This window comes from Pectobacterium actinidiae (assembly GCF_000803315.1).
Taxonomy (GTDB): domain Bacteria; phylum Pseudomonadota; class Gammaproteobacteria; order Enterobacterales; family Enterobacteriaceae; genus Pectobacterium; species Pectobacterium actinidiae.
In genome coordinates, this window is sequence record NZ_JRMH01000001.1 from 3,860,903 (window position 1) to 3,918,573 (window position 57,671).

General features: G+C 52.6%; 50 protein-coding genes and 1 riboswitch (2 of these 51 running past the window's edge). Of the genes, 24 read left to right on the forward strand and 26 right to left on the reverse strand.

From position 1 onward, the window contains the following. The 4 genes from cra to KKH3_RS16640 form a co-directional block, all read right to left on the reverse strand. Positions 1-541: the 5' portion of a catabolite repressor/activator gene (gene cra / locus KKH3_RS16625; RefSeq protein ID WP_039361590.1), read on the reverse strand. It extends 464 nt beyond the left edge of the window; only the first 541 of its 1,005 coding nucleotides appear in the window; the start codon lies at positions 539-541; its stop codon lies beyond the left edge, outside the window. Between the two features lie 267 nt (positions 542-808). Then, the gene (ilvN, locus tag KKH3_RS16630; RefSeq protein ID WP_010681718.1) at positions 809-1,300 is read right to left on the reverse strand and encodes an acetolactate synthase small subunit; all 492 of its coding nucleotides are present in this window, start codon (positions 1,298-1,300) and stop codon (positions 809-811) included. Between the two features lie 2 nt (positions 1,301-1,302). Beyond that, a complete protein-coding gene (ilvI, locus tag KKH3_RS16635) occupies positions 1,303-3,021 on the reverse strand; it encodes an acetolactate synthase 3 large subunit (protein WP_039361592.1) in 1,719 nt (572 codons plus the stop codon). Positions 3,022-3,370: 349 nt separating this feature from the next. After that, on the reverse strand, positions 3,371-5,176 hold the full coding sequence (locus KKH3_RS16640; protein ID WP_039362554.1) for an AMP-dependent synthetase/ligase: 1,806 nt from the start codon (positions 5,174-5,176) through the stop codon (positions 3,371-3,373). A gap of 410 nt (positions 5,177-5,586) precedes the next feature. Between KKH3_RS16640 and leuA the strand changes: the two genes are divergently transcribed. The 4 genes from leuA to leuD are packed head-to-tail and all read left to right on the forward strand — an operon-like array spanning position 5,587 to position 10,294. Continuing rightward, complete coding sequence (leuA, locus tag KKH3_RS16645; protein WP_039361594.1) at positions 5,587-7,185, forward strand: 2-isopropylmalate synthase; 1,599 nt, start codon at positions 5,587-5,589, stop codon at positions 7,183-7,185. Continuing rightward, positions 7,185-8,276: a 3-isopropylmalate dehydrogenase gene (leuB, locus tag KKH3_RS16650; protein WP_039361596.1), complete on the forward strand. Its 1,092-nt coding sequence runs from the start codon at positions 7,185-7,187 to the stop codon at positions 8,274-8,276. The genes leuA and leuB overlap by 1 nt, the downstream gene beginning before the upstream one ends. A gap of 1 nt (position 8,277) precedes the next feature. Beyond that, complete coding sequence (gene leuC / locus KKH3_RS16655; protein ID WP_039361598.1) at positions 8,278-9,678, forward strand: 3-isopropylmalate dehydratase large subunit; 1,401 nt, start codon at positions 8,278-8,280, stop codon at positions 9,676-9,678. A gap of 13 nt (positions 9,679-9,691) precedes the next feature. Further along, the gene (leuD, locus tag KKH3_RS16660; RefSeq protein WP_039361600.1) at positions 9,692-10,294 is read left to right on the forward strand and encodes a 3-isopropylmalate dehydratase small subunit; all 603 of its coding nucleotides are present in this window, start codon (positions 9,692-9,694) and stop codon (positions 10,292-10,294) included. 241 nt (positions 10,295-10,535) lie between these two features. On the opposite strand, the gene KKH3_RS16665 is transcribed toward leuD, so the two are convergent. From KKH3_RS16665 to KKH3_RS16680, 4 genes are all read right to left on the reverse strand, one after another. Next, entirely contained in the window at positions 10,536-10,847 is a 312-nt protein-coding gene (locus KKH3_RS16665) for an AzlD domain-containing protein (protein WP_039361601.1), read from the reverse strand. After that, positions 10,844-11,578: an AzlC family ABC transporter permease gene (locus KKH3_RS16670; RefSeq protein ID WP_052201357.1), complete on the reverse strand. Its 735-nt coding sequence runs from the start codon at positions 11,576-11,578 to the stop codon at positions 10,844-10,846. The genes KKH3_RS16665 and KKH3_RS16670 overlap by 4 nt, the downstream gene beginning before the upstream one ends. A 104-nt stretch (positions 11,579-11,682) precedes the next feature. Beyond that, positions 11,683-12,519: an AraC family transcriptional regulator gene (locus tag KKH3_RS16675; protein ID WP_039361603.1), complete on the reverse strand. Its 837-nt coding sequence runs from the start codon at positions 12,517-12,519 to the stop codon at positions 11,683-11,685. 202 nt (positions 12,520-12,721) lie between these two features. Then, positions 12,722-14,341, reverse strand: coding sequence for a methyl-accepting chemotaxis protein (locus KKH3_RS16680; RefSeq protein ID WP_039361605.1), 1,620 nt, complete (start codon positions 14,339-14,341; stop codon positions 12,722-12,724). A 647-nt stretch (positions 14,342-14,988) separates the two neighbouring features. Here KKH3_RS16680 and KKH3_RS16685 point away from each other — a divergent pair. Continuing rightward, positions 14,989-15,252, forward strand: coding sequence for a hypothetical protein (locus tag KKH3_RS16685; protein ID WP_234991521.1), 264 nt, complete (start codon positions 14,989-14,991; stop codon positions 15,250-15,252). A 28-nt stretch (positions 15,253-15,280) separates the two neighbouring features. After that, the gene (locus KKH3_RS16690; protein ID WP_039361606.1) at positions 15,281-15,841 is read left to right on the forward strand and encodes a helix-turn-helix transcriptional regulator; all 561 of its coding nucleotides are present in this window, start codon (positions 15,281-15,283) and stop codon (positions 15,839-15,841) included. 146 nt (positions 15,842-15,987) lie between these two features. Here KKH3_RS16690 and sgrT read toward each other — a convergent pair whose 3' ends face one another. Beyond that, entirely contained in the window at positions 15,988-16,152 is a 165-nt protein-coding gene (gene sgrT / locus KKH3_RS16695; protein ID WP_039361608.1) for a glucose uptake inhibitor SgrT, read from the reverse strand. Between the two features lie 89 nt (positions 16,153-16,241). Here sgrT and sgrR point away from each other — a divergent pair, with 89 nt between their 5' ends. The 4 genes from sgrR (at position 16,242) to thiQ (ending at position 21,378) form a co-directional block, all read left to right on the forward strand. Continuing rightward, complete coding sequence (gene sgrR / locus KKH3_RS16700; protein WP_039361610.1) at positions 16,242-17,900, forward strand: HTH-type transcriptional regulator SgrR; 1,659 nt, start codon at positions 16,242-16,244, stop codon at positions 17,898-17,900. Between the two features lie 37 nt (positions 17,901-17,937). Then, positions 17,938-18,034, forward strand: a riboswitch (TPP riboswitch). An 80-nt stretch (positions 18,035-18,114) separates the two neighbouring features. After that, on the forward strand, positions 18,115-19,098 hold the full coding sequence (thiB, locus tag KKH3_RS16705; protein WP_139338642.1) for a thiamine ABC transporter substrate binding subunit: 984 nt from the start codon (positions 18,115-18,117) through the stop codon (positions 19,096-19,098). Continuing rightward, positions 19,074-20,681 carry a thiamine/thiamine pyrophosphate ABC transporter permease ThiP gene (gene thiP, locus KKH3_RS16710; protein WP_039361614.1) on the forward strand — a complete coding sequence of 536 codons (1,608 nt, stop codon included), beginning with the start codon at positions 19,074-19,076 and terminating at the stop codon, positions 20,679-20,681. The genes thiB and thiP overlap by 25 nt, the downstream gene beginning before the upstream one ends. Beyond that, on the forward strand, positions 20,668-21,378 hold the full coding sequence (thiQ, locus tag KKH3_RS16715; RefSeq protein ID WP_039361616.1) for a thiamine ABC transporter ATP-binding protein ThiQ: 711 nt from the start codon (positions 20,668-20,670) through the stop codon (positions 21,376-21,378). Before thiP ends, thiQ begins: the two co-directional genes overlap by 14 nt. 4 nt (positions 21,379-21,382) lie before the next feature. Here thiQ and KKH3_RS16720 read toward each other — a convergent pair whose 3' ends face one another. Beyond that, positions 21,383-23,005, reverse strand: coding sequence for a family 43 glycosylhydrolase (locus KKH3_RS16720; RefSeq protein WP_039361618.1), 1,623 nt, complete (start codon positions 23,003-23,005; stop codon positions 21,383-21,385). 492 nt (positions 23,006-23,497) lie between these two features. Here KKH3_RS16720 and ilvB point away from each other — a divergent pair, with 492 nt between their 5' ends. Together ilvB and ilvN (KKH3_RS16730) are read left to right on the forward strand one after the other, a co-directional pair. Beyond that, positions 23,498-25,162, forward strand: a complete 1,665-nt coding sequence (gene ilvB / locus KKH3_RS16725; protein ID WP_039361621.1) for an acetolactate synthase large subunit — start codon at positions 23,498-23,500, stop codon at positions 25,160-25,162. Positions 25,163-25,167: 5 nt separating this feature from the next. Then, the gene (gene ilvN, locus KKH3_RS16730) at positions 25,168-25,479 is read left to right on the forward strand and encodes an acetolactate synthase small subunit (RefSeq protein WP_039362563.1); all 312 of its coding nucleotides are present in this window, start codon (positions 25,168-25,170) and stop codon (positions 25,477-25,479) included. A 35-nt stretch (positions 25,480-25,514) separates the two neighbouring features. Here the strand turns inward: ilvN (KKH3_RS16730) and KKH3_RS16735 are convergent, their stop codons facing one another. Beyond that, positions 25,515-26,285 carry a DedA family protein gene (locus KKH3_RS16735; protein WP_039361624.1) on the reverse strand — a complete coding sequence of 257 codons (771 nt, stop codon included), beginning with the start codon at positions 26,283-26,285 and terminating at the stop codon, positions 25,515-25,517. 147 nt (positions 26,286-26,432) lie between these two features. On the opposite strand from KKH3_RS16735, the gene KKH3_RS16740 reads away from it, so the two are divergent. The 4 genes from KKH3_RS16740 (at position 26,433) to rluA (ending at position 34,612) form a co-directional block, all read left to right on the forward strand. Next, on the forward strand, positions 26,433-28,013 hold the full coding sequence (locus KKH3_RS16740) for a sensor domain-containing diguanylate cyclase (RefSeq protein ID WP_039362565.1): 1,581 nt from the start codon (positions 26,433-26,435) through the stop codon (positions 28,011-28,013). 117 nt (positions 28,014-28,130) lie between these two features. Beyond that, the gene (locus KKH3_RS16745; protein WP_039361626.1) at positions 28,131-30,497 is read left to right on the forward strand and encodes a DNA polymerase II; all 2,367 of its coding nucleotides are present in this window, start codon (positions 28,131-28,133) and stop codon (positions 30,495-30,497) included. A gap of 207 nt (positions 30,498-30,704) precedes the next feature. Continuing rightward, on the forward strand, positions 30,705-33,608 hold the full coding sequence (gene rapA / locus KKH3_RS16750) for an RNA polymerase-associated protein RapA (protein WP_039361627.1): 2,904 nt from the start codon (positions 30,705-30,707) through the stop codon (positions 33,606-33,608). A gap of 350 nt (positions 33,609-33,958) precedes the next feature. After that, complete coding sequence (gene rluA / locus KKH3_RS16755) at positions 33,959-34,612, forward strand: bifunctional tRNA pseudouridine(32) synthase/23S rRNA pseudouridine(746) synthase RluA (protein ID WP_039361630.1); 654 nt, start codon at positions 33,959-33,961, stop codon at positions 34,610-34,612. 81 nt (positions 34,613-34,693) lie between these two features. On the opposite strand, the gene djlA is transcribed toward rluA, so the two are convergent. Beyond that, entirely contained in the window at positions 34,694-35,584 is an 891-nt protein-coding gene (gene djlA / locus KKH3_RS16760) for a co-chaperone DjlA (RefSeq protein ID WP_039361632.1), read from the reverse strand. 185 nt (positions 35,585-35,769) lie between these two features. On the opposite strand from djlA, the gene lptD reads away from it, so the two are divergent. From lptD to apaH, 6 genes are all read left to right on the forward strand, one after another. Then, positions 35,770-38,133: an LPS assembly protein LptD gene (gene lptD, locus KKH3_RS16765; protein WP_039362569.1), complete on the forward strand. Its 2,364-nt coding sequence runs from the start codon at positions 35,770-35,772 to the stop codon at positions 38,131-38,133. A gap of 88 nt (positions 38,134-38,221) precedes the next feature. Then, positions 38,222-39,517, forward strand: a complete 1,296-nt coding sequence (gene surA, locus KKH3_RS16770) for a peptidylprolyl isomerase SurA (RefSeq protein ID WP_039361634.1) — start codon at positions 38,222-38,224, stop codon at positions 39,515-39,517. Further along, on the forward strand, positions 39,517-40,518 hold the full coding sequence (gene pdxA / locus KKH3_RS16775; protein WP_039361636.1) for a 4-hydroxythreonine-4-phosphate dehydrogenase PdxA: 1,002 nt from the start codon (positions 39,517-39,519) through the stop codon (positions 40,516-40,518). The genes surA and pdxA overlap by 1 nt, the downstream gene beginning before the upstream one ends. Next, positions 40,511-41,329, forward strand: coding sequence for a 16S rRNA (adenine(1518)-N(6)/adenine(1519)-N(6))-dimethyltransferase RsmA (gene rsmA, locus KKH3_RS16780; protein WP_039361638.1), 819 nt, complete (start codon positions 40,511-40,513; stop codon positions 41,327-41,329). Before pdxA ends, rsmA begins: the two co-directional genes overlap by 8 nt. Positions 41,330-41,341: 12 nt before the next feature. After that, on the forward strand, positions 41,342-41,719 hold the full coding sequence (gene apaG / locus KKH3_RS16785) for a Co2+/Mg2+ efflux protein ApaG (protein ID WP_039361640.1): 378 nt from the start codon (positions 41,342-41,344) through the stop codon (positions 41,717-41,719). A gap of 2 nt (positions 41,720-41,721) precedes the next feature. Further along, positions 41,722-42,579 (forward strand): bis(5'-nucleosyl)-tetraphosphatase (symmetrical) ApaH, encoded by an 858-nt coding sequence (gene apaH / locus KKH3_RS16790; RefSeq protein ID WP_039361643.1) that lies wholly within the window; start codon positions 41,722-41,724, stop codon positions 42,577-42,579. A 40-nt stretch (positions 42,580-42,619) separates the two neighbouring features. Here apaH and KKH3_RS16795 read toward each other — a convergent pair whose 3' ends face one another. Together KKH3_RS16795 and KKH3_RS16800 are read right to left on the reverse strand one after the other, a co-directional pair. Next, entirely contained in the window at positions 42,620-42,814 is a 195-nt protein-coding gene (locus tag KKH3_RS16795) for a hypothetical protein (RefSeq protein WP_039361645.1), read from the reverse strand. A 151-nt stretch (positions 42,815-42,965) separates the two neighbouring features. Next, a complete protein-coding gene (locus tag KKH3_RS16800; RefSeq protein WP_039361647.1) occupies positions 42,966-43,481 on the reverse strand; it encodes a DMT family transporter in 516 nt (171 codons plus the stop codon). Positions 43,482-43,592: 111 nt separating this feature from the next. On the opposite strand from KKH3_RS16800, the gene KKH3_RS16805 reads away from it, so the two are divergent. Then, the gene (locus KKH3_RS16805) at positions 43,593-44,498 is read left to right on the forward strand and encodes a LysR substrate-binding domain-containing protein (protein ID WP_039361649.1); all 906 of its coding nucleotides are present in this window, start codon (positions 43,593-43,595) and stop codon (positions 44,496-44,498) included. 93 nt (positions 44,499-44,591) lie between these two features. Here the strand turns inward: KKH3_RS16805 and folA are convergent, their stop codons facing one another. The 3 genes from folA to KKH3_RS16820 form a co-directional block, all read right to left on the reverse strand. After that, on the reverse strand, positions 44,592-45,074 hold the full coding sequence (gene folA, locus KKH3_RS16810; RefSeq protein ID WP_039361651.1) for a type 3 dihydrofolate reductase: 483 nt from the start codon (positions 45,072-45,074) through the stop codon (positions 44,592-44,594). A gap of 98 nt (positions 45,075-45,172) precedes the next feature. Next, positions 45,173-45,643, reverse strand: coding sequence for a threonine/serine exporter (locus KKH3_RS16815; RefSeq protein ID WP_010681755.1), 471 nt, complete (start codon positions 45,641-45,643; stop codon positions 45,173-45,175). Beyond that, the gene (locus tag KKH3_RS16820; RefSeq protein WP_139338643.1) at positions 45,634-46,407 is read right to left on the reverse strand and encodes a threonine/serine exporter family protein; all 774 of its coding nucleotides are present in this window, start codon (positions 46,405-46,407) and stop codon (positions 45,634-45,636) included. The genes KKH3_RS16815 and KKH3_RS16820 overlap by 10 nt, the downstream gene beginning before the upstream one ends. A gap of 221 nt (positions 46,408-46,628) precedes the next feature. On the opposite strand from KKH3_RS16820, the gene KKH3_RS16825 reads away from it, so the two are divergent. After that, positions 46,629-47,243 carry a LysE family translocator gene (locus KKH3_RS16825; RefSeq protein ID WP_039361656.1) on the forward strand — a complete coding sequence of 205 codons (615 nt, stop codon included), beginning with the start codon at positions 46,629-46,631 and terminating at the stop codon, positions 47,241-47,243. Positions 47,244-47,343: 100 nt separating this feature from the next. Here KKH3_RS16825 and KKH3_RS16830 read toward each other — a convergent pair whose 3' ends face one another. From KKH3_RS16830 to ileS, 9 genes are all read right to left on the reverse strand, one after another. After that, positions 47,344-47,712, reverse strand: a complete 369-nt coding sequence (locus KKH3_RS16830) for a VOC family protein (protein ID WP_039361658.1) — start codon at positions 47,710-47,712, stop codon at positions 47,344-47,346. 97 nt (positions 47,713-47,809) lie between these two features. Beyond that, entirely contained in the window at positions 47,810-48,499 is a 690-nt protein-coding gene (locus tag KKH3_RS16835) for a helix-turn-helix transcriptional regulator (RefSeq protein ID WP_039361661.1), read from the reverse strand. 159 nt (positions 48,500-48,658) lie between these two features. Then, positions 48,659-51,883, reverse strand: a complete 3,225-nt coding sequence (gene carB, locus KKH3_RS16840; RefSeq protein WP_039361663.1) for a carbamoyl-phosphate synthase large subunit — start codon at positions 51,881-51,883, stop codon at positions 48,659-48,661. A 14-nt stretch (positions 51,884-51,897) separates the two neighbouring features. Then, complete coding sequence (gene carA, locus KKH3_RS16845; RefSeq protein ID WP_039361666.1) at positions 51,898-53,046, reverse strand: glutamine-hydrolyzing carbamoyl-phosphate synthase small subunit; 1,149 nt, start codon at positions 53,044-53,046, stop codon at positions 51,898-51,900. A 445-nt stretch (positions 53,047-53,491) separates the two neighbouring features. Then, the gene (gene dapB, locus KKH3_RS16850) at positions 53,492-54,313 is read right to left on the reverse strand and encodes a 4-hydroxy-tetrahydrodipicolinate reductase (RefSeq protein WP_039361669.1); all 822 of its coding nucleotides are present in this window, start codon (positions 54,311-54,313) and stop codon (positions 53,492-53,494) included. 342 nt (positions 54,314-54,655) lie between these two features. Next, on the reverse strand, positions 54,656-55,606 hold the full coding sequence (ispH, locus tag KKH3_RS16855; RefSeq protein WP_039361670.1) for a 4-hydroxy-3-methylbut-2-enyl diphosphate reductase: 951 nt from the start codon (positions 55,604-55,606) through the stop codon (positions 54,656-54,658). Then, a complete protein-coding gene (gene fkpB / locus KKH3_RS16860; RefSeq protein ID WP_039361673.1) occupies positions 55,587-56,060 on the reverse strand; it encodes an FKBP-type peptidyl-prolyl cis-trans isomerase in 474 nt (157 codons plus the stop codon). Before fkpB ends, ispH begins: the two co-directional genes overlap by 20 nt. After that, entirely contained in the window at positions 56,060-56,575 is a 516-nt protein-coding gene (gene lspA, locus KKH3_RS16865) for a signal peptidase II (protein ID WP_139338641.1), read from the reverse strand. Before lspA ends, fkpB begins: the two co-directional genes overlap by 1 nt. Next, positions 56,572-57,671, reverse strand: the 3' portion of a protein-coding gene (ileS, locus tag KKH3_RS16870) for an isoleucine--tRNA ligase (protein ID WP_039361678.1). It continues 1,714 nt past the right edge of the window; 1,100 of the gene's 2,814 nt are visible here — the last part of the coding sequence; its start codon lies off the right edge, out of view; the stop codon is at positions 56,572-56,574. The genes lspA and ileS overlap by 4 nt, the downstream gene beginning before the upstream one ends.

Here is a 57,671-nt window from a genome sequence, read left to right on the forward strand (position 1 = left end):
ATTTCGCCGGCACTTTCCTTAATTCCTGCGCCAGCATTTCAGCATCTTCAAGATCGGCTCCAACCACGCTGGTGAAATGCTCACGATCTAACGCCCTGTCTAACGCAATAATCGGCAGACTGCCATTGATCCAACGTTGATAAAACGGGTGCTCCGGCGGTAATGCGGTAGAAACGATAATCGCATCAACCTGGCGCTGTAACAGATGCTCAATACACCGCATCTCGTTGTCCGGTTGATCTTCGGAACACGCAATTAATAGCTGGTAGCCGCGCTGTCTGGCCTGACGCTCCAGATAATTAGCGATGCGCGTATAGCTGGTATTTTCCAAATCGGGAATAACCAAACCAATTGAACGCGTGCGCCCGGCACGTAATCCAGCCGCGACGGCGTTGGGATGATAATTGTGCTCCCTGACGACAGCCATAACTTTCTCAACGGTCTTATCGCTGACGCGATATTGTTTCGCTTTCCCGTTAATGACATAGCTGGCTGTCGTGCGTGAAACACCCGCAAGACGCGCGATTTCATCCAGTTTCACGGTAACCCCTTAGTAGGCCGGAAAATAAGTAGGCCGGCTCAATAAATAATGTGATGACCATAAAATCATCATGGATATGGCGTAGATCTAACAGCAGAAGCTTTTGTACGGCAACTGCTTTTATCACGTTACCCACATATTTCAAGCTGCCATGTCAATAATGGACGTCTTTTAAGCTGAATATATTGCGTCTATATAAGATAAGGGAAATAAAAAGGCCCGATACTATTATCGGGCCTCTCAAAAGAAAAAGCAGCGAAAAGTCGATTAACGCATGATTTTATCGCCGCGCGATACGCCGACAATACCAGAGCGCGCCACTTCAACAATTTCGGACACTTCACGCACGGCACTGAGGAATGCATCCAGCTTATCACTGGTGCCAGCAAGCTGTACGGTATAAAGCGAGGCGGTGACATCCACGATCTGACCGCGGAAAATATCGGCGCAGCGTTTCACCTCTTCACGACCATAGCCTGTAGCCTGTAGCTTCACCAGCATGATCTCACGCTCAACATGCGCTCCCTGACCCAGTTCACTGACGCGCAGGACATCCACCAGCTTGTGCAGTTGTTTTTCGATCTGCTCCAGCACTTTCTCGTCGCCTACCGTCTGGATAGTCATACGAGATAGCGTTGGATCTTCGGTTGGCGCGACCGTCAGGCTTTCGATGTTGTAGCCGCGCTGTGAAAACAGGCCGACGACACGTGACAAGGCGCCTGATTCATTCTCAAGTAATACTGATAAAATCCGCCGCATGATCAGGTCCTCTCCGTTTTGCTCAACCACATTTCGTCCATCGCCCCGCCGCGAATCTGCATGGGATAAACATGCTCGCTGCTGTCGATGTTAATATCAACAAACACCAGACGATCTTTCTGCGCCAGCGCTTGCAACAGCTTACTTTCCAGTTCGTCCGGCGTATCGATAGAAATCCCGACGTGACCGTACGCTTCAGCCAGCTTGACGAAATCCGGTAGCGATTCCATATAAGAACTGGAATGGCGGCCAGAGTAGATCATGTCTTGCCACTGCTTCACCATGCCAAGGAAACGGTTGTTCAGGTTAATCACTACAACGGGCAAATCATATTGCAGCGCCGTAGAAAGCTCCTGAATATTCATCTGAATACTGCCGTCGCCCGTGACGCAAATGACCGTTTCTTCCGGCAACGCGAGCTTGATACCCAATGCCGCAGGCAAGCCAAAGCCCATCGTACCCAACCCACCGGAGTTCACCCAGCGGCGCGGTAAATCAAACGGATAATACAGCGCGGCAAACATCTGGTGCTGGCCGACGTCCGATGCCACATAGGCTTTGCCTTCCGTCAGTCGGTGCAGCGTTTCAATCACCGCCTGCGGTTTAATCTTGTCGCTTTCGGTGCTGTATTTCAGGCAGTGACGCCCACGCCACTGCTCGATACCCTGCCACCAGTCGCGCAACGCATCAAACTGCTGCGGTGCGCCGTCTTGTTCCAGTAGCTCCAGCATCAGGCTTAGCACCTGTTTAGCATCGCCAACGATAGGGATATCGGCATTTACCGTTTTGGAAATCGACGCGGGATCGATATCAATATGCAATACCGTCGCATTCGGACAGTACTTCGCCAGATTGTTCGTCGTACGGTCGTCAAAGCGCACCCCTACGGCGAAAATCACATCAGCGTGATGCATTGCCATGTTGGCTTCATACGTCCCGTGCATCCCCAACATGCCAAGGCATTGGCGGTGCGTTCCGGGAAAACCGCCCAACCCCATCAGAGACGTTGTGACTGGCAGGTTAAGTTTTTCCGCCAGCGTCAGCAGTTCTTCGTGGCACTCCGCGTTAATCACCCCACCGCCGCTGTAGATAATCGGTTTTTTTGCCGCCAACAGGGTTTGCAGCGCGCGACGAATCTGCCCTTTGTGCCCTTGAACCGTTGGGTTATAAGAACGCATACTGACACTTTCGGGATAAACGTACGGCAGCTTATTCGCCGGGTTCATGACGTCTTTCGGCAGATCGACCACCACAGGCCCGGGACGGCCGGTTGATGCCAGATAAAACGCTTTTTTCAGGATTGTCGGGACATCTTCCGCTTTCTTGACCAGAAAACTGTGCTTAACGATAGGCCGGGAAATCCCCACCGTGTCGCACTCCTGAAAGGAATCATAGCCAATCAGCGAAGTGGCAACCTGACCGGACAACACCACCATAGGAATGGAGTCCATATACGCAGTAGCGATACCAGTAATGGCGTTGGTCGCACCGGGACCAGACGTGACCAGCACGACGCCGACTTCACCCGTCGCACGCGCATAGCCATCAGCCATATGTACCGCACCTTGCTCATGCCGCACCAAAATATGCTCAATACCGCCAACCGTATGCAGGGCGTCGTAAATATCCAGCACCGCACCGCCCGGATAACCGAACACATGTTTTACGCCCTGATCGATCAACGATCGGACCACCATTTCGGCGCCTGACAACATCTCCATGGGTCTGCCTCTTTTGTTCAGAAAGCGGAATCCGCTTCTGTATTGACCGGGGAAAATCCCCGCGCTTGCGTTGTGTTAATACTGTTAATTTTACGAAATATTATAGGGATTGCTAATAACCCATTAACATAACGCCAGATTATGACGCAGACAAACGGCAAAAAACCACCGCCCGTAATCAGGCATTGGAGAAATCGAAGGCGAGGGAAAAAGGATCTGAGATAAAATACTAACAGGGAACCATCAGACCTGAGAGATCGTCCATAAAGGCCATAAATTACAGAGTGAAATATTGAGGCCGAAAACCACATTTCTTATCAGGAAACGCGCTTCTCGGCCTACGACAGCATCAAGACTCTGCGTACATCGCATCAATTTCCAACTGATAACGCTGGTTGATGATCTTTCTACGCAGTTTGAGCGTTGGCGTCAGTTCCCCTTCCGCCATCGAAAACGGCACAGGCAGTAGCGTGAATTTCTTCACCTGCTCAACGCGGGAAAGCTCCTTCTGCATCTCCCGCAGGCGCTGTTCGAACAGCTCAATAATATGGCTGTGACGCAGCAACTCCAGACGATCGTGATACTTCAGGTTGATAGAGTGAGCGTATTCTTCCAGCGCCTCGAAGCAGGGAACAATCAGCGCAGACACGTACTTACGCGTGTCAGCAATAATCGCAACCTGCTCGATGAAGCGATCCTGCCCCAGCGTGCCTTCCAGATGCTGCGGTGCGATATATTTACCACCCGAGGTTTTCATCAGATCTTTCAACCGCTCGGTAATAAACAGGTTACCGTTAGCATCCAGTTCACCCGCATCGCCAGTTTTCAGCCAGCCGTCTTCAGTAAAGGTCTCTGCGGTTTCCTGCGGACGATGGAAATACCCCCGCATGATGGTTGCGCCACGTACCTGAATCTCTTTTTCCTCGCCAATGCGGACCTCAATGCCCGGCAGCGGCGTACCAATAGAGCCTAAGCGGAAGCGGCCTTCTTCCCAGCAGGAAACCGTCGCACAGGTTTCAGTCATACCGTAGCCATAGATGATGCGAATCCCGATCGACCGGAAAAACAGAATGATGTTGTCATCCAGTCGCGCGCCCGCTGCTGGCATAAAGCGAATCTCGCCCCCTAGCAGTTGGCGCAGTTTCCCTAACACCAGTCGGTCTGCATAGCGGTGCATCACGCGGCGGAACAGACCGCCCTTCTTCGCTGCCTGGCTTGCCAGAAAAGCATGTTGCCCCTGCGCAATGGCCCAGTTAAATAGGCGCTGACGATACCACGGGGCCTGCGCCACTTTTTCATGGATCGCGCTGTAAACTTTCTCATAAAAACGCGGCACGGCGCACATCACGGTAGGCTTCACCGCCAGCATCGCTGCACGCACCAGATTCGTATCGCTGAGATACACGTTCTGCGCGCCACGGTGCATAATGACAAAACTCCATGCGCGCTCAAAAACGTGAGAAAGCGGCAAGAAACAGAGCGATACGTCATTTTCTGACATATCCAGACGATCGTCGTGCAGCTTAAGCTGCATCGCCATGTTGGTGTAATCCAGCATGACGCCTTTCGGTTCACCCGTCGTACCAGAGGTATAAATCAGCGTAAACAGATCGTTGAGATCGCGGCTGTCGATACGCGTTTGCCATTCATCACGCCAGAAATCGTCTACCGCCTGCGCTTCAAACTCATGCAGGGATTGCGCGATGTCACTACCACGCAGGTTAACGCCCTCATCCATCACGATGATGTTTCGCAGTTGCGGACACATGTCGCGCAGCGCCAACAGCGCATCCAACTGTTCCTGACCGCCAACGAATATCGTACGGATGTCCGCATCATTGATAATGAATGCCGCTTGCGCCGCCGTATTCGTGGCATAGATTGGCACAGTGATCGCCCGCAGATGCAGCAGCGCCAGATCGGCCAGCGACCAGTTCATTGAATTATGAGAGAAAATCGCAACCCGTTCCTGCACATCCAGCCCCAGCGCTAAGAGCGCGCTGGCAATGCGCTGAATACGCTGCCCGGCCTGTGTCCAGGTGAGCTGCTGTTCGCCCGCAGGCTTCCACTCGCGCAACGTAATACGACCTGCGCAGTGATTGATTTGATCTTGGACCCGGTGCACCACATGGTATGGCTGTAAATGATTATTCATCTGTAAAAGAATTTCTAAGGGGGAAGAATTTGACAGCATTTCAGCGTACAGCTGTACATTATTTGGCGTGCAGTCTACCGCCATTGTTCAAAACCGCAACGATCTTTCGTTCATTCGGCGCAGGCTATCGCTGGTTTACTTGACGCATGTCACACCAATCAAAAGTTGACATAACCCTGATAATCGCGTACCAATAAAGGAACACCGAATTTTAGATGACGAGACACCATGTTCAACTTTACTGTCCTACTAGGCCTACTACTAAACGCATCCTTCTTGCGCGGTAGGTTTGTGGGCAGAGTTCAGAACTAAGTTTCTCGCCACACGATACAAAAACCCGCGCCGATGCGCGGGTTTTTTTTTACTCGCCGAGCGCTAAGTACAAGTAGACACGACAAGGAACTAAACCGATGAGCGAGCAAGTCATTATTTTTGATACCACATTACGCGATGGTGAGCAGGCTTTACAGGCGAGTCTGAGTGTAAAAGAAAAGCTGCAAATTGCCTTTGCCCTGGAGCGTATGGGCGTTGATGTCATGGAGGTCGGCTTCCCAGTGTCCTCTCCCGGCGACTTTGAATCCGTTCAGACGATTGCCCGCAACATCAAAAATAGCCGTGTGTGTGGCCTGACCCGCTGTGTTGAAAAAGACATCGATGTCGCCGCTGAAGCCCTGCGTGTCGCAGAAGCTTTCCGTATCCACACCTTCATCGCTACGTCGCCGATGCATATCGCCACCAAGCTGCGCAGCACGCTGGACGAAGTGATCGAACGCGCCATTTACATGATCAAACGCGCGCGTAACTACACAGACGACGTTGAATTTTCCTGCGAAGATGCGGGCCGTACGCCAATCCCAGACCTGTGTCGCGTGGTTGAAGCCGCCATCAACGCCGGTGCTCGCACCATCAATATCCCAGACACCGTTGGCTACACCATGCCGCATGAATTCGGCAATATCATCGCGTCTTTGTACCAACACGTTCCCAACATCGATAAAGCCATCATTTCTGTTCACACTCACGACGATCTGGGCTTGGCCGTCGGCAACGCCATGGCCGCGGTGTATGCAGGCGCTCGTCAGGTAGAAGGCACATTGAACGGTATCGGCGAGCGTGCGGGTAACTGTTCACTGGAAGAAGTCATCATGGCGATCAAAACCCGCCATAACATCCTGAATGTACACACCAACATCAATCATCAGGAAATCTACCGTACCAGCCAACTGGTCAGCCAGATTTGCAATATGCCCATCCCTGCCAACAAAGCGGTTGTGGGTGCCAACGCCTTCGCTCACTCCTCTGGTATTCACCAGGATGGCGTGCTGAAGAACCGTGAAAACTACGAAATCATGACGCCGGAATCCATCGGCCTGAAAGAAGTCCAGTTGAACCTGACTTCCCGTTCTGGTCGCGCGGCGGTGAAACACCGCATGGAAGAGATGGGCTATCAGGACAGCGACTACAATCTGGACGATTTGTACTCTGCCTTCCTGAAACTGGCGGATAAGAAAGGTCAGGTTTTTGATTACGACCTGGAAGCGCTGGCCTTTATCAACCGTCAGCAGGAAGAACCTGAGTTCTACCATCTGGATTATTTCAGCGTTCAGTCTGGTTCCAGCGTGATGGCAACCGCCTCTGTCAAACTGATTTGCGGCGAAGAAACCCAGTCAGAAGCCGCGACGGGTAATGGCCCGGTGGATGCCGTCTATCAGGCGATCAACCGCATTACGGGTTATCAGGTTTCGCTGGTTAAATATCAACTGACCGCCAAAGGTCAAGGCCGTGATGCGCTGGGTCAGGTTGATATTGTCGCGGATTATCAAGGGCGTCGTTTCCACGGTGTCGGTCTGGCGACGGATATCGTTGAATCTTCCGCGCAGGCAATGGTAAATGTATTAAACAACATCAAGCGTGCTCAGCAGGTAGAAAAAGAAATTCAACGTCTGCAACAGCACAATAGCCAACAACAAAACGATAGCAAACAACAAAACAGTCAGGAAACAGTGTGATGACAAAGAGCTACCATATCGCCGTTTTACCCGGAGACGGCATTGGCCCAGAAGTAATGGCACAGGCCCATAAAGTACTGGATGCGGTACGTCAGCGTTTTGGCATCCGCATTACCACCAGCGAGTATGACGTTGGCGGTATCGCCATTGACCGTCAGGGCACGCCGCTGCCACAGGCGACCGTCGCGGGCTGTGAGCAGGCCGATGCGATTCTGTTCGGTTCCGTGGGCGGCCCGAAATGGGAACACCTGCCACCGGCAGAACAGCCGGAGCGCGGTGCGTTATTGCCTCTGCGTAAACACTTCAAACTGTTCAGCAACCTGCGTCCTGCTCGTCTGTATCAGGGGCTGGAAGCGTTTTGTCCGCTGCGTAGCGACATCGCCGCCAAAGGCTTTGATATCCTGTGCGTCCGCGAACTGACCGGTGGGATCTACTTCGGCCAGCCTAAAGGGCGTGAAGGTAGCGGTCAGTATGAGCGCGCTTTCGATACTGAGGTTTATCATCGTTTCGAGATTGAGCGTATCGCGCATATCGCCTTTGAATCCGCTCGCAAGCGTCGCAGCATCGTAACCTCCATCGATAAAGCCAACGTACTGCAAAGCTCGATTCTGTGGCGCGAGATCGTCAACGAAGTCGCACAACACTATCCCGATGTGAAGCTGTCTCACCTGTATATCGATAACGCAACGATGCAGTTAATTAAAGATCCGTCTCAGTTTGACGTGATGCTGTGTTCTAACCTGTTCGGCGACATTCTGTCCGACGAATGCGCCATGATTACCGGTTCAATGGGCATGCTGCCTTCTGCCAGCCTGAATGAGCAAGGCTTTGGCCTGTACGAGCCTGCTGGCGGTTCCGCACCCGATATCGCCGGTAAAGACATTGCCAACCCGATTGCGCAGATTCTGTCGCTGGCGCTGCTGCTGCGCTACAGCCTGGGTGCTGACGATGCCGCAGACGCGATCGAAAAAGCGGTCAATACCGCACTGGCTGAAGGCTACCGTACCGCCGATCTGGCAAGCGCCAGCAACGCGATCGGTACCAATGAAATGGGCGACGTGATTGCGCGTTTTGTGGCGCAAGGGGCATAACATGGGTAAGACGTTATATCAAAAATTGTTCGACGCACACGTGGTTCATGAAGCGCCGAACGAAACGCCGCTGCTGTATATCGACAGACATCTGGTACACGAAGTGACGTCCCCACAGGCTTTCGACGGCCTGCGTGCGATGGGCCGTAAGGTTCGTCAACCGGGGAAAACCTTCGCGACCATGGACCACAACGTGTCCACGCAGACCAAAGACATCAACGCCAGTGGCGAGATGGCCCGCATTCAGATGCAGGAATTAATCAAAAACTGTGCGGAATTCGGCGTTCAACTGTATGACCTGAACCACCCGTATCAGGGCATCGTTCACGTTATCGGCCCTGAGCAAGGGATGACGCTGCCGGGTATGACCATCGTCTGCGGTGACTCCCACACGGCAACGCACGGCGCGTTTGGCTCACTGGCCTTCGGTATCGGTACGTCGGAAGTAGAACATGTGCTGGCAACGCAAACCCTGAAGCAGGGTCGCGCCAAGACCATGAAAATTGAAGTCACAGGCGATGCCGCTCATGGCATCACCGCGAAAGACATCGTGCTGGCGATTATCGGTAAAACCGGTAGCGCAGGCGGCACCGGTCATGTCGTTGAATTCTGTGGTAAAGCCATTCGTGCGCTGAGCATGGAAGGTCGTATGACGCTGTGCAACATGGCAATTGAGATGGGAGCAAAGGCGGGTCTGGTTGCGCCGGATGAAACCACGTTCAATTACCTGAAAGGCCGTCAGTTTGCGCCGAAAGACGCCAACTGGGACGCCGCCGTTGCGTACTGGAGCACATTGAAATCGGATGATGACGCGCAGTTCGATACGATCGTCACGCTGGATGCCGCTCAGATCGCGCCACAGGTTACCTGGGGCACCAATCCCGGTCAGGTTATCGCCGTCAATCAGGAAATCCCGAGCCCTGACTCTTTCAGCGATCCGGTAGAACGCGCCTCCGCTGCCAAAGCGCTGGCCTATATGGATCTGCAACCCGGTATTAAACTGACCGACGTGAAGATCGATAAAGTCTTCATTGGTTCCTGCACCAACTCGCGCATTGAAGATTTACGCGCAGCAGCAGAAATCGCCAAAGGGCGCAAAGTTGCCGCTGGCGTTCAGGCTATCGTCGTACCTGGCTCCGGCCCGGTAAAAACCATGGCGGAGCTGGAAGGGCTGGATAAAGTGTTCATTGAGGCGGGATTTGAGTGGCGCTTACCGGGCTGTTCTATGTGTCTGGCAATGAACAATGACCGTCTGAACCCCGGCGAGCGTTGTGCATCAACCAGCAACCGTAACTTTGAAGGCCGTCAGGGTCGCGCTGGCCGCACCCATCTGGTCAGCCCGGCAATGGCTGCGGCTGCCGCAGTGACGGGTCGCTTTGCCGACGTCCGCGAGTTGAATTAAGAGAGAAACCGACATGGCTAAATTTACCCAACACACAGGTCTGGTGGTTCCTCTGGATGCCGCTAACGTCGATACCGATGCCATCATTCCCAAGCAGTTTCTGCAAAAAGTGACGCGTACCGGTTTCGGCCAGCATCTGTTCCACGACTGGCGTTTTCTGGACGATGCGGGCCAACAGCCTAACCCTGAGTTTGTGCTGAACCAGTCGCATTACAAAGGGGCAAGCATTCTGCTGGCGCGGGAAAACTTCGGCTGTGGCTCTTCCCGTGAGCACGCACCGTGGGCACTGACCGATTACGGCTTCAAAGTCGTTATCGCCCCAAGCTTCGCCGATATTTTCTACGGCAACTCGTTTAACAACCAGCTGCTGCCGGTAAAGTTGAGCGATGAGGAAGTGGACGAGCTGTTCAAGCTGGTTGATGGTCAGGAAGGGATTACCTTCACGGTCGATCTGGAAAATCAGGTCGTTCAGGCAGGCAGCAAAAGCTATCCGTTCGAAATCGACAGCTTCCGCCGTCACTGCATGATCAACGGGTTAGACAGCATCGGCCTGACGCTGCAACACGAAGCGTCTATCACCGAGTATGAAAAGAATCAGCCAGCCTTTCTAAACTGATTTGAGAGTACAAATAGCCCTGAAGTCCGCTTCAGGGCTGGCAAAGTCCATAGAGCGGCAGTAACGGATAGATCGTAAAGACGCTGTAAACACATCCCTGTGCGCTCGGATTGCGCCATCCATGGCGCAAACGCTTTACTCTTCTATTCCGTTACTGCCGTTTTCGTTCGGCAAATAGGTTTATCAATAACCAAAGCCCGCACAATGTCTTGCGGGCTTTTCTTTTGGAAGAATGGGCGGATTACAATAGTGCGGCAATCAGATAAAAAGCCAACATACTCAAGAGCACCGCGACCACAATATTTCTGATAAAGAAGGAAATCACAACGCTCACAATAGCGCCGAGGAAGTACGGGTTATCTGGAAATCCGCGAATAACGCCGTGCTCCATCAGAATAATCGGCCCACAAATCGCGGTGAGTAAACAAGGTGCCGAATACTTTAATGCACGATGGAGTAAACCCGGGAGTTTTACCGGCACCGCGGGTTCAAGAAAGATATAGCGATTAAAAAACACGATCCCTGCCAGAGCGAATATTAATAACCAGCTCATTTTTCTTCCTTAAGTACAGTCGCGATAAACACAGAGAAAAACATGCCGCCGACACCGGCAATTGCGATCGCACCTTCTATTTTGAAATAGGTCAATAACATCGACAGCAGTAAAGAGAATAGGACACCAGAGAAGGTGCTGATTTTCTTTATCATCGGTACAACGATGGTGATGAATGTCGCAACAATAGAATAATCAAGATGATACTTATCTAAGTCAGGTACGGAAGAGGCCATAACCACACCCATAATGCTAAAGATATTCCAAAAAATATAAAAGGTGAAACCCGCACCGATTAAATAACTGGCACTGACATTATTCTTTCTGTCTTTCTTCTCACTGAGCGCAAACAGCTCATCGGATAATAGATATCCGATAGGAAGTCGTTGTCTTAACTTCAACGTTGAAACATATTCTCGTAGCGTCAGGCCATATATCAGGTGCTGTGCGGTGATAAAAAAGACAGAAATTAATAGTGTCGCGACATTCGCCCCAGACATGAGTAATCCTAGCGAAACTAATTGCGCAGCCCCCGCAAAAATAATTGCGGACATCCCAATACTTTGCCCGACAGATAATCCCGATTGGATAGCCATAGAGCCGGCCAGAATCCCCCAGGGCACCACGGATAAACAGAGCGGCAGCATTTCAACCACGCCAGTCATAAAATGCTTTCGCGGACTCATCGTATTTTTTGATACCGACGATGAAGAGGCTACGGTGTTTTCCATATAACAGTGTACTACCATAAATAAATCGATAGCGGAAAACTAACAAACCGTCTTTTAAGAGTATTGGATAAACTTGCTGTACCCAGAATAGGGGCCGAGTATAACTACAGATTACCTTTAGCAAACTCGCCCGGCGTCAACCCCAGAGAGTTTTTGAAATGGCGATGGAAGTGGCTTTGGTCGGTAAAACCGCACAGCACAGAAACATCGAGGATAGCATTGCCTTTACGCAACAGGGCTTTAGCCTTGCGCAGACGCGCCTGAATCAAGTAGGCGTGGGGCGTAATCCCCACCACCGCTTTAAACTGTCGTAAGAAGTGCCACACACTAAGTTCAGCCAGCGCAGCCAATTCAACGAGAGCAAGTTCTCTTTCGGGGTAGCTGTCCATAAAGGCTTTCGCGTTCAGGATATTTTGGGTCGCAACGGGCAACATCTGTGGCGTCAGGCGCGTCTTGCTATAGCGCATCGTCAGCCAGGTTAATGACGACAATAGCAGCGTTTCTTTCAATAACAGATTGCCCGGCTGAGACAGCATAGTGAACGTCATGAGCAACTGATCCGCCAGTCCTGGATCGTGAACAACGGCGTCGGGAAACCACGGAATGGAGTCCTTTGAGCGTTGAAGATCCTGATTAATCGAGCGAAAAAGATCGGGATGAGGATAAATGGCGCGATAGGCCCATCCCGTTTCTACCTCGGAACTTCCCGTGTGCACGTCGTCCGCATTCACCAGAATAATGTCTCCTTTGGGGGCGACATGCTCGGCACCAGAACGATAAAAACGCTGTGCCCCCTGCTCAATCACGCTAATGCAGTAGGTATCATGCACATGGCGAGGAAAGCGCTGCTGATAGTACTGCGCCTGCAACATATCCAGACCACCTAATGCCTCCAGGTGTCTGAAATGTGTTTGCTCTTGCACTACCGGCTTTTTCTGCACGCGTTAACCCTCTTCTCATTTGTACAAAATTGCTCTGGCAGAAACGACATCGGCGTACTTCTTTATAGCCAGAAACCGCATACCTGTTCCACTGATTCTATCAGAAGCGGGTTCACATCCCCATGCTGGAAAAAACCGCGAAAAAAAGCCAGCGACAAAGCCGCTGGCCATTGATGAGACATTCGCCTTTCTGCCACTCAAGTTACATCAGATGAAACCGGGACACGCCAAGGTTCAGCCGCTCAGCCTGCTGTTCCAGCGATGCCGCAGACGAGGACGCCTCCAGCACCAGCGCCGCATTCTGTTGCGTGACCCGATCCATTTCAGATATCGCTAACGACACCTGATTGATACCACTGCTCTGTTCATCGGAAGCCAGCGCGATTTCATTCATAATGCGGGTAACGTTATTAATTTCAGCCACAATCTCGGCCATCGCTTTACCCGCTTCAGATGCCAGCGTCGTTCCTTCTGTCACTCGAGCTTCGGACTCCTTAATCAGAGCAGCAATTTCCGTTGCGGCGTTAGCCGAACGCTGTGCCAGATTACGGACTTCTCCTGCCACCACCGCAAATCCTTTACCTTGCTCGCCCGCTCTCGCTGCTTCAACCGCCGCATTCAGCGCCAGAATATTGGTCTGGAATGCAATCCCATTAATGAGCGAGATAATCTCAGAAATTTTGTCTGAACTCTTGGCGATATCCGCCATAGAGCCCACCACCTGTTCAACAATGCTGCCACCGTTTACCGCCTTGGCTGAGGTATCCGTCGCCACAACGCTTGCATGGTGCGCATTATCGGTATTTTGCTTCACTGCCGCCGTGAGCTGTTCCATGCTAGCCGCCGTTTCCGCCAGTGCCGCAGCCTGCTGTTCCGTTCGTGCCGACAAATCGGTATTACCGGCGGCGATTTTCGTCGAACTGCTGTGAATAGACTCGGCACTGTCGCGTACCGAGCCAACCGTTTCGGAGAGCGAATCCTGCATTTGCTGGATGTTATTCCCTAAAATACCGATTTCATTTCGCCCGACATCCACACTCGCGCGCGTTAAATCACCGTGCGCGATAGCCTGTATGCGCGACACCCAATACTGCACTGGGTTAATAATGACACGACGAATTAATAAGAACGTCATGCCCGTTAATACGATAGCCAGAATAAAGGCACCCGTCATGAGCGTATAGCCCAGAGTGGAATGCCTTTCAGCCGTCACATTAATATTTTTTGCCATATCAACCCGATAAAGATAAGACGCCTTCAACGGCACATCATACTCATCATCCAGTTTAGACAGGGTCGTCGACTCAAACGCATTGAGTTCTTCAACATTGCCCTTCTTCGCGATGTCAAACATGGGTCTGATACCGCGTTCGACATAATCGCCATAGCGCGCTTTTAATTCATTATCGCGGGCGAATTCCACATCAGAACGCACCGCCCTATTTTGATACCCATCGAACATTTTTTGAGATAACGACAGGCGTTCTTCTGCGGCCTTCATACTCGCATTGTAGTTATCAGTAAGGCCATTGCGTAAATGATTCACTGCATGGAGCAAATTCATACGCGCGGCACGCATATGGTTAGCACTATCAACGAGTTCCATTCGAACATTTAATTCCAGCGTCGAACTATTTAACGACTGTTCAGCCTGCTTAAGAAAATAGGACGATGTGGAAACTGCTAAGGCAAAAAGCAGTAAAACACCAGAAAAAACAATGACGAAAAGAGGCGTCAGTTTCATATTGTGTACGCCGGGAGCAGCGTGCCAAGGTTCCGGTTTTTCGTAAATCGCTATTGACTGATAAGGAACATCGCTCATTTTTACATCCGTCGAGTTATTCAAGAAATTGCTGTGAAGTAAATTGCAGGTAAGCAAGAAAAAAATAAAATACCGCTACATGTTACATAATATTTAAGGATTGTGACAATGTGAGTTAAAACACAAGATAAAAAAGTGGAATATAAAAAATAATTTTATCTATTGAACCGTCATCACAAAAACACCACCGATAATTTTAAAAGAAATCATCGCCAGATAAATAGTTTAAAACAAAAACCATTACACTACGTTAGTGAATGATTTTAGTCATCTTTATTACAGTAAGATTAATGAAAGAATACAAAGTGATAAATGAATGCACTCTGTTTTCCTGAAGATCCCCCTCTCACATTCAACGTTACTGATTGATTTATTATTTCGTCATTCGGAATATAAAAGCATCACGCGACGACACGCTCGGGTTAACGTTCACCTATGCCCTCATGCTTCTGCACTTTGTCGCCCGTCAAAACCGGTGGAATAACCCGTCATCAGCATGCCAGACGCCTGTCTCTGCGGGCATGCTCTCTCTCCTGTCTTGCTCTGCCATTTTCTTTTGCGAAGCCGCACGCAGGCCCATCACGTCATTCAATGGTCAGTGAAATAAGTGGGTATATTGCATTCTCGACAAACGCCAATGTTGACATATGTCAACACGCAAACATATCATGACCCTATATCGCGATGAAAAACACCCAAACAAGCATATTCAGGCAGCCATTGAATACGCATTAGCGCAGGGCTGGCGTTTTTATCCCAGCAACGGATATGCATTTGGCAGGCTTATCTGCGGCGCACCGGACCACCGTACCCATATGATGAGTATTTGGTCCACGCCATCAGTCCCAGAAAATCACGCAAAGCAGATCCGCCACAACGTCGATAGCTGCCTGACTATGTTGAAACAATAGAAGATATATACGGCTTAACGAGGAATTTATGACAACGTATCACTTTTCTCTCACGCTAGCGGGCGTTTCCGCAGATACGGCTGGTCTGGAAGATGCACTTTTTGCCAGCGGCTGCAACGACGCTCTGGTCTGCTTCTATGGCAGCGCCGTCTATCTCGAATTTGATCGAGAAAGCCAGTATTTTTCTACCGCGGTTATCAGTGCAATTCACGATATCGAGTCCGCAAGCATCCAAGCCAGAGTCCACTCTGTCGATGCAGCCTGGGTTGGGCTCAGTGACATCGCGGCCTTATCCTCGCTGTCTCGTCAGGCGATTGCGCTTCTCAAAGACGGAAAACGTGGTGCAGGTGATTTCCCCTCCCCGGTCCAGCGCTTACGCGGTACATCACCGCTGTGGGAATGGAGCGATGTCGCCGATTGGCTAGCCAAACAAAAAAAAATACCACAAGAATTAGCCGATAATGCTCAGGAGCTTGCCACAATTAATCTGGCCTTGCAGATACGCAATGCCCGTCAGCAGGACGAATTAGCACGTTATTGTGCATTGCTCAGCGAAGGTATGCCATTACGTGAACAAATCATCACGTAAACAACGCCGCTGATATCTCCTTACCATGCAAATCATCCGCGACAGCCAAAAAGAGAGATACAGGTAAACACCATAAAAAAAACCAGCGAAAAACTCGCTGGCTGGTGAAACGCCACCATTACTCAGAATACGTTTCCTTGCACCACCTAGAGCCAATGACGGTACTCGTCGTCAGACATGTCTTTCAGGTGCCACTGCGTCGCCTGTTGTAGTAATGCAACGCGCTGTTGGGCAGACATCCATCGCAACCACTTCGCTTGACAGGTCGATAAGTAGGTTCGATAGAACAGGTACAAACGGGAAATCGCCATAAGCCACCTCCTTTCTTTCCTTGTGAGAAAGTATCGACGTAATATAGGGAAAGATAAATTGATGACTTTAGTGCAGGGAGTTCCTCTTTATGTCTTCCCCTCGATTGCAACAACAGTTCATCCGCCTGTGGCAACATTTTCAGGGACAAACCACCGACACCACGCTGCAAGAGCTGACGGGCGTATTAAACTGCTCACGCCGCCATATCCGTTCGCTGCTGAATGCGATGCAGCAAGAGGGCTGGCTTATCTGGCAGGCTGAAGCAGGCAGAGGAAAACGCTCGCAGCTCTCCTTTGTGTATACCGGATTAGCGTTACAGCAGCAGCGCGCCGAAGATCTGCTGGAGCAGGATCGCATTGAGCAATTGGTGCAGTTGGTGGGTGATAAAGAAGCCGTGCGCCAGATGCTACTTGCCCACCTTGGGCGGAGCTTCCGACAAGGAAAGCATATTTTGCGCATCCTCTATTACCGGCCATTACGCAATTTACTGCCCGGATCGGCGCTACGACGTTCGGAAATGCATATTGCACGACAAATTTTCAGCGGGCTCACCAATATAAATGAGGAAAATGGGGAAATTAAACCCGACCTTGCTCATCATTGGCAGATGCTCTCTCCCCTGCACTGGCGCTTCTATCTGCGTCCAGCTATTCGCTTTCATCATGGACGAGAGCTCACGATGGACGATATCACCACGTCACTCTCTCGCCTTACCCCGCTTGCGCTTTTTTCTCATATTGAAGCCGTCACGTCACCGATGCCATTCGTGATCGACATCCAGCTAAACAGCCCGGATAAATGGCTACCGTGGCTATTAGGCAGCGTGCACGCCATGATTTTGCCGCAAGAGTGGCAAACGCTACCGGATTTTGCCCAACACCCCATTGGCACCGGCCCTTATGCTGTGGTGCGCAATAATAGTAATCAGTTGAAAATTCGCGCCTTCGATGATTATTTTGGCTATCGGGCGTTGATTGATGAGGTCAATATCTGGGTTCTGCCGGACGAACCGGAGGAAATGCCAGTATCCATTCAACTCCAGTCTGATAATTCTCGTCACGAACAACTGGAAAGCCGGATGGAAGAAGGCGGCTACTTCCTCCTGTTCGACAAACGTTCTTCGTTAACATCATGGCCAGAAGCTCAACAGTGGCTTAGACAGGTATTTAACCCTATCTCACTGCTCAGCCACGCCAATACCAGCAACCAGCGCGACTGGTCACCGGCCTATAGCCTGCTGCCACGCTGGCATCATCATCGACCTGATGTACCGCAATCTATTCCCCAAGGGTTAACCGAGGTCACGCTCACGTTCTATCAGGCACACCCTGAATACCGGATATTAAGCGAGATTATGCGCACACTGCTGGCACAGCATGGCGTCAAACTGCATGTCCAGACGGTTAGCTACGAAGATTGGCATCAGGGCAATGCCGAGAGCGATATCTGGTTTGGCAGCCTGAATTGCTACCTGCCGCTCGAATTCTCCCTGTTCGCGATGCTCTACGAACTCCCGCTGCTACAACACTGTCTGGACGACGATCTGCTCGCCGATGCGCAACAGTGGCGCAATCACACGCTACCCATGGCAGAGTGGTGTGAAAAACTGATCGCAAGTGGTCAGTTGCATCCGCTGTTACATCACTGGCTGCAACTTCAAGGCCAGCGCAGTATGCGCGGCGTCAGGATGAATATGTTGGGCTGGTTTGATTTTAAATCCGCCTGGTTTGCACCACCGGAACACTGAGAGCCTTTCGCTGCAAGGCTTTACCCTTTACAATGTGCCGTTCTCAACGGGGTGCGGAAAATTTTTCGCTGAGAAGATACCCGTCGAACCTGATCCGGTTAATACCGGCGAAGGGATTTGAGAGTGCGGCTTATTGCTGCCTCAAAATCCTTTGCCACCCTATGATTATCAGGAGTGCAAAGTGTTAAATCAATTACTACACTGTTCAGCCACCGTGCTGAAAACCAGCCTGCCTTGCCTGTTACTGCTCTCTGCTTCGGCTTTCGCCAAGCCCGCGCTTACGGTTTATACCTATGACTCATTCGCTTCCGAATGGGGTCCGGGCCCCGTCATCAAGACCGCGTTTGAAAAAGAGTGCGAGTGCGAACTGAATTTCGTCGCACTGGAAGACGGTGCCTCGCTGCTGAACCGTCTGCGTATGGAAGGCAAAAACAGCAAAGCGGACATCATTCTGGGGCTGGACAACAACCTGTTGCAGGCAGCAGAACAAACCGGCCTGTTTGCGCCACACGGTCAGGACACCCGCGCTGTCACGGTGCCGGGCGGCTGGAACAATAAGACGTTCGTTCCTTACGACTACGGCTATTTCGCGTTTGTGTATAACAAAGACACGCTGAAAAACCCGCCGAAAAGCCTGCATGAACTGGTGGACAGCAATGCACCGTGGAAAGTGATCTATCAGGATCCGCGCACCAGCACGCCGGGACTGGGTCTGCTGTTATGGATGCAGAAAGTGTACGGCGACGACGCACCGCAAGCCTGGCAGAAGCTGGCGAAAAAAACCGTTACCGTCACCAAAGGTTGGAGCGAAGCCTATGGCCTGTTCCTGAAAGGGGAAGCCGATCTGGTGCTGAGCTACACCACCTCACCGGCCTATCACATCATTGAAGAAAAGAAAGACAACTACGCGGCGGCCACCTTTAGCGAAGGGCACTATCTGCAAATTGAAATCGCCGGGCAGTTGGCTTCCAGCAAAAATCCCGAACTGGCAAAACGCTTTATGCAGTTCATCCTGAGCCCAACCTTCCAGCAGGCGATTCCTACCACGAACTGGATGTATCCGGCGGTTAAAACCGACCTGCCCGCGGGCTTCGCGGCGCTCGCGGTTCCTGAGAAGGCCATGCAGTTCAGCGCTCAGGACGTTGCCGACCAACGGACGCAGTGGATTCAGGCATGGCAACGCGCCGTCAGCCACTGATCGGCGGACGTCTGTGGCCAGGGCTGCTGGCCACAACGCTGTTAATTTCCGTTGCCGCCCTGGCTTTCGGTGCGCTGTGGCTACAGGCGCCCGAAAGCCAGTGGCGCACGCTATGGCATGACAGCTATCTCTGGCATGTCATTCGCTTTACCTTCTGGCAGGCCTTTCTTTCTGCGTTTTTCTCTACCGTTCCGGCCATTTTTCTCGCCAGAGCGCTGTATCGGCGGCGCTTTCCCGGTCACCGCTGGCTGCTGCGCCTGTGCGCGATGACGCTGGTGCTGCCCGTGCTGGTCGCCGTTTTTGGCCTGCTCAGCGTTTATGGTAGACAAGGCTGGCTGGCCTCTGCGCTGGGCTGGTTTGACCTGAAATACACGTTTTCGCCCTATGGATTGCAGGGCATCCTGCTGGCGCATGTCTTCTTCAATCTACCGCTGGCGACGCGATTGCTGTTGCAGTCGTTAGAAGGCATCGCTACCGAGCAGCGTCAGTTGGCCACCAATCTGGGCATGAACAGCTGGCAACATTTCCGCTTGCTGGAATGGCCCGCCCTGCGCCGACAGATTTTACCGACCGGCGCGCTGATTTTTATGCTCTGCTTTGCCAGCTTTGCGACGGTGCTGTCACTGGGCGGAGGCCCGCAGGCGACCACGATTGAGCTGGCTATCTATCAGGCATTAAGTTTTGATTACGATCCGGCACGCGCGGCGCTGCTGGCGTTAATTCAGATGATTTGCTGTCTGGGTTTAGTGCTGCTGAGCCAGCGGCTGGGACGCATTCTACCCGTAGGCAGTACACAACAGCTTGCCTGGCGTAATCCGCAGGATAGCGCCTTAAGCCGCCTCACCGATGGTCTGCTGATCGGTGCACTGTTACTGTTGGTCGTTCCCCCCTTGCTGGCCGTGGTGGTAGATGGCGTAAACCGATCGCTGGTTACCGTGCTGCAACAGCCCGTGCTCTGGCAAACGCTGTTTACCTCGCTGCGCATTGCCTTGGGCGCGGGGCTACTGTGTCTGGTGCTAACCATGATGTTGCTCTGGAGCAGCCGCGAGCTAAAATTACGCCAGAAACCACTCTACGGGCAGTTGATGAACCTGAGCGGTATGCTCATCCTCGCGATGCCGGGCATTGTGCTGGCAACCGGCTTTTTCCTGCTGCTGAATAACAGCATCGGGCTACCGCAATCCCCTTACGCACTGGTGGTGTTCACCAACGCGCTAATGGCAATTCCCTACGCGATCAAAGTGTTGGAAAACCCGATGCTGGACGTTGCCGAACGCTACAACCGACTCTGCACGTCACTGGATATTCGCGGCTGGCAGCGACTGAGGTTGATCGAACTCGCCGCGCTAAAACAGCCGCTGGCGCAGGCGTTAGCTTTTGCCTGCGTGCTGTCGATTGGTGATTTCGGCGTCATCGCGCTGTTCGGTAATGAGCAGTTCCGCACGCTGCCGTTCTATTTGTACCAGCAAATTGGTTCCTATCGCAGCACCGACGGCGCGGTCACGGCGCTGCTGTTGATGCTGCTGTGCTTTATGTTATTTACCCTGATTGAGAAACTGGCAGGCCGTCATGATCGCGCTTGAGAAATTGACCTACTTTTATCAGCACTTGCCCATGCGTTTTGATTTTCACGTCAAACCGGGCGAGCGCATCGCTATCCTCGGCCCCAGCGGCGCAGGGAAAAGCACGCTGCTGAATCTGGTTGCGGGCTTCCTGATGGCAGACAGCGGGGAATTACGACTTAACGGCGAATCTCACCTCGAGACGGCTCCCGCTAAACGACCGGTTTCGATTCTGTTTCAGGAAAATAACCTGTTTCCTCATCTGACGATCGGGCAAAACATCGCACTGGGGTTACATCCCGGCCTGCGGCTTAGTGCAGAACAGCGCGAGACGTTACGGCAGATTGCCGATCGGGTCGGCCTCGCCGATCTTCTGGATCGTCTACCTTCACAGGTTTCTGGCGGGCAGCGTCAGCGGGCAGCATTGGCACGCTGTCTGGTGCGTCATCAGCCGATTCTGCTATTGGATGAACCGTTCTCGGCACTCGATCCCGCGCTGCGTCAGGAGATGCTCGATCTGGTTGAAAGTGTGTGTCAGGAGCGTCAATTCACGCTGTTGATGGTGTCCCACAATCTGGATGATGCCATGCGGATCGCAAAACGTACGGTGCTGATCGTGGACGGGCAGATTTATTATGACGGGCCGACTCAGGCGCTACAGGATGGCAGCGCCGACGCGGCCGCCATCCTGGGAATTTCACGTCCGTCTTCGGATTGAAGAATTAAGGCAACGCCTGATAGCGCAGGTTGCTGAACGTAACCTCGCCCTCGCCCGACGCATACAACGCGGGTCGTAAGCTGAGGAAGTCATAAGCCACATTGTGGTGGTAACCGGAGACTTCCATCTGTACCGGGTATTTCTTCCACGGCTCCTGATCCGAGGTGCGAGTGTAGAACGTCACAATATGGCGATCGTTTTTCATCCGAATCTGCACCTCATTGCCCGTAACATGCGGCAGTTTCTTTTCCGCCCTTTCCAGCCCGTAGCGTTGCATGATGGTGCCGTCCTGATTAAACGACAGCCCGACGTATAGCTTCGCGTTATAGAACAGCAGCAACCCTGCCTGTGCGCCAGAGGCAAAATTTGCCGTGACTTCAATCTGGTAAGCCTGATCGCCAGGGATCATCGTCAGCGGCGCGCTGTCCTTCGGCGACGTGCCTTTTGCCTTCAAGTGCAGCTTGCCGTCGCTAAGCGTGACCCGCTTCAGCTCCTCCGCATTAGCACGATAGAAATGCCAGCGAGCCGGAAATTTCTCGTCGGTAAAGCTATCAGACCAGCCAATGCCGTGAGGCACCGCCTCGCCCCCTTCCGGTTTGCGAATCGGTTTACCGGTATCGAATCCGGCGGACGTAAACCAGCCATCATCACCCCAAACGATCGGCTCCAACATCGCCTGACGCCCCAGTGTCATAAAGCCGTTTTCATAGCCGTGGTACACCATGTACCAATTTTTATCCGGCCCTTCGATCAGCGTGGCATGGCCGCGCGACCACCATTTCTCTGAACGATCCTGCGTACGGATGATCGGGTTATGCGGCGAGTTTTCCCACGGTCCGTTGATCGATTTGGAGCGCGCGGCAATCACCATGTGTCCGGTCGGTGGCCCCGCCGTTCCACCTTCCGCCAGCACCATGTAGAAGTAGTCACCGTGGCGCAGCATCTTAGGCCCTTCCTGCGAGAAGCTTTCCACATCCCACTCTTCCGGGTACTGCCATCCCTGATAGACCACCGCCATTTCACCGACCGTCGATAGCCCGTCGTCCGTTAATTGCACGCGGTTGCCGCCCGACATAAAGATGTAACGCTTACCATCCTCTCCTACCACATGGCCAGGATCGCTAGCCGGATTTTTCAAACCGGTATCTTTCGGCGGCGTCCACGGTCCATGAATATCATCGGCGGTAATCACATACAGCGTTTTCTTTTTTGTTCCTTTGGCGTCGATAATCCGATTCGTGGTGAAGTAGATATAGTATTTGTCGTTGTGCTTCACCAAATCCGGTGCCCAAATCGCGTCAACAGGTGTTGTAATCGCCGGGCCCAGCGGCTCCCAATTCACTAAATCGCGCGAGTGCCAAATCAGCAGTCCGGGGATATCGTCAAATGACGAGAACGTCATGTAGTAATCTTCCCCATCCTTGATAATCGTGGGGTCCGGATGATCGCCCGCAATAATCGGATTGAGATAACAGCCATTGCCCAAATCCGCCTGACGCTGCTGCTCAATACCCCGCATCCATTCGTTGGCGGGGCCAGCCTGACAGGCCATCGTCTGGCCGATCCCCATTGCCATCAGTAAGATACCGCTCAATACGCCTTTCCCCACCACTCGGGACACGCCCATTTATCACCATCCACTATCTCAATGATTATTTTATAATTTATAACATTGAAACGCCGTTCCAATTGTGAAAAAAGTCACGATTCTTGGGTTGTGTGGCGAAAAATCAAGCGGCAAGAACGCCGTAAAGTTTTCAATATACTGTGACCAATTCGACATATTCAGTTTTTATACCTTGTAGGTATTGTGTCTTTTTATACTGCTGTGCTTATATGGATTGAAGATTGAATAACTCATTCGAACACAACACTCGACCATCAATAACTCGAACATAAATAGGATTCCCGTGACACACTACGCTTCTTCCACTTCAGCACTACTACACACCGCGCATGTTGACGCGGTCGTCGTCGTGCGCGTGGTCGTCGTCGGCAGCGCGCCGTAACGGGTTCCGAATCGAAGATTCTCAAACCCCGCCGGCGCAAGCCGAGCGGGGTTTCTTATTTCTACCCTCCCCGTTCCGACACCGCACCGGCCCTGATGAAGGATGTAAACATGCGTTATACAGGCGCTCAGTTAATTGTTCGGCTGCTCGAACAGCAGGGCATCACTACCGTAGCGGGCATTCCCGGCGGTGCAGCTCTGCCGTTATATGATGCATTGGGTCAAAGTAAGACGATTCGCCACGTTCTGGCTCGCCACGAGCAAGGCGCGGGATTTATGGCACAAGGCATGGCGCGTGCCAACGGGCGCGCTGCGGTTTGTATGGCTTCCAGCGGTCCGGGGGCGACCAATCTGATCACCGCCATCGCCGATGCCAAACTGGATTCGATCCCGCTGGTATGTATCACCGGTCAGGTGCCTTCCAGCATGATCGGTACCGATGCGTTTCAGGAAGTCGATACCTACGGCATTTCTATTCCCGTCACCAAGCATAACTATCTGGTTCGCGACATCAACGAACTGCCGCGCGTGATCCCTGAAGCTTTTCGTATTGCGCAGTCGGGTCGTCCCGGCCCGGTATGGATCGATATTCCAAAAGATATCCAGAACGCGACCATTGAGCTGAGCGAGCTGCCAGGCGTCTTTCCTCTCGATACGCCACCCGCCATCGCCCATCAGGAAATCGAACGTGCTGCGGCCATGATTAACGCGGCTCAGCGACCGGTGCTCTATCTCGGTGGCGGAATTATTAGCGGTGCCGCGCACGAACAGGCGGTTCAATTGGCGGAACGTTCCAGCCTGCCAACCACCATGACGCTGATGGCGCTGGGTACGATGCCTGTCGATCATCCCCTGTCGCTCGGTATGCTGGGCATGCACGCCGCACGATCAACCAATCTGATCTTACAGCAGGCAGATTTGTTAATTGTGCTGGGTGCGCGTTTTGACGATCGCGCGATTGGTAAAGCGGAGCAGTTTTGCCCGAATGCCAGCATCATTCACATCGATATCGATCCCGCCGAACTGGGCAAGATCCGCCAGCCACATGTCGCGATCAACGCAGATGTCGCACAAGCGCTGGATCAGTTACTGCCACATATTGCGCCGCAGCAGCGTGACGTATGGCGAGAAACCGTCCGTAGGCTGCAACAGGAATTTCCGTTCAGCATGCCGGGCGCTGACGATCCATTGAGCCATTATGGTCTGGTTCAGGCCACGGCACAGGCGCTGACGGATGATGCCATCATCACGACCGATGTCGGCCAGCATCAGATGTGGGTCGCGCAGTCTTATCCGCTGCGTCGTCCACGCCAATGGCTGACATCTGGTGGATTTGGGACAATGGGCTTTGGCCTGCCAGCGGCAATTGGCGCGGCGCTGGCTGAACCGGATCGCACCGTGGTGTGTTTCTCGGGTGATGGCAGCCTGATGATGAATATTCAGGAAATGGCGACCGCGGCAGAAGAAGGACTTAACGTAAAAATTGTCCTGATGAACAATCAGTCTCTTGGTCTGGTTCACCAGCAACAGGATATGTTTTTCCAACAGCGCATCTTCGCGGCCGATTACCGCTACAGCACGAATTTTCTCGCGATTGCCGCAGGCTTCGGCTTTGCAACCTGCGATCTGAACGCCGCCGCCGATCCACAGGCCGCGCTGCAAGAGGCACTCAACCAACCGGGTCCGGCGCTGATCCACGTACTTATTGACGCCAATGAAAAAGTTTTACCTATCGTGCCACCGGGCGCCGCGAACATCGATATGATCGGAGATTAATGACTATGTCAACTCAACTAACTTCGCCAACGCAATCAACGTCAAATCAGGTCACGCTGGAACTCTCGGTGCGCAACCACCCCGGCGTGATGTCACACGTTTGTGGCCTGTTTGCCCGTCGGGCATTTAACGTGGAAGGCATTCTGTGTATGCCGCTGGCAAATGGCGAGGAAAGCCGGATCTGGCTACTGGTCAAAGATGACCAGCGGCTACAGCAAATGATCAGTCAGGTGGAAAAACTGGAGGATGTCCTTCAGGTACGCCGTCACGGTGAAGAAATGCGTATTTTCGAGCAGGTCGCCGAGTTCTACTGCTAAGTGGCTTGGCCGGGTCTTTCCCGGCCTGCCCAACATTATCCGTTTAACACCTGCCATAGCAGATGGCGGTAAACGGGCATCAGCGGGTGCTGAATCAGTACGATCAACAAAGCAACCGCCGCCACAGATACCGCGGGCGCAACCCAGCGCAGACGTCTGAGCGGCATCTTTCTGCTAAACCAGTCACGATGTTTACGCTTATCACTGCGCCACCAACGCCAGTTTAGCCAGCCAGCCCCCCACACCACGACGGCAGTAATTAGCAGCAGCCACTTAAATCCTGCGCTGTTCGTCCCCGCAGGAATATCAATCGCCACGCCAGCCAGAATGCCGGGTAAAAAATAAGCCGGTGGCCACAGCAGGCAGCCGATGATATTCGGTACGGCAAATTTATAAGGCGGTAACCCCAACATCCCCGCCACCATTGGGATGAGCGGACGCGTCGGGCCGACGAAACGCCCGATCAGTATCGTCGGCATCGGATGCTGATACAGGGCATATTCTGTTTTATTCAACAACGCCTGGTACTTTTTCAGGAAAGACCAGTTATGCAACGGTGCCTTAAAACGCATGCCGATGAAATAAGAAATCCAATCCCCTAACAGACAACCGATAATCCCGGCAGCCCACGCCGGGTAAAGCCCCGTTTGTCCGCTGCCGATCAGTGCCCCCAGCGTCGCCATCATCACCGTGCCCGGCAGCAGTAACCCCACCAGAGCCAGAGATTCCAGAAAGGCAACCAGCATGACGGCGATCAGTGAATACGCGAGTGATTGAGTAACCAGATGATCCAGCCACGCTTCCATAAAACCTACCCGTACGTTATAAAAACAAGGATTGTCTGGATCATAGCAGAAGCCGTCAACTCCTGATTGTTGGTCAATTCTTTTGCACCAACGGGCATCAACACTTATGATAGCGGTCATTTTTTACCACTGTGCCGCACTGCCACTATGTTTTTTAAACTACTCAACCATTTCGGATTACGACGCCTTATCCTACTTCTGGCAGTGGCGAGCGCCTTGGTAACACTGGCAAACAGTTTTTATGCCAGCTATCGCGTCCAACGAGAGCTTTTGATTGATAACACACTGGAAGCAAACCGCGTCTACGCCACCAAACTCGCGGCAATGACCAGCTCTTTCTTTAAAGAGGCCCAGCAACAGTTAGCCTACAGTACCAATATCGTCGCCCCACAGATGGATGATAAGGTCAGCCTGCTAAAAGAAGCCGACCGCCTACGGCTACAGACCAGCAATTTCAACTCTGTCGTCATTGCAGATGAAAAAGGTATCGTCAGAGCCACGTCTCCTGATACGTTCCAGTTAATCGGAAGAAGTCTGACAACCGAAGGCGCACTTGAAGCCTTAAGAGAAAAGCAGCCGCTTATCAGCCAGCCCTATGTCTCTGCTGCCAATAACTTCATTGTGCTGATATCTGCGCCGATCTTCACGCGAGATGGCCGTTACAAAGGGTTTATCGGGGGATCAATTTACCTTAAACAGCCAAGCGTGCTTAATACGCTCTTAGACAAACACTATTATCGCGACGGTTCTTATATTTACGTCACCGATAAGAACAAAAGAATGCTGTATCACCGCGATATCGAACGGATTGGTAAAACAGAGACCAATAATCTGGAGATCGACGCACAGCATGAGAAGAATGGCAGCCAGCATATGCTGAACTATCTGGGTGAGAAGATGTTAGCGGGCTATGCCGTTGAGCCGACCTCACAGTGGCAGATTGTGGCGCTCCGCCCAACGGACATTACGCTGAAACCACTGGATGGCCTAATGCTGAACGTGCTACGCCACACGCTCCCACTCGCGCTTTTAACCATCTTATGCGTCTGGCTGTTGGCTCGACTCATCGCCCAGCCGCTGTGGCTGTTGGCGCGCAGCGCCAATAAAATGGATGCAACCGACGTCTCCGACGATATCAGAAATATTCACTCCTGGTATTTCGAAGCCTCCCAGCTCAAACAGGCGATGTTACTGGGTATCGATTTACTCCAGCGCAAGATTGGCAAGTTGCGTTCCGAGGCACACTCAGACCCAATGACTGAACTGCTTAATCGTCGTGGCTTAGATAGCGCTCTCCGCTACTGGCAGATGGGGCAGAAAAGTTTTGCGGTCATCGCGCTGGATATTGATCGCTTCAAACGCATCAATGACACCTATGGCCATGACGTTGGGGACAATGTCATTCGTTATTTGTCACAGTTGATTCGTACCAGCTCGCGTGATTCCGATATTCTGTGCCGCAGCGGCGGCGAAGAGTTCCTGATACTGCTGCCTGAAACCACATTGGATGTGGCACTCGACATTGCAGAGCGATTGCGGCAACGCACACAGGAATCAACGATTCCTGTCGTGGGTAGCATTACGATCTCATTAGGTGTCGCGCTATGGCAGCCGAGTGTGAGCAATATATCGATCGAGCGTACCTTCAAACTGGCGGATGAAGCCCTCTATCAGGCTAAACAGGAAGGCCGCAATCGCGTGGTTTCAGCCGTAAGCAGCGAGAGTTAATTCTCGTTTCCCCTTCTTTATCTCGGTGATGTTCCAGGATGCTGGACATCACCTGTATAAATAACCATACTTATCCTTACCATTCCCCTTATCCCGCTTGCAATAAAAGGCCGCTTAGTGACTCAGGTTCGTCAGGGGTTTCTACTGACCCGCCACTGGAACGACACACCAGCAGGCACGCAGGTTGAATTCTGGCTGGCCACCGATGAGGGCCCGCTGCTCGCACGGCTGCCGGTACAAGAAGCCATTGCCTTTATTCCTGCACAGCAGGAAACCCGTGCAAGAACGCTTTTACAGCATGAAAAACGCTGGCAGTTAAAACCGCTCGCCATGCAGGATTTCCACCATCAGCCGCTGCTGGGACTATATTGCCCGCAATACCGACAGCTGCTACGGCTGGAAAAGTTGCTGCGTGAAGGAGGCGTTCTGGTCTACGAAGCGGATATTCGCCCGACAGAACGCTTTCTGATGGAGCGCTTTATCACCGCGCCCGTGTGGTTTAGCGGTACCCCAATGTCAGATAGCGTGATGACGGAAGTCCGCATGAAACCGAATCCCGATTACCGCCCGACGCTCAAACTGGTGTCGTTGGATATCGAGACCACCCGCCACGGCGAGCTTTACTGCATCGGGCTGGAAGGCTGCGGACAGCGCCAGGTTTACATGCTCGGCCCGCCGAACGGTACGCCTGCCGAACATGAAGATTTTACTCTTGAGTACGTCGCCAGCCGCCCGCTGCTGTTGGAAAAACTGAATGCCTGGATGCAGCAACACGATCCCGATGCCATCATCGGCTGGAATCTGGTGCAGTTTGACCTGCGAGTCCTGCAAAAACATGCCGAGCGCTACAACATTCCGCTCAAATTGGGGCGTAACGGACAGACGTTAGAATGGCGGGAACACGGTTTTAAACAGGGGCATTTTTTTGCCAGCGCCACTGGCCGTTTAATTATTGACGGCATTGAAGCGCTCAAATCTGCGACGTGGAACTTTGCGTCGTTTAGTCTGGAATTTGTCGCGCAATCGCTGCTCGGGGAAGGCAAAGCAATCGACACGCCCTATCAGCGAATGGATGAAATCGACCGTCGTTTTGCCGAAGATAAGCCCGCTCTCGCTCGCTATAACCTGCAAGACTGCGAATTGGTCACGCGTATTTTCGACAAAACCGAGTTGCTGCCTTTCTTGCTGGAACGCGCTAGCGTCACCGGGCTGGCGGCCGATCGCAGCGGGGGTTCCGTCGCCGCATTTTACCATCTCTATTTACCACGTATGCATCGTATGGGTTATGTTGCCCCGAATCTGGGTGACGTCCCGCTTGAAGCCAGTCCCGGCGGATTTGTGATGGATTCGCGTCCAGGACTGTATGATTCGGTACTCGTGCTGGACTACAAGAGCCTCTACCCTTCGATCATCCGCACGTTCCTGATCGACCCGGTCGGGCTGGCGGTGGGAACACAAAATCCTGACGCCCAGCACGCTGTCCCCGGCTTTCGCGAGGCGTGGTTCTCCCGCGAACAGCACTGCCTCCCGGCGATTGTGGAGCAAATTTGGCAAGGGCGTGAAGCGGCTAAACGCACCAACAATAAGCCACTGTCTCAGGCGCTCAAGATCATCATGAATGCCTTTTATGGCGTGCTGGGCGCCACAGGTTGCCGCTTCTTCGACCCACGTCTCGCCTCCTCCATCACCCTGCGCGGCCATGAAATCATGCGCCAAACGCGCGAACTGATCGAGGAACAAGGCTATCAGGTGATTTATGGCGATACCGACTCCACCTTTGTCTGGCTGAAGCACGCGCACAGCGAAGAAGACGCAGCAAAGATTGGCAAAACATTGGTGAAGCACGTTAACCAGTGGTGGACACAGCACCTGCACGACACCCAGCAGTTGACCAGTGCGCTGGAGCTAGAATTTGAAACGCATTTTCGCCGCTTCCTGATGCCAACGATTCGCGGCGCGGAACAAGGCAGTAAAAAACGCTACGCCGGCCTAATCGACACGCCACAAGGCGAAAAAATGGTGTTCAAAGGGCTGGAAACCGTGCGCACCGACTGGACACCGCTGGCGCAGCAGTTTCAACAGCAGCTCTACCTGCTGATTTTTCAGCAACAGCCTTATCAAGACTGGCTGCGGAATTATGTCGATCGTACCCTGAACGGTGATTTTGACGATCTGCTGATCTACCGTAAACGGCTTCGCCGTCGGCTCGATGATTACCAACGTAACGTGCCGCCCCACGCCAGAGCCGCTAAAATTGCCGATGACTATAACCGCCAGCAAGGGCGGCCGCTGCAATACCAAAACGGCGGCTGGATCAGCTATGTAATGACCGTCAACGGCCCCGAACCGCTGGAAACCCGGCACTCACCGCTGGATTACCAGCATTATGTCGAACGCCAGCTCCAGCCAGTCGCGGACGCCATTCTGCCTTTCCTGCACGACGATTTTGCTACACGGATAACAGGCCAGATGGGCTTGTTTTAAATGAAAGTGATTCATGTTTTAAATGGCAGATATTCGTGTTTTTAAATGAAAGGGGTTAATTCAAGCAACAACAAGTTTGAGGGGTGACGAACGCACCGTCATCCATTACCATAACGCCCTTTCTGAATTTGCATCAGCAGCATTATCGGCACCCGATAATGTAATCAGACACTCCTCCGACACAGACGAACATCGAGCTAAGAATTTATGCCTTTTACACTTGGTCAGCGCTGGATCAGCGATACGGAAAGCGAACTTGGACTGGGAACGGTTGTTGCCGTCGATACGCGTATGATTACGCTGCTTTTCCCTGCCAGCGGTGAAAACCGACTTTATTCCCGCAGCGACGCCCCCATCACCCGCGTGATGTTCAATCCCGGCGACACCGTCACCAGCCATGAAGGCTGGCAACTCAAAGTTGATGACGTGCGAGAAGAAAAAGGGTTGCTGGTGTATTGCGGCCAACGCCTGGACGATGAAACGTCGGCGGAACTGCGTGAAGTCTTTCTGGACAGCAAACTGACGTTCAATAAACCGCAAGATCGTCTGTTCGCCGGGCAGATTGATCGTATGGATCGCTTTGCCCTGCGCTATCGCGCCCGCAAGCATCAGAACGAGCAGGCACGGCAACAATGGGGCGGATTGCGCGGCATGCGTGCCAGCCTGATCCCCCATCAGCTTCATATCGCTCACGAAGTCGGCCAGCGCCACGCGCCACGCGTTTTACTGGCGGACGAAGTCGGTCTGGGAAAAACCATTGAAGCGGGGATGATCATCCACCAGCAGTTGCTAGCGGGTCGTGCCAACCGCGTGCTCATTGTCGTGCCGGAAACCCTGCAACACCAGTGGCTGGTCGAAATGCTGCGCCGCTTTAACCTGCTGTTTTCCCTGTTTGACGACGAGCGCTATGCCGAAGCCAAACTGGACAGCAGCAATCCATTTGAAACCGAACAACTGGTGATCTGCTCGCTGGGATTTGTTCAACGCAGCGCCCAGCGCTTTACACAGCTCGTCAACGCCGATTGGGATCTGCTGGTGGTGGATGAAGCCCATCATCTGGTCTGGAACGAAGAAAGTCCTAGCCCGGAATATCAGGCCATTGAAACACTGGCACGCGCCACGCCGGCCGTTCTGCTGTTAACCGCAACGCCGGAACAGCTCGGCCAGCAGAGCCACTTTGCGCGCTTACGCCTGCTCGATCCCAACCGTTTCCACGACTACCACGAATTCGTTGCCGAGCAGCAGCAGTACCGTCCGGTTGCCGATGCCGTCACCCTGCTGTTAGCAGGCGAAAAAGCCCAAACGGCTGAGCTGAATGCGCTGAGCGACCTGCTGGGTGAGCAGGACATCGAGCCGCTGCTGAAAGCGATCAACAGCGACAGCGATGACAATCAGAAAGCGCGTCAGGAACTGATCACCATGCTGATGGATCGCCACGGCACCAGCCGTGTGCTGTTCCGTAACACCCGTCAGGGTGTTAAAGGTTTCCCGCAGCGTATCCTGCATCAAATCCGCCTGCCGCTGCCAGCGCAGTACCAAACGGCGATTAAAGTGTCCGGCATCATGAACGCAAATAAGGCGCTGGAAGTGCGCGCCCGCGACATGCTGTATCCAGAACAAATTTACCAACAGCTTGAAGGGGACGATGCCACCTGGTGGAACTTCGATCCGCGCGTGGAATGGCTACTAAACTACCTGACGGCCAATCGTGATGAAAAAGTGCTGGTGATCTGTGCGCAAGCAGCGACGGCACTACAACTGGAGCAAGTGCTGCGCACGCGTGAAGCGATCCGCGCCGCCGTCTTCCATGAAGGGCTGTCGATTCTGGAACGCGACCGCGCCGCCGCCTATTTTGCTTCCGAAGAAGAAGGCGCACAGGTGCTGATCTGTTCAGAGATCGGTTCTGAAGGCCGTAACTTCCAGTTTGCCAGCCATTTAGTGATGTTCGATCTGCCATTCAACCCTGATCTGCTGGAACAGCGTATTGGTCGTCTGGATCGTATCGGGCAGGCCAAAGAAATTCAGATCATGGTGCCGTATCTGGAAAATACCGCGCAGGCGTTGCTGGTTCGCTGGTATCACGAAGGATTGGATGCGTTTGAGCACACCTGCCCGACAGGTCGCACCATCTATGATGCGCACCATACGCAACTGATCGAGCGACTGACGACGGTGGGTGAACAGCAGGGGTTGGATGAGTTTATTCATGTTTGCCGTCAGCAGCACGACAGCCTGAAGCAACAGCTTGAACAAGGCCGCGATCGCCTGCTGGAAATGCATTCTAACGGTGGCGAACAGGCTCAGCTGTTGGCGCAGGCCATCGCCGAACAGGATAATGACGTCAATCTGGTGACGTTCGCCCTGAACCTGTTTGATATTGTTGGCATCAATCAGGAAGATCGCAGCGATAACCTGATCATCCTGACGCCATCCGATCATATGCTGGTGCCAGATTTCCCAGGCCTGCCGCAAGACGGCTGTACGATCACCTTCGATCGCGATCAGGCGCTCTCCCGCGAAGACGCACAGTTTATCAGTTGGGAACACCCGCTTATCCGTAACGGACTCGATCTGGTGCTGTCCGGCGATACCGGAAGCTGCGCCGTGTCACTGCTGAAAAATAAAGCGCTGCCGGTCGGCACGTTGCTGGCCGAATTGGTTTACGTTGTGGAAGCACAAGCACCGAAGCACCTGCAACTGACCCGCTTCTTGCCGCCAACACCGGTTCGTCTGCTGATGGACCGTAAAGGTACTAATCTGGCAGCACAGGTTGAGTTTGAGAGCTTCAACCGCCAGCTCAACGCGGTCAATCGTCATACGTCCAGTAAACTGGTGAATGCCGTACAGGCTGACGTTCACGCGATGCTACAACAGGCAGAAGCGCTGGTAGAAACGCAGGCGCGCCAGTTGATTACCGACGCTCAAGAGCAGGCTGACCTGCAATTACGCCGCGAATTAGAACGTCTGGAAGCGCTGAAAGCCGTTAACCCCAACATTCGTGAAGATGAGTTGGTTGCACTGGAAAACCAGCGCGAGCAGGTACTCAGCAACCTCCATGAAGCAAACTGGCGTCTGGATGCTATTCGTCTGGTTGTGGTGACGCACCAGTAATGTGCCGCCCATATATGCCTCATCAGACCGTTGACAAATCTATTCGCCGAATGAAAACGGGAGTAACGGAATAGAAGAGTAAAGCGTTTGCGCCATGGATGGCGCAATCCGAGCTTACATGGATGTACTTGCAGCGTCTTTACGATCTATCCGTTACCCCCGCTCTGCGGACTTTGTCAGCAACCTCTTATGCATATATGGTTAGCCAGACTTTTCAGCACACGGATAGCTGCATATTAGGGAAAGCACGGGGATGAGGTTTCCGCAGGAACACCTCGCCCCGTGATAAGCCCGTGTATCTCGGTCAAACAGCAACGACATCCCTGTCTCTTGCGTATTTTGGAGCGTGAATGGAACCCTATAATCCGCCTACCGATCCCTGGCTGCATATTCTGTATCAGGATCAGCACATCATGGTGGTGAATAAACCCAGCGGTCTGCTGTCGGTTCCCGGCCGCGCGCCAGAACACAAAGACAGCGTCATGAGCCGCATTCAGGCAGACTACCCGACGGCTGAATCCGTTCATCGTCTGGATATGGCAACCAGCGGCGTGATTGCCGTGGCACTCACGAAAGCCGCAGAGCGCGAATTAAAGCGCCAGTTTCGCGAGCGCGAACCCAAGAAATACTATCTTGCCCGCGTCTGGGGACATATGGCGCAGGACGAAGGGGTTATCGACCTGCCGCTGATCTGCGACTGGCCAAATCGCCCGAAACAGAAAGTCTGTTTTGAAACAGGAAAAGCCGCACAGACAGCGTATCAGGTACTTTCGCGTGACGCTGACGGTACGACGCGCGTCAAGCTGATGCCGATTACCGGCCGTTCCCATCAACTGCGTGTCCACCTGCTCGCGCTAGGTCACCCCATTCTCGGCGATGGATTTTATGCGCATCCCGATGCCAAAGCACTGGCACCTCGCCTTTTACTGCATGCACAAGAACTGGCTATCACGCACCCGGCTTTCAATACCCCGATGCACTTTCGTTGCGAAGCGGATTTCTGAGGCAAACGCGCTGGCGGTATTTTCAAATCGGGTTTGGTGGAGCGGTAAAACGGAGAAGTAATAAGAAAGGAAGGATGCGGATTATTTTGTCTGATTCGCGCTTTTCAATAGTTCATAGGCAGCCTGAATATCCTGCGCTTTGCGCTTGGCCATCTCCATCATCCTCGGCGAAAGCTTTTTGGCGACCAGCTTATCCGGATGATGTTCGCTCATGAGTTTGCGGTAAGCGCGCTTAATCGTCACGGCGTCATCGCTGCTGCGCACGCCCAACGTACGACAGGCACTTTCGACCGTAGGCCCTCGCGGCGGCGAGGCCGGGCGTTGGCCGCCATAAGAGTGTCCGTTAGAGTAGCCCCCGCTGGAATGGCCGTTACTGCGTCGCTGATGTGATTTACCGTTCTGGCGCGATTGATTCTGCCGCGACTGCTGCCCCGAGGGACTTTCCATATTCCGCAGAAAGAACTCAAACTGTTCACGCGTCACACCCAGCTCATCGGCAATCACATACAACACGCGTCGTTCGTTCGGATGTAAAACGCCATCCACAAACGCGACCTGAAGCTGAATTTCCAGAAACATCTTAATTAAATCAAAACGTCCCAGACACGCATCGCGCAGCTTGCGTAATTTTAGTCGCAGAGGGAAATGGCTGGTCTTTCCTTCGCGGAAAGCCCGTTGAGCAGCCGTTCTGGCCTCACCAAACAGCTCAAGCCGATCCATCATTTTGGTCGCGATCTTGATATCGGCTTCCGTCACCCGACCTTTGGATTTGGTCAGGTGTCCCATGGCCTGAAAGGTCGTGAGAAAGAACAATGACTGGCGGGTAGACTGAGCGGAAAAATAATCACGGCGACGCGATGCCCGGGCTTTGTCAATCCAATGCCCCATCAGTAAGCCCATGATCATTCCCCAGATGCCAGCGCTTGAGACGATTCCCAGCGCCAACCCCAGCAACTTTCCCCAATACCGCATATACTCCTCAAATCCTCATGCCGTCAGCCAAAAATTGCTTTATCATACCTGTCATTTATCTTTGCACCTAACGGCGGTGCGTATAAGCGGTGGGGATTTAACACTGGCGCAACGCTAACGAGTGATATAGTCTCTGACCGTTTGCCGGCATGATGCCCCTGATGACGGAACACCTGATACCACGTATGAAAAAAAGTTTCCCAACTCTGCTGGCCACTCTGGTTTGGTCGGCGCTTTACAGTCAGCACGCGCTGGCCGATCTCGCTGAACAGTGCATGCTGGGTGTACCTACGTACAACAGACCACTGGTAACAGGCGATCCTAATCAGCTGCCGGTCAATATTCAGGCTGACAAAACCGAAGCCAGCTATCCCGACAACGCCAAATTCATCGGCAATGTTAACATCCAGCAGGGCAACAGCGTCATGACCGCCGAGCAGGTGGAACTGAACCAGTTGAATCCGGCAACGCAGGGTAGCGCGCCAACGCGTACCATTACTGCGACGGGAAATGTCCACTACGACGACAATCAGGTTATCCTGAAAGGCCCTAAAGCCTGGGCCAACCTGAACACCAAAGATACCGACGTCTATGAAGGCGACTATCAGATGGTGGGCCGTCAAGGGCGTGGTTCCGCCGACAAAATGAAAATGCGTGACAGCAATCGCTACACCATTCTGGAAAACGGCTCTTTCACTTCCTGTCTGCCGGGAGATAATAGCTGGAGTGTCGTCGGTTCGGAAGTGATTCAAGACAGAGAAGAGCAGGTTGCTGAAATCTGGAACGCACGTTTCAAGATTGCTGGCGTACCTGTGTTCTATAGCCCGTATTTACAGCTTCCTATCGGCGATAAACGACGCTCTGGTTTCCTGATTCCCAATGCGAAATACGGTAGCAGCAAAGGCTTCGAACTGCTGACGCCCTATTACTGGAATATCGCCCCTAATTTTGACGCTACGATCACACCGCATCTGCAAACTAAACGTGGTATGCAGTGGCAGAACGAATTCCGCTACCTGACCACACCGGGTCTGGGTGTCATTCAGTTCGACTGGTTACCCAGCGACAATGAATACGCCAAAATCTCCCCACAAGATAGCAACGACAACCGTTGGCTGTTCCACTGGGGTCACAACGGCGTGATGGATCAGGTATGGCGTTTTAACGCGGACTACACAAAAGTCAGCGACGACCGCTACTTTACCGATCTCGATTCGCATTACGGTTCAACCACCGATGGTTACGTCGCGCAAAAACTCAGCGCAGGCTATGCGAATCAAAACTGGGACACCACGCTGTCCAGCAAGCAATTCCAGGTCTTTTCCAATGCAACCAGCCGCGATGTCTACCGCGCTGAGCCGCAGCTCGATATCAATTATTACCAAAATGATATCGGCCCACTTGATATGCACCTTTATGGTCAGGCGGTAAAATTTACCAACGTCAACGACAACCGACCGGAAGCGACTCGTCTGCACGTTGAGCCAACGCTGAATCTCCCGCTGGCAAACCGCTGGGCTAGTCTGAATACCGAAGCCAAGCTGTTAGCGACGCACTATCAACAGGAAAATCTGGATCGCTATCGTGCCGATCCTACCGTCAACGACGTCAATAAAAACGCACTTCAGAGTTCCGTTAACCGCGTCATGCCGCAATATAAAGTCGATGGCAAAATGGTCTTTGAACGCGAAATGGATTGGTCGCAGGCCTATACCCAGACGCTGGAACCTCGCGCGCAATATCTGTACGTGCCTTATCGCGATCAAAGCAGCATCCATACCTATGACTCCACGCTGATGCAGACCGATTATTCCGGCCTGTTCCGCGATCGCAGCTACAGCGGGCTGGATCGTATCGCGTCCGCGAACCAGATTGCGACCGGTGTCACCACGCGTATTTATGATGATGCGTTGGTTGAACGTTTTAACGCTTCTATTGGTCAAATCTATTACTTCGATCGCCCACGTACTGGCGACCGCAATACGTCACTCGATAAAAGTGATAATAACGGCAGTCAGGTGTGGGCCACAGATTCATTCCTGAAAATCGATGACAGGTGGGGCATTCGCGGGGGTCTCCAGTATGACAATCGTCTGAACGAAGTCGCGCTGGGCGACGCCGTGTTAGAATACCGTCGCGATGCGGAACGTCTGGTGCAGTTAAACTACCGCTACGCTAGCCCTGAATATATTCGCGACATGCTGCCGAACGTGACCAATCAGGGGTCTCAGCAAGGTATCTCGCAGGTCGGTGTCACCGCGAGCTGGCCGATTGTCGAACGTTGGGCAGTAGTTGGGGCTTATTATTACGATACTAAGGCCAATCAGCCCGCAAACCAGCTGATTGGGTTACAGTACAATACCTGCTGTTGGGCCGTGAGCGTCGGTTATGAACGTAAAATTACCGACTGGAACAGCACCAGCCGCAGCAGCGAATACGACAACAAAGTGTCGTTTAATATCGAATTACGTGGTTTAAGCAGCAATTACAGTCTGGGTTCCGAAAAAATGCTGCGTTCAGGTATTTTGCCTTACCAGCGCGCATTCTGATGTCATCCAGAGTGTGGTAGCAAACAGGCTGTATCACTGAAACGTTGGAACTTTTAACCCGCCTTGCGGATGAAATAATGGGAAAGGTATGAAGAACTGGAGAACGCTTATTCTCGGATTGGCACTGAGTGCCTCTACCGCGTTCGCAGCACCACAGGTGGTTGATAAAGTCGCAGCAGTGGTCGACAACAGCGTCGTGTTGGAAAGTGATGTAAACAGTCTTTTGCAGTCGGTAAAACTGAACGCCCAGCAGGCCGGGCAACAGTTGCCAGATGACGCCACGCTGCGTCATCAGATTACTGACCGCCTGATCATGGATAACATCATCCTGCAAATGGCGCAGAAGATGGGTATTCAGGTGACGGATGAGCAGTTGGATCAGGCGATTAGCAATATTGCCGCTCAGAACCGGATGTCTTTGGATCAGCTAAAAAGCCAGTTGGCTTATGAAGGTCTGAATTACAACACCTACCGTAACCAGATTCGTAAAGAGATGCTGATTTCGGAAGTGCGTAACAACGAAGTCCGCCGTCGCATTACCGTCCTGCCGCAGGAAGTCGATACGCTGGCTAAGCAGATCGCCAACCAGACCGGTGAAAATGATGAGCTGAACCTGAGCCACATTCTGATCCCATTGCCAGAAAACCCCACTCAGCAGCAGGTTGATGAGGCGGAAAATCTGGCAACGTCGCTGGTGAAGCAAATCAGCGAAGGGGCGGATTTCGGTAAGCTGGCTATCACTTATTCGGCCGACTCTCAGGCGCTGAAAGGCGGCCAGATGGGCTGGGGAAAACTGCAAGAGATCCCAACGCTGTTTGCTGAACGCTTAACGCAGGCGCAGAAAGGTCAGGTCGTTGGCCCAATCCGTTCTGGTGTGGGCTTCCACATTCTGAAAGTGAACGATATTCGCGGCGGTAACAAAAGCGTATCGGTAACTGAAACGCACGCTCGTCATATTCTGATCAAACCCTCTGTCGTCATGACGGACAGCCAGGCGCAAGCTAAGCTGGCCGAAGTCGCACAGCAGATCAAAAATGGCAGCACCGATTTCGCCGCACAAGCCAAACTGCTCTCTCAGGATCCGGGTTCCGCGAATCAGGGCGGCGACCTCGGCTGGGCTTCTCCGGATATGTACGATCCCGCCTTCCGTGATGCGCTGTTGAAACTGAAGAAAGGCGAAATCAGCCAGCCTGTTCATTCCTCTTTTGGCTGGCACCTGATTCAGTTACTGGACACCCGTCAGGTGGACAAAACCGACGCGGCGCAAAAAGAGCAGGCGTATCGTATGATCTTTAATCGTAAGTTCGCGGAAGAAGCGCAAACCTGGATGCAGGAGCAGCGTGCAGCGGCTTATGTCAAAGTGATTAATGGTGCCACTAACTAATGCAGACTGAGAGCAATACGCCACGCGTTGTGATCACCCCCGGCGAACCCGCCGGGATTGGCCCCGATCTGGTGATTGCTCTGGCTCAGCAGGCCTGGCCTGTAGAGCTCGTGATTTGTGCGGATCCTGACCTGTTACTCAGTCGCGCATTGCAGCTGTCTATGCCACTGACGCTGCGTGACTATCAACCCGGTCAGCCCGCACAGCCACAACTGGCAGGTAGCCTGACCATTCTGCCTATCACCGCACCGGCAACCATCATTCCAGGTGACTTGGCTGTCGCTAACAGCGCTTATGTTGTTGAGACACTGGCGCGGGCGTGTGATGGCTGCCTGAACGGCGAATTTGCCGCGCTGATTACTGGCCCGGTGCATAAAGGCATTATCAACGATGCCGGTGTCCCATTCAGCGGACACACTGAATTTTTTGCCGATCGCAGCCGCTGTAAGCGTGTCGTCATGATGCTGGCGACGGAAGAGTTACGTGTCGCTTTAGCGACCACGCATCTGCCGCTTGCAGCCGTTTCTGCGGCGATTACCCGCCAGAGCCTGCATGAAATCATCACGATTTTGCACCATGATTTGCAGACCAAATTCGGCATCGCTCAACCGCAGATTTATGTCTGTGGGCTGAATCCCCATGCCGGTGAAGGCGGCCATATGGGTCGTGAAGAGCTGGATGTCATTAATCCTGCACTGGACGAGCTACGGCAGCAGGGCATTACACTGGTTGGGCCGTTGCCTGCCGACACGCTTTTTCAGCCTAAGTATCTGCAACACGCTGACGCCGTTTTGGCGATGTACCACGATCAAGGGCTCCCGGTTCTGAAATATCAGGGCTTCGGGCGCGCCGTTAATATCACGCTGGGGTTACCTTTTATTCGTACGTCGGTCGATCACGGTACAGCGCTTGAGCTGGCCGCGACGGGTAACGCCGACCCCGGCAGCTTCATCACGGCATTAAATCTTGCCATTAAAATGATAAAACACAGTAATGAATAATCGCGTACACCAAGGTCACTTCGCCCGTAAACGTTTTGGGCAAAACTTTTTAAACGATCACTTCGTGATCGATAGCATTGTTTCGGCGATTCATCCTCAGCCAGGTCAAGCGATCGTCGAGATCGGCCCTGGCCTCGGTGCACTTACCGCACCCGTTGGCGATCGAATGGATCGTTTTACCGTTATTGAGTTGGATAGAGATCTGGCAGCACGGTTGGAAAAACACCCAACGCTGAAAGACAAGCTGACCATTATTCAGCAAGATGCCATGACGATCGATTTCGCCGCGCTCGCTGAACAGGCTGGGCAACCGCTGCGTGTTTTCGGCAACCTGCCGTATAATATTTCCACACCGCTGATGTTCCATTTGTTCACCTATACTCAATCTATCCGCGACATGCATTTTATGTTGCAGAAAGAAGTGGTTAACCGCTTGGTGGCAGGGCCGAACAGTAAAGCTTTCGGACGCCTGAGCGTCATGGCACAGTATTATTGTCAGGTGATTCCGGTGCTTGAAGTACCGCCGGAGGCCTTCAAGCCCGCACCTAAAGTTGATTCCGCCGTAGTGCGACTCGTGCCTCATGCCGAGATCCCCTACCCGGTCAGTGATATTCGCGTGCTGAGCCGCATCACCACGGAAGCGTTTAACCAGCGCCGTAAGACATTGCGTAACAGCCTAGGCAACCTGTTCACCCCAGACGTTCTCACGGCCTTGGGGATCGATGTCACCAGCCGCGCAGAGAATGTGACGGTTGAGCAATATTGCCGACTGGCGAACTGGCTAAGCGAGCATCCTGCAAAACAGGAATAACTGGAGTTCATCATGATTAATGCGCCCCGTGTTTGTGTACAGGTTCAGAGCTTCTACGTGGAATCACAATCGGAGCCTGATGAAGAGCGTTTCGTGTTTGCTTACACGATTACGGTTCGCAATCTGGGGCGTCATGAAGTCCAGCTTTTGGGACGGTATTGGCTGATCACCAACGGTAACGGTCGCCAGACTGAAGTTCAGGGTGAAGGCGTCGTCGGCGAACAGCCGATTATCCAGCCCGGTAGCGAATTCCAATATACCAGCGGTGCCGTCATAGAAACGCCTCTCGGCACGATGGAAGGCCACTACCATATGCTTGACCATCAGGGTAAAGCGTTTCAGGTTTCAATCCCCGTTTTCCGTCTGGCAATTCCTTCACTGATACATTAATTATGTCTACCTATTTAGTTGGCGATGTTCACGGTTGTTTAGTTGAGCTCAACGCGCTATTGGCGCAAGTTTCCTTTAATCCTGAGCAAGACACACTCTGGTTAACGGGCGATTTAGTCGCACGTGGGGCGGATTCACTTCATGTTTTGCGCTTTGTTCGCTCCCTGGGATCTTCTGTCCGCATGGTGCTTGGCAACCACGATCTGCACCTGCTGGCGGTTTATGCTGGCATCAGCCGCAATAAGCCGAAAGATCGGCTCAATGAACTCCTCACCGCTCCCGATGCAGACGAGCTCATCAACTGGTTACGCCGCCAGCCGATCTTGCAGGTTGATGACGATCTAAAGCTGGTGATGGCGCACGCGGGCATCACGCCGCAGTGGGATCTCCCGACGGCACTTATGTGCGCCCGCGAAGTCGAATCGATCCTGAGCAGCGATAGCTACCCACTTTTCCTCGATGCCATGTATGGCGATATGCCGAACCACTGGAGTCCAGAGCTTAGCGGTCTGGCTCGTCTACGCTTTAGCACCAACGTCTTTACCCGCATGCGCTACTGCTTCTCTGGCGGGCAGTTGGATATGCTCTGCAAAGAGCCGCCGAGTCAGGCACCTTCTCTGCTAAAACCGTGGTTTGAGCTGCCAAGCCAGGTTGCCGGGGAATACGCTATTGCATTCGGCCACTGGGCATCGCTGGAAGGGAAAGGCACGCCAGAAAACATTTACGCGCTGGATACCGGGTGCTGTTGGGGGGGCGAACTGACGATGCTGCGTTGGGACGATAAGCGCTATTTTACGCAACCGTCACTCTCATCACAGACTGAATTATCTGGTGATATCGCGCCCTTATCGGGTGAGTAAAGGCTCGAAAGTATTCACTCTAGCGCCAGCCGTGCCAGCGTCATAGAAAGGGGAAGATCGTCCCAGACTGAACCTTTTTGGATGAGGGCACGGCCAACGCCTCGGTGGGAATTGACCAGATGCCACCACCAAGAAACCCAGCCAGACCAACGGCTTCTACGCCGCCTGACGGTAATTCACGGCGGCGTGGATCGCTTAAACGGTCAGTATTCAGATTGCTGCTTCTATTCACCATGCGTACTGTCTCCTACCTAGTAAACACAGCGGCTTAACGACATCTCAATTTAACGACGCAAGCCGCGACTCGTTTTTTTATACTAGCGGTGGCAGATGACGGAAATGTGACCATTCGCGCGACGAAATCGAGAGATAGCCCCTCACTGTGGTTACTGATTGCTTTCAACGGCGGGTTTTGTCAGCGGTGGCGAAACCGCAGAGCATTGCACCACCAGCATCCCAAGGACAATTAACGCGACTCCTGCTATTCGCCCCAACGTCGCAGGCTTCACCGCCAATCCCATCAAACCAAAATGATCGATAATCAGTGATGCCACAACCTGACCCGCAATCACGCAGACAATAAAACCTGAAGCACCAAGCTTTGGCGTCAGCAATAACGCGGCGGTGATATAAGCGACCCCCGCCACCCCACCCAGCCAGATCCACCACGATCCTTGCAAAGCAGACCCCATTGCCGGTGCCGGTATCCGAGCGGCAAATAGGATCGGTAACAGCACACAGATACTGACCAGCAGAGAGACCAGCGTTGCCCAAAGCGGGTGACCTAACGAACGCCCCAGCGCCGCATTACTGGCAGCCTGAAAAGGCACAATACTTCCTGCAAGCACCGCAATACCCAGCGGCAGCAGCAATGAGAGAGAAAAAGAAGAGAACGACGACATGGATCCCCCTGGTTAACAATATAACGTTCGCAACATGATTGAGATGTTCCAATACTTATACATCCATTAGACTGATGGAAATTCGTAATTTATACGGAAGGTATTCATTGAATGGATGATTTGCGTCGTATCGATATGAATCTGCTGTTAACGCTTCACGCACTGTTGACGGAAAAACACGTCACACGAGCAGCACTGCGCCTGCACCGCAGCCAGCCTGCGGTCAGCCATTCACTATCACAGCTACGCCAGATTTTTAACGATCCGCTGTTAGTTCGGCGTGAGGCAGGCCTGACGCTAACGACCCGCGCTCAGGTGCTACTCAGTCCGCTGGAACAGGCGCTTGATCAGCTGAACGAGCTTATCCAGGCACCACAGTTCGATCCGCGCCATAGCACGCGGCATTTCCGGTTAGCGCTCTCCGATTACGGTACGAATGCCGTCTTGCCAACGCTCATGCGGCATTTACGCACACAGGCACCCGGCATTTCGCTGGCCGTCAGCCATGCTGGCCGTGAAATGATGCTGGCACAATTGATGGATGGAGAAATCGACTTAGGCCTCGGTGTATTTCCTGAACGTCCGCCTGAAGTACACGCCGAGCGTCTGTTTGAAGAACAGTTCGCCTGTCTGGCAGACCGTGCCACGCTGCCGGAAAACGGTACGCTGTCATTTGAGGCATGGCTGGAACGGCCACATATTCTGGTCACAATGCATCCTGATTCAGCCAATGAAGTGGACAGCGCACTGGCTGCAACCGGTCAATCGCGCAATGTCGTGCTGACCCTGCCCCACTGGCATGCCGCCATCAATCTCATTGCCGGCACTGACCTGATTTTGACCGCCGCACGGCGTAGCATGGCACGTATCACCACGCCAGATTTGCACATTTTTCCGCCTCCGTTCACGATATCCGACTTTGCATTCCAGCAAGTATGGCATACGCGACGCGAGAGCGATCCTGCTCATCGCTGGCTGAGAAAAGCCATTTGTGAAAGCTGTCAGACGGGGAAGTAACCATCGGGACAGGACAGAAAAGAAAAAACCCGCAACAAGGCGGGTTTAGCTTTCATCGTATTACCGACAGAATGTTATCGCAGGAAAGCGCGCTTAGCGACGTTCCAGAATTTCGAAGCAGTAACTGTGTGAGTTACGCTCGTCAGCATCATGGAACTCGCTGAAAACAGACTGCCATTCATCCGGCTCATAGTCAGGGAAATGCGTGTCGCCTTCCACTTCGGCATCAATGTGCGTCAGATAGAGGCGGTTAGCCTGCGCAAGAGTTTGCTGATAGATGCTGCCGCCACCAATCACCATCACTTCCTCAACCTCGCCCGCCGCCGCCAGCGCAGCATCCAGCGAAGAGACCCAGGTCACACGATCGTCATCACCGGGATGATTGCTGACGACAATGTTCAGTCGGCCGGGCAGCGGCTGACCAATAGAACGGAAAGTATTACGCCCCATAATAATCGGCTTATTAAGCGTATTACGCTTAAACCATGCCAGATCGGCTGGCAAATGCCACGGCATCGCGTTTTCCATACCAATCACGCGATCCACTGCCAGTGCAGCAATCAAACTAATAACCATGGTGAAAAAACCCTGTAGGTCAGAAAATTGCTGACACTATACGGAAAGCCCTTTCGCTCGTCGATATAGATACAAGACCGAAACGTAATATAAGAGTTTTATACTCCCGGCCGTTTGCGGTAGAGCCAGATCCCCGGTAAAGACAGGCCGATAGAGAGCGCACCGACGATAAAGCTGGCCTTCAGGAAATTGGTTATCATGACGCTCATCAGCGCTTCGCTGTAGCCAAGATGCGAAATTTCCACCACCGAAATCATCGCCGTGTAGGCAGAAATACCGGGAAACATCGGGATTACGGCCGCGACGGTGAAAACTTTCGGATGCGCCAGCAGCCAGCGTGACCAACGAATACCGATGATGCCGATCAGGATCGCCGCCAGAAACGACGCCCATTCGATATTCATGCCGAAATGTATCGCCAGAAACCGTACCCCATGCCCGACGCCGCCTAGCAGCGCGCAGTAAGGCAGCACTTTCAGCGGCACATTGAAGACCATCGCAAACCCCAACGCAGGAACCGCCGCCAGCACCATATCCTGCAACAGTGCCCACAGTAAACTTAAGCCCATCCGCGTAACCCCCACAGCGACATCGCCATCACAACGCCAATACAGGTTGCCAGCGTCAGTAAACTCGCGACCGTCCAGCGTGCCAAACCGGTATTTACATGCCCTTTAAACATATCTGCCACGGCATTAATCAACGGAAAGCCGGGAACCAGCAGCAGCACACTGGCCGCCATCGCGACCGTCGAGGTTTGAGAAAAAGCAGGTAAACGCATCAGCAGCCCGGATGCCGACGTCGCCACAAACGCCGTAATACAGAAGTTGATCAACGGATTCAGATGTCGTGCCGTAAAGACCTGTCGGACATACATCGCCAGGCCGCTGGCAATCAGCGTGACGATAAACGCATCCCACCCACCGCCGTTCAAACGGCTGAAGCAACCGCAGGACAGCGCCACAACGGACACCATCAGCCAACGCGGATAGCGCAGCGGTTTGATATTTCCCAGACGCTTTTCTACGCCCGCCACATCCAGCAGTTTATGCTCGGCCATGATGACCGCATGCTGAACTTCAATGACGACGTGCATATTAATGCCGCGGTCCACATTCTTCCGCGTCGACGTCAGGCAATGCCCCTGCATGATGGTAGTCAGGACAATTGAATTTGCCGAGATTGAACTCTCAACGCTATCAGCACCGAGCGCTATACCCAGCCGTGACGATAGCTGTTCTACCACCATACTCTCTGCACCATGCTGTAACAGCAGCAGCGCGCACTGGATACACAGTCGGGTTATTTCCCGCTGCTGCGGCGCTTCCCCCATCGGTTTCGCGCTGCTTGATGGTTTTTCACTACTTAAAGGTTCACGGCTCTCACATTCACTGACCATGTTGTTATCTCAACCCGCCCCTGAAATTAACCACAAAAAATGAAAGGGTAATTGTTAACATATTGCCGCCGAATAACCAATAAGTGTGATGCGAATTCATTATTCTGGCGCTATCATTTTAACCGCTCTTACTCTTTTCACTGTCTGGAATGACCATGTTAGAAACATCGCTGTTTGTCGCCACTATCGCCACGCTGGGGATGCTCTCCCCCGGCCCTGACTTTTTTCTCGTCATCAAGAACGCCACACGCTACTCGCGCGTTGCCGCGCTGATGACCGCGTTTGGCGTCATCTGCGGCGTGGCAACGCACATGGCATACTGCGTCGCTGGCTTAGCCGTCGTCATCACCACCACGCCTTGGCTGTTTAATGTACTGAAATATGCGGGCGCCGCCTATCTGATCTGGATCGGTATTCAAGCATTATTATCACGTGGCGGCAGCAAGATGGACGTTTCACATCAGGGGCAACAAAACATCAGCCTGAAAAAAGCGTTCCTGCAAGGTTATCTCTGCAATCTGCTTAACCCGAAAGCCACACTGTTCTTTCTGGCGATGTTTACACAGGTGCTGAATATTCACTCCGGTATCGGCGAAAAGCTGTGGTATGCCACGATCATCTGGCTGCTCTCTGTCGTCTGGTGGCCGCTGCTGGTGCTGCTTTTCCAAAGCGAGCCGGTACGACGTGGGTTGGCTAAAGCGCAGAAACTGGTGGATAAGCTGCTGGGCACGGTGTTGATCGCGTTGGGTATCAAAGTCGCGCTAGGTTAGGCTTACAACGTATTGGTTAGCCTAAAGCGATGAGTGCATGATATGAACACCTTCCTAGCTTTCACTGGGAAGGTGTCTTTGTGTTTATTCCAAAGCGAGCTTAGTAGCTGGCATAATAAACCCGTATCCGATGTTGATCGGGATCGATCGCCACAAACGTTAAACCGAAATCCATCTGGGTGATGTCCTGAATCAGGGTAATACCCCGTTCCTTCCAGCTTTCATACATCGCGTTCAGTGCAGCCTCGCTCTCGACACGAATGGCTAATTCGCTACCACCGCCCGCCAGTTGGGTCACCGGTTTGACTTCATGTTTAGACCACAACCCCAGTAACAACCCGGAGTCAAAGGCGAACATGGCAAAGTTTTCCGATTTTTCAATAGGTTTAAAATCAAACAGTTCACGATAGAAACGCTCACTCGTAACGGCATCTTCCACATATAAAATAATAAGATTTGGTGCGTTCATCAGGAATTCCCTGTAATCAGGTGAGTAATAAGCAGAAGGCTTCTGCTTGCCTGAATGCATCGTAGTACGCACTGCTGTCAATTTTTGTCAGTAGTCATTACTGCTGAGGAATGTCTTCTTTTTCATGCCACTCTTTTAATAACTGCTGACGACGGCGGGGATAAGGCTGCTCCAAAACCGTTATGTTACGGATACGTTCAGCCCTGAAATGACGAAACTGTTGGCGAAGCTCACACCAGGCGGCAATCACATGCGTTTGATCGAAAAATCCTAATGCGAATGGCCAGATAATGCGGAGAGACTCATCGCCCTGAAGATCGCAATATGCGATCTCCGTACGGCGCTCAGCGCGAATAGCATGGCGTAGGACTGATAAATCGATGACAACAGGGGGAGTAAATTCTGCCTTGCCAATTAATAGCCCTGAAGAATCAAGTGAGTCACGCAAGTCTGGTGGTAATACCGCCGCAATTTTCATCAACGCATTGCGGGCAGCGCCCCCTAAACGTTCGTCAGTTCTTCTTGCCACCCAGCGCGAGCCCAATACTAATGCTTCAATTTCCTCTTCTGAAAACATCAGCGGGGGTAACATAAATCCTGGCCGCAAGACATATCCTAAACCCGCCTCCCCCTCAATATGCGCGCCCTGCGATTGTAACGTGGCAATATCACGATAGAGGGTTCTTTGGCTCACCCCTAATTTTTCCGCAAGATATGCTCCCGTTACGGGAAAACGGTGATGGCGTAAGATCTGTAAAAGATCGAGCAAACGTTGCGTTCTGGACATGAACTTACCTTGGCTTAAGACGTGGGAAGTCTCTTCAATATTGGTCTGAAAGCATAGTGGTTGAAAAGAGGATTTCAGGCGAAGTAAAAAGACAAAAAGCCAGCGCTGTTGCCAACGCTGGCTTTTATCATCAGCTTACTGCCAACCGAAGTCGGTTAATCAGCCTTTAATCATCGCATGCATTTCCTGTACAGACGTGACCTTATCGGTCGGATCTGCCGTCAATGACATCGCGGTCGCGAAACCACCGTTCAACGTGGTGTCGTAGTGCACCTTGTATTGCAGCGCGCTACGGCGAATCAGCTTGGAGTCTTCAATCGCCTGACGTCCTGCGGTGGTGTTGACGATATAGGTGTACTCACCATTCTTGATGCGGTCCTGAATGTGCGGACGACCTTCATGCACCTTGTTCACCAAACGCGGATTAATACCGGCTTCACCCAGTTCAATCGCCGTGCCGTGCGTCGCATCCAGCTCAAAACCGTGCTTCAACAGCTTGGCAGCCAGATCGACCACCCGACCTTTATCACCCTCACGTACAGACAACAGCGCACGTCCGGTTTTCTTCATGTGTGAGTTACTGCCCAGCATCGCTTTAGCAAACGCTTCAGCAAACGTGCGGCCAACGCCCATCACTTCACCGGTCGAACGCATTTCTGGCCCCAGAATCGGGTCAACGCCAGGGAATTTGTTGAACGGTAGCACCACTTCTTTTACGGAGTAGTACGGCGGGATAATTTCTTTCGTGACGCCCTGCTCAGCCAGCGTTTTGCCTGCCATCACGCGCGCTGCGACTTTCGCCAGCGGTACGCCAGTCGCTTTCGAGACAAACGGTACAGTACGCGCCGCACGCGGGTTCACTTCAATCAGATAAACTTCGTTATCTTTCACCGCGAACTGCACGTTCATCAGGCCGCGAACACAGAGTTCAAACGCCAGTTTTTCAACCTGCTGACGCATTACATCCTGAATCTCTTTACTCAGCGTGTAAGCTGGCAGTGAACAAGCCGAGTCACCGGAGTGAACCCCAGCCTGCTCGATGTGCTCCATAATGCCGCCAATCAGCACACGCTCACCGTCACAAATCGCATCAACATCGACTTCGATGGCATCGTCAAGGAAGCGGTCTAACAGCACCGGCGCATCGTTAGATACGCTAACGGCATTTTGGAAGTAGCGACGCAGGTCAATTTCGTCGTACACGATTTCCATCGCGCGGCCGCCCAGAACATAAGAAGGACGGACAACCAGCGGGTAACCGATGCCACGCGCTTTTTCTACCGCTTGCTCAATCGTTGCAACTGTGGCGTTAGCCGGCTGCTTCAGACCCAGACGATTAACGGCCTGTTGGAAACGCTCACGGTCTTCTGCACGGTCAATCGCATCTGGGCTGGTGCCGATAACCGGCACACCCGCCGCTTCCAGCGCACGCGCCAGTTTCAGCGGCGTCTGACCACCGTACTGTACGATGACGCCTTTTGGCTTCTCGATACGGACAATTTCCAGTACATCTTCAAAGGTTACCGGCTCGAAGTACAGACGGTCTGACGTATCGTAGTCTGTTGAAACGGTTTCTGGGTTGCAGTTAACCATGATGGTTTCATAACCATCTTCACGCAGCGCCAGTGAAGCGTGGACGCAGCAGTAGTCAAATTCGATCCCTTGACCAATACGGTTCGGCCCACCGCCCAGTACCATGATTTTGTCACGATCCTGAGTCGGATTGGCTTCGCACTCTTCTTCATACGTGGAATACATGTAAGCAGTATCGGTCGCGAATTCTGCCGCACAGGTATCAACACGCTTATAGACTGGATGAAGGTCGAACTTATCACGCAGTTTGCGAATTTCGCTTTCCGCCACACCAGCCAGTTTCGCCAGACGCGCATCGGCAAAGCCTTTACGTTTCAGCGTGCGCAGGAATTCGGCATCCAGCGCGGAGGCACCTTTTTCAGCGACCTGCTCTTCCAGGCGCACCAGCTCTTCAATCTGCACCAGGAACCAGCGATCGACGTTGGTCAGGTTAAACACGCCATCGACAGACATCCCCGCACGGAAGGCATCGGCGATGTACCAGATACGCTCGGCACCCGCATCTTTCAGCTCACGGCGGATTTTGGTCAGCGCTTCTGGGTCGTCCAGATCCACTTTCGGATCAAAGCCCGTTGCGCCCACTTCCAGACCGCGCAACGCTTTCTGCAAGGATTCCTGCTGCGTACGGCCAATTGCCATCACTTCGCCCACCGATTTCATCTGCGTGGTCAGACGGTCGTTGGCACCGGCGAATTTCTCGAAGTTGAAACGAGGGATCTTGGTCACAACGTAGTCGATGGCTGGCTCGAAGGACGCCGGTGTACGACCACCGGTGATGTCATTCATCAGCTCATCGAGCGTATAGCCCACCGCCAGCTTGGCGGCGATTTTCGCAATCGGGAAGCCTGTCGCTTTAGACGCCAGCGCGGAAGAGCGTGATACGCGTGGGTTCATTTCGATAACAATCAGGCGACCCGTTTTCGGGTTCACTGAGAACTGAACGTTGGAACCGCCGGTTTCTACACCGATTTCACGCAGTACCGCCATCGAGGCGTTACGCATGATTTGATATTCTTTATCCGTCAGCGTTTGTGCTGGCGCAACGGTGATGGAGTCTCCCGTGTGGATCCCCATGGCATCGAAGTTTTCGATTGAGCAGACGATGATGCAGTTGTCGTTCTTATCACGTACCACTTCCATCTCATACTCTTTCCAACCGATCAGCGATTCATCGATCAACAGCTCTTTGGTTGGAGAAAGATCCAGACCGCGTTCGCAGATCTCTTCAAACTCTTCACGGTTGTAGGCGATACCACCACCGGTGCCCCCCATCGTAAAGGAAGGACGGATAATGCACGGGAAGCCGACGTCAGCCGCCACGGCCAGCGCTTCTTCCATATTGTGTGCAATACCGGAACGCGCGGTATCCAGACCGATCTTCTTCATTGCCACGTCGAAGCGGCGGCGATCTTCTGCTTTATCAATCGCATCCGCCGTTGCACCAATCATGGTGACGCCGAATTCGGCCAGCACGCCCTGACGTTCCAGTTCCAGCGCACAGTTCAGCGCAGTCTGGCCGCCCATCGTTGGCAGCACCGCGTCTGGGCGCTCTTTTTCAATAATTTTGCGTACCACTTCCCAGTGAATTGGCTCAATGTAAGTCGCATCTGCCATTTCCGGGTCGGTCATGATGGTTGCCGGGTTGGAGTTCACCAGAATAACGCGGTAACCCTCTTCACGCAGCGCTTTACACGCCTGTGCACCAGAGTAGTCAAACTCACACGCCTGGCCGATAACAATCGGGCCGGCGCCCAGAATCAGGATGCTTTTAATATCTGTACGTTTTGGCATTTTCTCGCTCCTGATTATTTAGCTGAAGAACGGTAAGTCTGAATCAAATCAATAAAGTGGTCGAACAGCGGCGCGGCATCATGCGGGCCAGGGCTTGCTTCTGGGTGTCCCTGGAAGCTGAATGCAGGCTTATCCGTGCGGTGAATCCCCTGAACCGTATGGTCAAACAAGGATTTGTGCGTGACGCGCAGGGTGTCAGGCAGGTTATCTTCATCCACCGCAAAGCCGTGGTTCTGCGCGGTGATCATCACACAGTTGTTATCCAAATCTTTTACCGGATGGTTGCCACCGTGGTGACCTAGCTTCATTTTGATAGTCTTGGCACCGCTCGCCAGTGCCAGCAGCTGGTGACCGAGACAGATACCGAATACCGGAATATCTGTTTCCAGGAAGGTTTTAATCGCACGAATCGCGTAGTCGCACGGTTCCGGGTCGCCCGGGCCGTTAGAGAGGAAAATACCGTCTGGATTCAGCTTCAGTACGTCTTCAGCAGGTGTCTGTGCTGGCACAACTGTCAGACGACAGCCGCGATCCACCAGCATGCGCAGAATATTGCGTTTCACACCATAGTCATAAGCCACAACGTGGTAAGGCAGTTCGCTTTCATTTTTCGCCGCAGGCAATTCGCCTTCCAGCGTCCAGCTTCCCTGTAACCAGCTGTAGCGCTCTGTCGTCGTCACTTCTTTTGCCAAGTCCATCCCTTTCAGCCCTGGGAAGGCTTTCGCTTTCTCCAGTGCGACGGCAGCATCCGGCGCATCACCCGCAATGATGCAGCCATTCTGTGCACCTTTTTCACGCAGCAGACGGGTCAGTTTACGGGTATCGATGTCGGCAATAGCAACGATGTTGTTGCGTTTGAGGTATTCAGACAGGCTTTCTTCACTACGGTAGTTGCTGGCAATCAGAGGTAAATCGCGAATAACCAGACCTTGAGCCTGTACAGAGGGGGATTCTTCATCGTTGGCATTAGCGCCGACATTACCGATATGGGGATAAGTGAGAGTGACAATCTGGCGGGAATAGGAAGGATCAGTAAGGATTTCTTGATAACCGGTCATCGACGTATTGAAGACCACTTCCCCCACTGCCGACCCTTCTGCCCCAATGGCCCGACCGTGGAATTGGGTTCCGTCTTCCAGAACCAATAGCGCTGACTTAATCAAAACACCCTCCAAGGAATAAACAATCACGTTATTTGCATATTAATTCAGATTCGAGCCACTAAATCAATGCAAAAACTACCTGTAAGGCCAATTTTTGGCAAATTGGGCGCATTTTAATGATGGTCTTCCTGATTGTCTACTCAAACTGCTTTTTTTCTCTTATTTTTATGCTTTCCGAAATAAATCGCTGCCCACTGCCGTAAAAAACCCTATCAACTGAGATAAGTAAACGGTTGCGAGACAACATTGCTAAAATAAGAGTAACAAATCACCAGCAAAGGGTATTTTGGGAGTAAGGAGGGTAAATCACCACTAAAAAACAGGATAAAATAAGAATAAAAACCAATTCTAATAGAAAATAGAAACCAACAAGATAAAAATAAAGGTGAATGAAAAAATATCCACCTTTTTCAGCCATATAGTATTTTTATAAAAAACAAAAACTCTACAAATAATCCAGAGAAAGCACATCTCTCATATCAAAAAGACCACTTTCTTTCGAACTAATCCAAATTGCGGCTCTTACTGCACCATTGGCAAATGTCATACGGCTGGATGCCTTGTGGGTAATCTCAACGCGCTCGCCAATATCAGCAAACATCGCCGTATGTTCACCGACAATATCGCCCGCTCGCACGGTAGCAAAACCAATGCTTTTCGGATCGCGTTCACCCGTATGGCCTTCACGCGCGTACACGGCGCAGGACTTCAGATCGCGTCCCAGCGCATCGGCGATAGCTTCGCCCATCGCCAGCGCGGTGCCCGATGGCGCATCCACTTTGTGGCGGTGGTGGGCTTCAATGATTTCGATATCCGTATAATCGCCCATGACCTTGGCAGCTTTTTCCAGCAGCTTCAGCATGACATTGACGCCAACGCTGAAGTTAGCCGCAAACACAATCCCGATATCCTGGGCAGCCTGCTTAATCGCCGCCTTTCCTGCGTCATCAAAGCCGGTTGTCCCAATAATCATGCCTTTACGGTGCTGACGGCAAAATGCCAGATGCGCTAATGTGCCTTCTGGGCGAGTGAAGTCGATTAAAATATCGAAATCATTCTGCACGGCATCCAGGCTTTCATTCACGGTAATGCCGCTTTTCCCCAACCCGGCGAGTTCACCGGCATCGCTTCCTATCAGAGACGAACCAGAACGCTCCAGCGCCGCGCCCAATACCACACCGTCCATTTGCTCGATAGCCTGAATCAGCTGGCGTCCCATACGGCCGCCCGCGCCTACAACCGCAATACGGATGGATGAATCCTTCATAATGTCTCTCTCTTTTTGATCCTGACGACATAAAAATGACATCAGGTTAACGGGCGATGCGCACTATCGCCAGCGGATTTACCGCCAGATTAGAAAATACTGTTTGATGCCGCAGAAAATCAGCAAAACTGTCTCACCACAGACAGCAAAATGGCACATCAGCGCGATGAAAAACCGCAACGTATTTGGAGATAAGCAGAAGCGGTCAAAATTAAACCATATGGTATAACGCATAAAAATTCATTTTTATGCATTAACATTTTCATGAATGAATATAGGGAGAGAACAGAACGGAAAGGAATAAAGGCGGTAGAGCCAAGAAGCCCTACCGCAGAAACAGCATTAATCTATCTGTTTGACGTCAACACGCAGCTCTTTGGGCACTTCAAAGACGATGTTTTCTTCACGTCCCTGCATTTCAACAGCAACCTTGCCGCCCAATTCTTTCAGGCGCTGAATCACCTGTTGTACCAGAATATCCGGTGCTGATGCGCCTGCGGTCACCCCAACATGTGAAGCGCTCGCTAACCATGACTCCTGGATATCCTCAGCAGCATCAATCAGATAAGCCGCTTTCCCCGCTCTTTGCGCTAATTCTGCAAGTCGGTTGGAGTTTGAGGAGTTTTTAGAGCCTACGACAAAAACCACATCCGCCTTATCTGATAAATGGCGAACGGCTTCCTGACGATTGGTCGTTGCATAGCAGATGTCATCTTTACGCGGACCAACAATCTGCGGAAAACGCTCGCGCAAGGCATCAATCACCGCGTAAGTATCATCAACAGAAAGCGTGGTTTGCGTCATAAAGCACAGATTGCTTTCGTCTTTTACCTGTAGCTGCCAGACATCCTCTGGGGACTCCACCAGATACATGCCACCCTCCGCATTGCTGTACTGCCCCATCGTTCCTTCAACTTCAGGGTGTCCGGCATGCCCGATAAGAATCGCTTCTACGCCTTTCTTACTGGCTCTGGCCACTTCCATATGCACCTTGGTCACTAGCGGACAGGTCGCATCGAATACCGTCAGATCGCGGTTTTTTGCTTCATTACGTACCGCTTGTGAAACGCCATGTGCTGAGAAAATCAGAATCGCACCATCCGGCACGTCTTCAATCTGCTCAATAAAAATCGCACCACGCTCGCGTAATCCGTTAACCACATAGCGATTATGTACTACTTCATGACGGACATAGATCGGCGTACCAAAGAGCTCTAGCGCACGTTCCACAATGCTGATCGCTCGATCCACACCGGCGCAAAAGCCGCGCGGATTAGCCAACAGGATCTGCATGTGTCACCTCCTGTTGTACGGGATCGATATCCAGCACTTCAAGATCGAAGGTTATCGCCTGACCGGATAAAGGATGGTTGAAATCCACGGTGACCGACTCTTCAGTCACATCGCGAATAATCCCCGGCATATCATTTCCGGCAACGCCGCTGAAGAGCATGATGGTGCCAACATCCGGCACACCAGTCTGAGCGAAATCACGGCGCAGGAAGAACTGGATCAGGTTCGGATTGGTCGGCCCAAAGGCCGACTCTGGCGGCAGCGTAAACTTGCGTTTATCACCACGCTGCAATCCCAACAGATGTTGTTCCAGCGCGTCAGACAGGCTGCCATCGCCAAGGCGAAACAGCGCTGGCTTGCCGCGCTCACGCGTGGATTCGGCCGCAGAGCCATCCTCCAGCGTCAGGATAAAATGCACCAGCAGTGCGCTGTTATGCTGAACACTCTCGGACATCAGTGACCCTTTTGCTTAACGGTATCAGTATCATCATGCGTACTGAAAAACCCTTCCAGTACGATGAGCGCCGCACCAATACAGATAGCGGTATCGGCAAGGTTAAAGGTGGCGAAGTGCCAGTCACCGACATAGAAGTCGATGAAATCAACAACAAATCCGTGCCATGTCCGATCGAACAGATTGCCCAATGCGCCACCGATAATCAGCGAATACGCAATGTTATTGAGCCGCTGTTTGACGCTGCCACGGTACATCATTACCAGCAGTGCAATTACGATAGCAACCGCGATGCCAGCAAAGAACCAGCGTTGCCAGCCGCCTTTATCCGCCAGAAAACTGAATGCTGCGCCGTAGTTACGGGCGTAATGCAGATTCAGAGAAGGCATCACTGGCACCGTATCCCCCAGCGCAAAGTGGGCAAGGATCCACTGTTTGCTGCCAAGATCGACAACTAAAACCAGTATCGCCAGCCAGAGCCAGCGCAGTCCACTCGAACAGATTTTATTCATCAGACAAATTTACGCTCTTCGCCGTTACCGCCCACGTTAGTCGCACAGCGACCACACACTTCAGGATGCTCGGCATTGCTACCGATATCCGTCTCGTAATGCCAGCAGCGTGGACACTTATGCCCTTCTGCCTCACTTAAGGCAATTTTCAGTCCGGTGAGTTCCGTTGCCTGCGCGCTATCCGGCGCATTTTCATAACGTTCCACCTGCGCTTTTGACGTCAACAGCGCGAAATGCAGTTCCTGACGCAGCTGGTTCAACTTGCCTGCCAGATTGGCATCGGCGTACAGCGTGACAGAAGCTTCCAGCGATCCACCGATGCGTTTGTCATTACGCGCCTGCTCGATGACTTTGTTCACTTCGCTGCGCACTTTCAGGACATCCGCCCAGAACGCATCGTTCATGGTTTCTGCGCTATCCAACGCGAACAGACCGTCATACCACTCTTCGGTAAAGACGTACTGCGCACGCTCGCCCGGCAGATAGTTCCAGATCTCATCCGCAGTGAAGGACATAATCGGTGCCATCCAACGCACCAGCGCTTCTGAGATATGATATAGCGCAGTCTGGCAGCTACGGCGTGCAACGCTGTCGCTTTTTGCCGTGTACTGACGATCTTTAATGATATCCAGATAGAACGAACCCATCTCGATCGAGCAGAACTGCATCAGACGCTGTACGACACGGTGGAAATCATAGCTTTCATACGCTTCGAGGATCTCTTCCTGCGCGGCTTTCGCACAGCCGACTGCCCAGCGATCCAGCACAACCATGTCTTCTGGTTTCACACTATCTTTCTGTGGATCAAACCCGTTCAGGTTCGCCAGCAGGAAGCGCGCGGTGTTACGAATACGGCGGTAGGCATCAGCAGAACGCTTCAGGATCTCATCGGATACCGCGATTTCACCGGAGTAATCCGTTGAACCGATCCACAGACGCAGAATGTCAGCACCGAGTTTGTTCATCACATCCTGCGGACTGACGGTATTCCCGATCGACTTGGACATCTTGCGGCCCTGACCATCAACGGTGAAACCGTGAGTCAGTACCTGACGGTAAGGCGCTTTGCCTTTGATCGCGGTGGAGATCATCAGGGAAG

Excerpts from the sequence above, each read along its gene's own strand:
- KKH3_RS16720 (WP_039361618.1), bottom strand. The coding sequence starts at position 23,005 with ATGGGCGTGTCCCGAGTGGTGGGGAAAGGCGTATTGAGCGGTATCTTA.
- folA (WP_039361651.1), bottom strand. The coding sequence starts at position 45,074 with ATGGTTATTAGTTTGATTGCTGCACTGGCAGTGGATCGCGTGATTGGT.
- leuA (WP_039361594.1), top strand. The coding sequence starts at position 5,587 with ATGAGCGAGCAAGTCATTATTTTTGATACCACATTACGCGATGGTGAG.
- KKH3_RS16735 (WP_039361624.1), bottom strand. The coding sequence starts at position 26,285 with ATGGAAGCGTGGCTGGATCATCTGGTTACTCAATCACTCGCGTATTCA.
- surA (WP_039361634.1), top strand. The coding sequence starts at position 38,222 with ATGAAGAACTGGAGAACGCTTATTCTCGGATTGGCACTGAGTGCCTCT.
- ilvB (WP_039361621.1), top strand. The coding sequence starts at position 23,498 with ATGCGTTATACAGGCGCTCAGTTAATTGTTCGGCTGCTCGAACAGCAG.
- ispH (WP_039361670.1), bottom strand. The coding sequence starts at position 55,606 with ATGCAGATCCTGTTGGCTAATCCGCGCGGCTTTTGCGCCGGTGTGGAT.
- ilvN (WP_010681718.1), bottom strand. The coding sequence starts at position 1,300 with ATGCGGCGGATTTTATCAGTATTACTTGAGAATGAATCAGGCGCCTTG.
- rluA (WP_039361630.1), top strand. The coding sequence starts at position 33,959 with ATGGAACCCTATAATCCGCCTACCGATCCCTGGCTGCATATTCTGTAT.
- KKH3_RS16640 (WP_039362554.1), bottom strand. The coding sequence starts at position 5,176 with ATGAATAATCATTTACAGCCATACCATGTGGTGCACCGGGTCCAAGAT.
- KKH3_RS16795 (WP_039361645.1), bottom strand. The coding sequence starts at position 42,814 with ATGGTGAATAGAAGCAGCAATCTGAATACTGACCGTTTAAGCGATCCA.
- sgrT (WP_039361608.1), bottom strand. The coding sequence starts at position 16,152 with ATGGCGATTTCCCGTTTGTACCTGTTCTATCGAACCTACTTATCGACC.
- KKH3_RS16805 (WP_039361649.1), top strand. The coding sequence starts at position 43,593 with ATGGATGATTTGCGTCGTATCGATATGAATCTGCTGTTAACGCTTCAC.
- KKH3_RS16825 (WP_039361656.1), top strand. The coding sequence starts at position 46,629 with ATGTTAGAAACATCGCTGTTTGTCGCCACTATCGCCACGCTGGGGATG.
- dapB (WP_039361669.1), bottom strand. The coding sequence starts at position 54,313 with ATGAAGGATTCATCCATCCGTATTGCGGTTGTAGGCGCGGGCGGCCGT.
- KKH3_RS16815 (WP_010681755.1), bottom strand. The coding sequence starts at position 45,643 with ATGGGCTTAAGTTTACTGTGGGCACTGTTGCAGGATATGGTGCTGGCG.
- KKH3_RS16830 (WP_039361658.1), bottom strand. The coding sequence starts at position 47,712 with ATGAACGCACCAAATCTTATTATTTTATATGTGGAAGATGCCGTTACG.
- sgrR (WP_039361610.1), top strand. The coding sequence starts at position 16,242 with ATGTCTTCCCCTCGATTGCAACAACAGTTCATCCGCCTGTGGCAACAT.
- KKH3_RS16690 (WP_039361606.1), top strand. The coding sequence starts at position 15,281 with ATGACAACGTATCACTTTTCTCTCACGCTAGCGGGCGTTTCCGCAGAT.
- KKH3_RS16685 (WP_234991521.1), top strand. The coding sequence starts at position 14,989 with ATGTCAACACGCAAACATATCATGACCCTATATCGCGATGAAAAACAC.
- djlA (WP_039361632.1), bottom strand. The coding sequence starts at position 35,584 with ATGCGGTATTGGGGAAAGTTGCTGGGGTTGGCGCTGGGAATCGTCTCA.
- KKH3_RS16680 (WP_039361605.1), bottom strand. The coding sequence starts at position 14,341 with ATGAGCGATGTTCCTTATCAGTCAATAGCGATTTACGAAAAACCGGAA.
- ilvN (WP_039362563.1), top strand. The coding sequence starts at position 25,168 with ATGTCAACTCAACTAACTTCGCCAACGCAATCAACGTCAAATCAGGTC.
- KKH3_RS16835 (WP_039361661.1), bottom strand. The coding sequence starts at position 48,499 with ATGTCCAGAACGCAACGTTTGCTCGATCTTTTACAGATCTTACGCCAT.
- rsmA (WP_039361638.1), top strand. The coding sequence starts at position 40,511 with ATGAATAATCGCGTACACCAAGGTCACTTCGCCCGTAAACGTTTTGGG.
- apaH (WP_039361643.1), top strand. The coding sequence starts at position 41,722 with ATGTCTACCTATTTAGTTGGCGATGTTCACGGTTGTTTAGTTGAGCTC.
- KKH3_RS16740 (WP_039362565.1), top strand. The coding sequence starts at position 26,433 with ATGTTTTTTAAACTACTCAACCATTTCGGATTACGACGCCTTATCCTA.
- pdxA (WP_039361636.1), top strand. The coding sequence starts at position 39,517 with ATGCAGACTGAGAGCAATACGCCACGCGTTGTGATCACCCCCGGCGAA.
- ilvI (WP_039361592.1), bottom strand. The coding sequence starts at position 3,021 with ATGGAGATGTTGTCAGGCGCCGAAATGGTGGTCCGATCGTTGATCGAT.
- leuD (WP_039361600.1), top strand. The coding sequence starts at position 9,692 with ATGGCTAAATTTACCCAACACACAGGTCTGGTGGTTCCTCTGGATGCC.
- thiQ (WP_039361616.1), top strand. The coding sequence starts at position 20,668 with ATGATCGCGCTTGAGAAATTGACCTACTTTTATCAGCACTTGCCCATG.
- KKH3_RS16820 (WP_139338643.1), bottom strand. The coding sequence starts at position 46,407 with ATGGGGGAAGCGCCGCAGCAGCGGGAAATAACCCGACTGTGTATCCAG.
- KKH3_RS16670 (WP_052201357.1), bottom strand. The coding sequence starts at position 11,578 with ATGGAAAACACCGTAGCCTCTTCATCGTCGGTATCAAAAAATACGATG.
- fkpB (WP_039361673.1), bottom strand. The coding sequence starts at position 56,060 with ATGTCCGAGAGTGTTCAGCATAACAGCGCACTGCTGGTGCATTTTATC.
- rapA (WP_039361627.1), top strand. The coding sequence starts at position 30,705 with ATGCCTTTTACACTTGGTCAGCGCTGGATCAGCGATACGGAAAGCGAA.
- KKH3_RS16665 (WP_039361601.1), bottom strand. The coding sequence starts at position 10,847 with ATGAGCTGGTTATTAATATTCGCTCTGGCAGGGATCGTGTTTTTTAAT.
- thiP (WP_039361614.1), top strand. The coding sequence starts at position 19,074 with ATGGCAACGCGCCGTCAGCCACTGATCGGCGGACGTCTGTGGCCAGGG.
- KKH3_RS16800 (WP_039361647.1), bottom strand. The coding sequence starts at position 43,481 with ATGTCGTCGTTCTCTTCTTTTTCTCTCTCATTGCTGCTGCCGCTGGGT.
- leuB (WP_039361596.1), top strand. The coding sequence starts at position 7,185 with ATGACAAAGAGCTACCATATCGCCGTTTTACCCGGAGACGGCATTGGC.
- carB (WP_039361663.1), bottom strand. The coding sequence starts at position 51,883 with ATGCCAAAACGTACAGATATTAAAAGCATCCTGATTCTGGGCGCCGGC.
- apaG (WP_039361640.1), top strand. The coding sequence starts at position 41,342 with ATGATTAATGCGCCCCGTGTTTGTGTACAGGTTCAGAGCTTCTACGTG.
- lptD (WP_039362569.1), top strand. The coding sequence starts at position 35,770 with ATGAAAAAAAGTTTCCCAACTCTGCTGGCCACTCTGGTTTGGTCGGCG.
- leuC (WP_039361598.1), top strand. The coding sequence starts at position 8,278 with ATGGGTAAGACGTTATATCAAAAATTGTTCGACGCACACGTGGTTCAT.